The organism is Fundicoccus sp. Sow4_H7, from assembly GCF_052115865.1.
Classification (GTDB): domain Bacteria; phylum Bacillota; class Bacilli; order Lactobacillales; family Aerococcaceae; genus Fundicoccus_A.
This window is the reverse complement of sequence record NZ_JBQKME010000006.1, coordinates 1-57671: the sequence shown is the minus strand read 5'-3', so window position 1 is coordinate 57671 and position 57671 is coordinate 1. Positions and strand designations below refer to the sequence as shown.

59 protein-coding genes, 3 tRNA genes, 1 other RNA gene, 1 riboswitch and 1 other annotated feature (1 of these 65 running past the window's edge) are annotated in these 57671 nt (G+C 39.1%); of the genes, 15 read left to right on the top strand and 48 right to left on the bottom strand.

The annotated features are described in order from the left end of the window. The 5 genes from ACTQ54_RS07300 to ACTQ54_RS07280 form a co-directional block, all read right to left on the bottom strand. Positions 1-637, bottom strand: partial view of an AEC family transporter gene (locus tag ACTQ54_RS07300; RefSeq protein ID WP_441755510.1) — the 5' portion only. It extends 275 nt beyond the left edge of the window; the window shows 637 of its 912 coding nt (coding positions 1-637); the start codon lies at positions 635-637; its stop codon lies off the left edge, out of view. A gap of 439 nt (positions 638-1076) precedes the next feature. Then, a complete protein-coding gene (gene istB, locus ACTQ54_RS07295; protein ID WP_441755508.1) occupies positions 1077-1835 on the bottom strand; it encodes an IS21-like element helper ATPase IstB in 759 nt (252 codons plus the stop codon). Further along, entirely contained in the window at positions 1819-2133 is a 315-nt protein-coding gene (locus tag ACTQ54_RS07290; protein ID WP_441755675.1) for a Mu transposase domain-containing protein, read from the bottom strand. The genes istB and ACTQ54_RS07290 overlap by 17 nt, the downstream gene beginning before the upstream one ends. Beyond that, positions 2069-2827 (bottom strand): DDE-type integrase/transposase/recombinase, encoded by a 759-nt coding sequence (locus ACTQ54_RS07285; RefSeq protein WP_441755506.1) that lies wholly within the window; start codon positions 2825-2827, stop codon positions 2069-2071. The genes ACTQ54_RS07290 and ACTQ54_RS07285 overlap by 65 nt, the downstream gene beginning before the upstream one ends. A gap of 99 nt (positions 2828-2926) precedes the next feature. Next, entirely contained in the window at positions 2927-3100 is a 174-nt protein-coding gene (locus ACTQ54_RS07280) for a hypothetical protein (RefSeq protein WP_159443805.1), read from the bottom strand. Positions 3101-4018: 918 nt separating this feature from the next. On the opposite strand from ACTQ54_RS07280, the gene ACTQ54_RS07275 reads away from it, so the two are divergent. Continuing rightward, the gene (locus tag ACTQ54_RS07275) at positions 4019-5182 is read left to right on the top strand and encodes a pyridoxal phosphate-dependent aminotransferase (RefSeq protein ID WP_441755504.1); all 1164 of its coding nucleotides are present in this window, start codon (positions 4019-4021) and stop codon (positions 5180-5182) included. Positions 5183-5191: 9 nt separating this feature from the next. Continuing rightward, positions 5192-5284: riboswitch (THF riboswitch) on the top strand. A gap of 36 nt (positions 5285-5320) precedes the next feature. Further along, entirely contained in the window at positions 5321-5863 is a 543-nt protein-coding gene (locus tag ACTQ54_RS07270) for a folate family ECF transporter S component (RefSeq protein ID WP_441755502.1), read from the top strand. Positions 5864-5922: 59 nt separating this feature from the next. On the opposite strand, the gene ACTQ54_RS07265 is transcribed toward ACTQ54_RS07270, so the two are convergent. Next, the gene (locus tag ACTQ54_RS07265) at positions 5923-7176 is read right to left on the bottom strand and encodes an MFS transporter (RefSeq protein WP_441755500.1); all 1254 of its coding nucleotides are present in this window, start codon (positions 7174-7176) and stop codon (positions 5923-5925) included. Between the two features lie 190 nt (positions 7177-7366). On the opposite strand from ACTQ54_RS07265, the gene ACTQ54_RS07260 reads away from it, so the two are divergent. Together ACTQ54_RS07260 and mscL are read left to right on the top strand one after the other, a co-directional pair. After that, entirely contained in the window at positions 7367-8488 is a 1122-nt protein-coding gene (locus tag ACTQ54_RS07260) for an NAD(P)/FAD-dependent oxidoreductase (protein ID WP_441755498.1), read from the top strand. A 116-nt stretch (positions 8489-8604) separates the two neighbouring features. Continuing rightward, positions 8605-8985, top strand: coding sequence for a large conductance mechanosensitive channel protein MscL (mscL, locus tag ACTQ54_RS07255; RefSeq protein WP_441755496.1), 381 nt, complete (start codon positions 8605-8607; stop codon positions 8983-8985). A gap of 688 nt (positions 8986-9673) precedes the next feature. On the opposite strand, the gene ACTQ54_RS07250 is transcribed toward mscL, so the two are convergent. The 25 genes from ACTQ54_RS07250 to ACTQ54_RS07130 all read right to left on the bottom strand — a co-directional run bounded on the left by ACTQ54_RS07250 (position 9674) and on the right by ACTQ54_RS07130 (position 33186). After that, positions 9674-11005, bottom strand: coding sequence for a glycoside hydrolase family 30 protein (locus tag ACTQ54_RS07250; protein WP_441755494.1), 1332 nt, complete (start codon positions 11003-11005; stop codon positions 9674-9676). Positions 11006-11018: 13 nt separating this feature from the next. Continuing rightward, the gene (locus ACTQ54_RS07245; protein ID WP_441755492.1) at positions 11019-11630 is read right to left on the bottom strand and encodes a DUF624 domain-containing protein; all 612 of its coding nucleotides are present in this window, start codon (positions 11628-11630) and stop codon (positions 11019-11021) included. Positions 11631-11665: 35 nt separating this feature from the next. After that, positions 11666-13351 carry a sugar ABC transporter substrate-binding protein gene (locus tag ACTQ54_RS07240; RefSeq protein WP_441755490.1) on the bottom strand — a complete coding sequence of 562 codons (1686 nt, stop codon included), beginning with the start codon at positions 13349-13351 and terminating at the stop codon, positions 11666-11668. A gap of 25 nt (positions 13352-13376) precedes the next feature. Beyond that, positions 13377-14261, bottom strand: coding sequence for a carbohydrate ABC transporter permease (locus tag ACTQ54_RS07235; RefSeq protein WP_441755488.1), 885 nt, complete (start codon positions 14259-14261; stop codon positions 13377-13379). A 14-nt stretch (positions 14262-14275) separates the two neighbouring features. Beyond that, positions 14276-15223 (bottom strand): ABC transporter permease, encoded by a 948-nt coding sequence (locus tag ACTQ54_RS07230; RefSeq protein ID WP_441755486.1) that lies wholly within the window; start codon positions 15221-15223, stop codon positions 14276-14278. 3 nt (positions 15224-15226) lie between these two features. Continuing rightward, entirely contained in the window at positions 15227-16159 is a 933-nt protein-coding gene (locus ACTQ54_RS07225) for an ROK family protein (protein WP_441755484.1), read from the bottom strand. A gap of 1 nt (position 16160) precedes the next feature. Next, positions 16161-17177: a LacI family DNA-binding transcriptional regulator gene (locus ACTQ54_RS07220; RefSeq protein ID WP_441755483.1), complete on the bottom strand. Its 1017-nt coding sequence runs from the start codon at positions 17175-17177 to the stop codon at positions 16161-16163. Positions 17178-17368: 191 nt separating this feature from the next. Continuing rightward, positions 17369-18817 carry a 6-phospho-beta-glucosidase gene (locus ACTQ54_RS07215; RefSeq protein ID WP_441755481.1) on the bottom strand — a complete coding sequence of 483 codons (1449 nt, stop codon included), beginning with the start codon at positions 18815-18817 and terminating at the stop codon, positions 17369-17371. 227 nt (positions 18818-19044) lie between these two features. Then, positions 19045-19788, bottom strand: a complete 744-nt coding sequence (locus tag ACTQ54_RS07210; RefSeq protein WP_441755479.1) for a MurR/RpiR family transcriptional regulator — start codon at positions 19786-19788, stop codon at positions 19045-19047. Between the two features lie 37 nt (positions 19789-19825). Beyond that, positions 19826-20371 (bottom strand): DNA-3-methyladenine glycosylase I, encoded by a 546-nt coding sequence (locus ACTQ54_RS07205; protein ID WP_441755478.1) that lies wholly within the window; start codon positions 20369-20371, stop codon positions 19826-19828. After that, positions 20371-20580, bottom strand: coding sequence for a hypothetical protein (locus ACTQ54_RS07200; protein ID WP_441755476.1), 210 nt, complete (start codon positions 20578-20580; stop codon positions 20371-20373). Before ACTQ54_RS07200 ends, ACTQ54_RS07205 begins: the two co-directional genes overlap by 1 nt. A 39-nt stretch (positions 20581-20619) precedes the next feature. After that, positions 20620-21612, bottom strand: a complete 993-nt coding sequence (locus ACTQ54_RS07195) for a YdcF family protein (protein ID WP_441755475.1) — start codon at positions 21610-21612, stop codon at positions 20620-20622. A 24-nt stretch (positions 21613-21636) separates the two neighbouring features. Further along, positions 21637-22518: a 16S rRNA (cytidine(1402)-2'-O)-methyltransferase gene (gene rsmI / locus ACTQ54_RS07190; RefSeq protein ID WP_441755473.1), complete on the bottom strand. Its 882-nt coding sequence runs from the start codon at positions 22516-22518 to the stop codon at positions 21637-21639. Beyond that, a complete protein-coding gene (locus tag ACTQ54_RS07185) occupies positions 22490-22846 on the bottom strand; it encodes a GIY-YIG nuclease family protein (protein WP_441755471.1) in 357 nt (118 codons plus the stop codon). The genes rsmI and ACTQ54_RS07185 overlap by 29 nt, the downstream gene beginning before the upstream one ends. Beyond that, a complete protein-coding gene (locus ACTQ54_RS07180) occupies positions 22836-23597 on the bottom strand; it encodes a tRNA1(Val) (adenine(37)-N6)-methyltransferase (protein ID WP_441755469.1) in 762 nt (253 codons plus the stop codon). Before ACTQ54_RS07180 ends, ACTQ54_RS07185 begins: the two co-directional genes overlap by 11 nt. Before the next feature lie 36 nt (positions 23598-23633). Continuing rightward, a complete protein-coding gene (locus tag ACTQ54_RS07175; RefSeq protein ID WP_441755467.1) occupies positions 23634-23993 on the bottom strand; it encodes an initiation control protein YabA in 360 nt (119 codons plus the stop codon). A gap of 25 nt (positions 23994-24018) precedes the next feature. Further along, a complete protein-coding gene (locus ACTQ54_RS07170) occupies positions 24019-24999 on the bottom strand; it encodes a hypothetical protein (protein ID WP_441755465.1) in 981 nt (326 codons plus the stop codon). Positions 25000-25011: 12 nt separating this feature from the next. Beyond that, entirely contained in the window at positions 25012-25341 is a 330-nt protein-coding gene (locus ACTQ54_RS07165) for a cyclic-di-AMP receptor (RefSeq protein WP_441755463.1), read from the bottom strand. A gap of 18 nt (positions 25342-25359) precedes the next feature. After that, entirely contained in the window at positions 25360-25995 is a 636-nt protein-coding gene (gene tmk / locus ACTQ54_RS07160; RefSeq protein ID WP_441755462.1) for a dTMP kinase, read from the bottom strand. Between the two features lie 22 nt (positions 25996-26017). Then, positions 26018-26614, bottom strand: coding sequence for a recombination mediator RecR (gene recR, locus ACTQ54_RS07155; RefSeq protein ID WP_441755460.1), 597 nt, complete (start codon positions 26612-26614; stop codon positions 26018-26020). Between the two features lie 29 nt (positions 26615-26643). Further along, positions 26644-26958, bottom strand: coding sequence for a YbaB/EbfC family nucleoid-associated protein (locus tag ACTQ54_RS07150; RefSeq protein ID WP_441755673.1), 315 nt, complete (start codon positions 26956-26958; stop codon positions 26644-26646). A gap of 139 nt (positions 26959-27097) precedes the next feature. Further along, positions 27098-29092, bottom strand: coding sequence for a DNA polymerase III subunit gamma/tau (dnaX, locus tag ACTQ54_RS07145; protein ID WP_441755458.1), 1995 nt, complete (start codon positions 29090-29092; stop codon positions 27098-27100). 795 nt (positions 29093-29887) lie between these two features. After that, positions 29888-31792 carry a M13 family metallopeptidase gene (locus ACTQ54_RS07140; RefSeq protein WP_441755456.1) on the bottom strand — a complete coding sequence of 635 codons (1905 nt, stop codon included), beginning with the start codon at positions 31790-31792 and terminating at the stop codon, positions 29888-29890. Positions 31793-31824: 32 nt separating this feature from the next. After that, entirely contained in the window at positions 31825-32406 is a 582-nt protein-coding gene (locus ACTQ54_RS07135; protein WP_441755454.1) for a uracil-DNA glycosylase family protein, read from the bottom strand. A gap of 18 nt (positions 32407-32424) precedes the next feature. Beyond that, entirely contained in the window at positions 32425-33186 is a 762-nt protein-coding gene (locus ACTQ54_RS07130) for a hypothetical protein (RefSeq protein WP_441755452.1), read from the bottom strand. A 212-nt stretch (positions 33187-33398) separates the two neighbouring features. Here ACTQ54_RS07130 and ACTQ54_RS07125 point away from each other — a divergent pair, with 212 nt between their 5' ends. From ACTQ54_RS07125 to ACTQ54_RS07115, 3 genes are all read left to right on the top strand, one after another. After that, the gene (locus ACTQ54_RS07125) at positions 33399-33986 is read left to right on the top strand and encodes a hypothetical protein (RefSeq protein WP_441755450.1); all 588 of its coding nucleotides are present in this window, start codon (positions 33399-33401) and stop codon (positions 33984-33986) included. Between the two features lie 124 nt (positions 33987-34110). Then, positions 34111-34884: a S24 family peptidase gene (locus tag ACTQ54_RS07120; RefSeq protein WP_441755448.1), complete on the top strand. Its 774-nt coding sequence runs from the start codon at positions 34111-34113 to the stop codon at positions 34882-34884. Between the two features lie 102 nt (positions 34885-34986). After that, positions 34987-35246: a binding site (T-box leader), on the top strand. 111 nt (positions 35247-35357) lie between these two features. Continuing rightward, positions 35358-36281: a MetQ/NlpA family ABC transporter substrate-binding protein gene (locus ACTQ54_RS07115; RefSeq protein WP_441755446.1), complete on the top strand. Its 924-nt coding sequence runs from the start codon at positions 35358-35360 to the stop codon at positions 36279-36281. Between the two features lie 131 nt (positions 36282-36412). On the opposite strand, the gene ffs is transcribed toward ACTQ54_RS07115, so the two are convergent. The 3 genes from ffs to tadA all read right to left on the bottom strand — a co-directional run bounded on the left by ffs (position 36413) and on the right by tadA (position 38065). Next, an RNA gene (ffs, locus tag ACTQ54_RS07110) (signal recognition particle sRNA small type) lies at positions 36413-36512 on the bottom strand. 154 nt (positions 36513-36666) lie between these two features. Further along, on the bottom strand, positions 36667-37524 hold the full coding sequence (locus ACTQ54_RS07105; protein ID WP_441755444.1) for an aminoglycoside 6-adenylyltransferase: 858 nt from the start codon (positions 37522-37524) through the stop codon (positions 36667-36669). Positions 37525-37591: 67 nt separating this feature from the next. Continuing rightward, positions 37592-38065, bottom strand: coding sequence for a tRNA adenosine(34) deaminase TadA (gene tadA / locus ACTQ54_RS07100; protein ID WP_441755442.1), 474 nt, complete (start codon positions 38063-38065; stop codon positions 37592-37594). A 108-nt stretch (positions 38066-38173) separates the two neighbouring features. On the opposite strand from tadA, the gene ACTQ54_RS07095 reads away from it, so the two are divergent. Next, on the top strand, positions 38174-39052 hold the full coding sequence (locus tag ACTQ54_RS07095; RefSeq protein WP_441755441.1) for a PucR family transcriptional regulator: 879 nt from the start codon (positions 38174-38176) through the stop codon (positions 39050-39052). A gap of 55 nt (positions 39053-39107) precedes the next feature. Here ACTQ54_RS07095 and ACTQ54_RS07090 read toward each other — a convergent pair whose 3' ends face one another. From ACTQ54_RS07090 to ACTQ54_RS07080, 3 genes are read right to left on the bottom strand one after another with little or no spacing between them, the layout of a single operon-like run. Beyond that, positions 39108-40292, bottom strand: coding sequence for an alpha-hydroxy-acid oxidizing protein (locus ACTQ54_RS07090; RefSeq protein WP_441755439.1), 1185 nt, complete (start codon positions 40290-40292; stop codon positions 39108-39110). Between the two features lie 22 nt (positions 40293-40314). Next, positions 40315-41037 (bottom strand): LrgB family protein, encoded by a 723-nt coding sequence (locus ACTQ54_RS07085; RefSeq protein WP_441755438.1) that lies wholly within the window; start codon positions 41035-41037, stop codon positions 40315-40317. Beyond that, positions 41030-41407 (bottom strand): CidA/LrgA family protein, encoded by a 378-nt coding sequence (locus tag ACTQ54_RS07080; protein ID WP_441755437.1) that lies wholly within the window; start codon positions 41405-41407, stop codon positions 41030-41032. Before ACTQ54_RS07080 ends, ACTQ54_RS07085 begins: the two co-directional genes overlap by 8 nt. Positions 41408-41616: 209 nt before the next feature. On the opposite strand from ACTQ54_RS07080, the gene ACTQ54_RS07075 reads away from it, so the two are divergent. Beyond that, the gene (locus ACTQ54_RS07075) at positions 41617-42516 is read left to right on the top strand and encodes a LysR family transcriptional regulator (RefSeq protein WP_441755436.1); all 900 of its coding nucleotides are present in this window, start codon (positions 41617-41619) and stop codon (positions 42514-42516) included. Between the two features lie 58 nt (positions 42517-42574). On the opposite strand, the gene ACTQ54_RS07070 is transcribed toward ACTQ54_RS07075, so the two are convergent. The 3 genes from ACTQ54_RS07070 to ACTQ54_RS07060 form a co-directional block, all read right to left on the bottom strand. After that, positions 42575-42910 carry a hypothetical protein gene (locus ACTQ54_RS07070; RefSeq protein ID WP_441755435.1) on the bottom strand — a complete coding sequence of 112 codons (336 nt, stop codon included), beginning with the start codon at positions 42908-42910 and terminating at the stop codon, positions 42575-42577. A gap of 143 nt (positions 42911-43053) precedes the next feature. Then, a complete protein-coding gene (locus tag ACTQ54_RS07065; protein ID WP_441755434.1) occupies positions 43054-45534 on the bottom strand; it encodes an ATP-dependent Clp protease ATP-binding subunit in 2481 nt (826 codons plus the stop codon). A gap of 14 nt (positions 45535-45548) precedes the next feature. Then, positions 45549-46016, bottom strand: coding sequence for a CtsR family transcriptional regulator (locus tag ACTQ54_RS07060; RefSeq protein WP_441755433.1), 468 nt, complete (start codon positions 46014-46016; stop codon positions 45549-45551). Between the two features lie 194 nt (positions 46017-46210). Between ACTQ54_RS07060 and ACTQ54_RS07055 the strand changes: the two genes are divergently transcribed. Next, the gene (locus ACTQ54_RS07055) at positions 46211-47077 is read left to right on the top strand and encodes a pyridoxamine kinase (RefSeq protein ID WP_441755432.1); all 867 of its coding nucleotides are present in this window, start codon (positions 46211-46213) and stop codon (positions 47075-47077) included. Between the two features lie 122 nt (positions 47078-47199). Beyond that, positions 47200-47883 carry an Ltp family lipoprotein gene (locus tag ACTQ54_RS07050; protein WP_441755431.1) on the top strand — a complete coding sequence of 228 codons (684 nt, stop codon included), beginning with the start codon at positions 47200-47202 and terminating at the stop codon, positions 47881-47883. A 50-nt stretch (positions 47884-47933) separates the two neighbouring features. Here ACTQ54_RS07050 and ACTQ54_RS07045 read toward each other — a convergent pair. The 3 genes from ACTQ54_RS07045 to ACTQ54_RS07035 form a co-directional block, all read right to left on the bottom strand. After that, a tRNA-Arg gene (locus ACTQ54_RS07045) sits at positions 47934-48007 on the bottom strand. A gap of 32 nt (positions 48008-48039) precedes the next feature. Further along, positions 48040-48125 (bottom strand) — tRNA-Leu (locus tag ACTQ54_RS07040). Positions 48126-48140: 15 nt separating this feature from the next. Beyond that, positions 48141-48212 (bottom strand) — tRNA-Gly (locus ACTQ54_RS07035). 444 nt (positions 48213-48656) lie between these two features. Between ACTQ54_RS07035 and ACTQ54_RS07030 the strand changes: the two genes are divergently transcribed. After that, positions 48657-48998 carry a hypothetical protein gene (locus ACTQ54_RS07030; RefSeq protein ID WP_441755430.1) on the top strand — a complete coding sequence of 114 codons (342 nt, stop codon included), beginning with the start codon at positions 48657-48659 and terminating at the stop codon, positions 48996-48998. 439 nt (positions 48999-49437) lie between these two features. Here ACTQ54_RS07030 and ACTQ54_RS07025 read toward each other — a convergent pair whose 3' ends face one another. Then, a complete protein-coding gene (locus tag ACTQ54_RS07025) occupies positions 49438-50355 on the bottom strand; it encodes an alpha/beta hydrolase (RefSeq protein ID WP_441755429.1) in 918 nt (305 codons plus the stop codon). Positions 50356-50504: 149 nt separating this feature from the next. Between ACTQ54_RS07025 and ACTQ54_RS07020 the strand changes: the two genes are divergently transcribed. Continuing rightward, the gene (locus tag ACTQ54_RS07020; protein ID WP_441755428.1) at positions 50505-51005 is read left to right on the top strand and encodes a hypothetical protein; all 501 of its coding nucleotides are present in this window, start codon (positions 50505-50507) and stop codon (positions 51003-51005) included. 53 nt (positions 51006-51058) lie between these two features. On the opposite strand, the gene ACTQ54_RS07015 is transcribed toward ACTQ54_RS07020, so the two are convergent. From ACTQ54_RS07015 to ACTQ54_RS07000, 4 genes are all read right to left on the bottom strand, one after another. Continuing rightward, entirely contained in the window at positions 51059-52420 is a 1362-nt protein-coding gene (locus ACTQ54_RS07015; RefSeq protein WP_441755427.1) for a hypothetical protein, read from the bottom strand. A gap of 346 nt (positions 52421-52766) precedes the next feature. Continuing rightward, on the bottom strand, positions 52767-53936 hold the full coding sequence (locus tag ACTQ54_RS07010) for a hypothetical protein (RefSeq protein ID WP_441755426.1): 1170 nt from the start codon (positions 53934-53936) through the stop codon (positions 52767-52769). Then, positions 53914-54141 carry a hypothetical protein gene (locus ACTQ54_RS07005; RefSeq protein ID WP_441755425.1) on the bottom strand — a complete coding sequence of 76 codons (228 nt, stop codon included), beginning with the start codon at positions 54139-54141 and terminating at the stop codon, positions 53914-53916. The genes ACTQ54_RS07010 and ACTQ54_RS07005 overlap by 23 nt, the downstream gene beginning before the upstream one ends. 36 nt (positions 54142-54177) lie before the next feature. Continuing rightward, a complete protein-coding gene (locus ACTQ54_RS07000; protein ID WP_441755424.1) occupies positions 54178-55593 on the bottom strand; it encodes a hypothetical protein in 1416 nt (471 codons plus the stop codon). 443 nt (positions 55594-56036) lie between these two features. Between ACTQ54_RS07000 and ACTQ54_RS06995 the strand changes: the two genes are divergently transcribed. After that, positions 56037-57269, top strand: a complete 1233-nt coding sequence (locus ACTQ54_RS06995) for a polysaccharide deacetylase family protein (protein WP_441755671.1) — start codon at positions 56037-56039, stop codon at positions 57267-57269. Between the two features lie 206 nt (positions 57270-57475). Next, a partial coding sequence (locus ACTQ54_RS06990) for a transposase (protein ID WP_441755669.1) occupies positions 57476-57671 on the top strand: 196 nt, incomplete at its 3' end.

The window sequence follows — 57671 nt, the reverse complement described above, 5'->3', positions numbered from 1 at the left end:
AAAAATAATCGCTTAATGAAAAATCTACAAAATAACTCCCTAAGCAAACCATCGCTAAAGGCGTATATAAACCTGTTAAGGTATTAAAAATGGAGTTCAATAGCGGAGGTAAGCTTGCACCTGTTAAAAGAAAAACAATCCCAACCGCTACACCAATATACATAGGATTTTGCCAAAATTTTCTCTTTGGAGCTGTCCCTGACACCATGGGTAAACCAATGGTCCAATTTAGGATAGTGTGAACCACCATCATCCCTGTCGTTAAAAATAAATACTCTTCTCCAAAAACAGCTAACGTTAAGGGAATGCCAATAAAACCTGTATTTGAAAAAATAACTGCATACTGATCAATCTGTCGATTATAACGCCCCAGTATCCATCTCATTCCCAACAAACGGACCATTGTAAAGAATAAATATAAACTCATCCCATAGAAAAGTTGGATTAATTGGTCAGAAGTAAAGCCTCCTAAAAATGACTTCGCCGTCACTAGAGGCGTCAGATAGACTGTGATAATTTTGTTGAGCTCAGAAATGGTTTGACCGGATAAGTCCTTACGTTTTACTAGTACATAACCACATAAGCTCAGTATAAACATGACAATTAGCTGTTGAACTACAATAATAATAAACGACATGAGCAATTTAATCCTTTCATAATAAAATGGTTGTTCTATAGCCAGTGTGGCTATAAAAATAGAAACTTGAGTTATTTGTTTTTATTATACCTTATTATTGAAAGCTTGTTACTATAAACTGAATCTTTTCTTAAGCTTTATGGGATAGTGGGGTGATTTTATGGTAGGGTTCTAAAAATTATGAAAGTTTATTTGGTTGTTGTAAGGGGGGATTGTTGGTTCGGGTGTAGAAAATAAAGGGGAAGTGATAGGACGGATGTAACCTAAGGAGGGCTCGGAGGCATGCGTTATCAGAACGCCTGGACCCTTTTTGAGATAGAGGCCATATAATTGTGTAAAACCATAACATTAGTTTTGGTTCTGTCGAACTAATGAGGCTAAAATATTAAGCTCAGTGTGGTGATATAAAAGTCAACTTAAAAATCCCAATTTGTCTCACTTAAGATTCCCCACTTTTTCGTGGAGATAGTTTGTCTTTAATTCGATAAGAAGGTCCTGTTATATTAATTAGAAAAGAATGATGTAAAATACGATCGATAATCGCCTTTGTTAACATTTCATCTTGTCCCATAATGGTATGCCATTTGTCGAAGGTTAAGTTACTCGTAAATATCGTTGATCGTTTTGTATATCGCATATCGATTAATTGAAAGAATAATTTCGCTTCAAGGGGACTTATTTCATTAAATCCTACTTCATCAATCACGAGCAACTTATATTTGAAGAATAACTTTATTTTTCGTTCGAGCGTTCCTTCCTGATAAGCTGTCTTTAAGGCATGGATTAATTTATTAAATTTAATAAAATAAACACTATTACGTTTAATCGCGACACTATAGCTAATCGCTATCGCTAAATGTGTTTTTCCTGTACCTGGATTTCCTACTAATACGACGTTTTTTGCCTCTTTATAAAAGGTTGATTCAATAATCGTTCTTATTTGATCTTCTTCAATACTCGGTTGAAACGTGAAGTCGTAATCGTCAATGGTCTTTAAGTAAGGGAAAGCAGCGACTTTAACATTATATAAACGGTTATTTTCTTCCTTTGCTTCCACTTCTTTTGCTAGTATTTTATATAAGCCAGATAATTCCGCATTGCTCAGTTGATGTTCTTGATATAATTGTTCTAAATAGTGCTGTGCTGATTTAAATTTTAAATACTGTAATTGCTCTTGTACTTTAAGATAGATTGTCATAACGGATCTCTCCTAATTCCATTGAGATAAGACTCGGTTTTGTCGTTGCTTCTATTTTACTTGTTTCCTCTTGTGGTTTTGCATAATACAATTGGTGCTCTGGTTTTATGTTGAACGGTTGATTGGTTATAGGATGACTATCAATGATATTTCCGTTATAATAAATATAAAGTTTATTGTTTTGAACGATAATGTCTACTTGCTTACCGATAAATTCTTTTGGAACAGAATATTTATTGTACCGGTATTGAAAGAGAAAGTCGTTGGTAACATGAACTTTTTTTAAGTTGAAGGTGATAAGGTCTTCTGACTGCCAAGGAGGGTAGCGGGACTAAATCACCTTTTTCTTTTTCTAATAAGAAACACCGTGGCAACCTTGTCGCTTGAGAAGCGGCTTTATTATCTTGTTCATTCAGTTGTTTTAATCGATGATGCATTGCCAATATTCCTTCATAGGTTCCGTTATAGTTATATAGTTGTTCTACCCATTTGTTTTGCGTTTCCGTTCTTCCTTTTGTTTGAGGACGATACGGCATACAAGGCAGTGGCTCAATACCATAATTTTTACAGAATTCTGAAAATCGTGAGTTTAGGATGGCTTTGTCTCCCGTGCTCGTTCGTGGCTTTTCGACAAATGCTTTCAAATTATCAATGACTAATTCTCGTGGTGCTCCGCCAATTTCTTCAAATGCTTCTGCTAAAAATGATAGTAAGTTATCTGTTGTCAAATTTAATATCAGTCGACGAACATTGTAACGTGACCATGAAAGAGTTAACGTTGGAATATAAACTGTAATGGTCTGCCCTTCTTCCGTTACTAATTTTACTTTTTCTTTCAAATCGAATTGGGCTTGTTGACCCGGTTGAGTTTTAAATCGTTGTATGAACTCCGTTTTATTATGTTTTTGGAATGACAGACGCAAGTCTTCATCATTCACAATATAGCGATAAAAAGTAGAACGGGCACAGGTGATATGATGTTCTCTTTGCATAAAATAAAAAAGGTGATCAATATAGCTGAAATGACGCGGTGAATCATAAAGGTAGGAAAGCATCAGTGGTTTAAAATCATCTAAATACTTTTTTCTCTTTCATGTCGTCTTTGGTATTACGCCTTCTAATCTCTTCTTAACTGTTTTTCGGTCACAGTTTAATTCACGTGAAATCTTTGATAGATTCAATTTAATTTCTCCTTTCTGATACCATTCACTTAACCTGGATAAATCATCTAATGATGTTATTGTGATCTTTGCAATCTCTGACATAATCATTCCTCCTAATGGAATAATTATATCAAAAAAGATTACCTCAATTGTTTTTGTAACTGGGGAAAGTTACGTGCAACAAATTGGGTAATCTTATTGTAACTTTTATAGATGACGAGTATCCCTTTATGTACTCGTTGAGAAAACGAGGGACACTTTGGGTACTCGTTAAGTAAACGAGGGACACTTTGGATACTCGTTGGAAAAACGAGGGACACTTTGGGTACTCGTTAAGAAAACGAGGGACACTTTGGGTACTCGTTAAGTAAACGAGGGACACTTTGGGTACTCGTTGAGAAAACGAGGAACACTTTGGGTACTCGTTGAGAAAACGAGGGACACTTTGGGTACTCGTTAAAAAAACGAGGGACACTTTGGCTACTCGTTGAGAAAACGAGGGACACTTTGGATACTCGTTAAAAAAACGAGGGACACTTTGGGTACTCGTTAAAAAAAACGAGGGACACTTTGGATACTCGTTAAAAAAACGAGGAACACTTTGGGTACTCGTTGAGAAAACGAGGGACACTTTGGCTACTCGTCAGAAAAACGAGGGACACTTTGGGTACTCGTTGAGAAAACGAGGGACACTTTGGGTACTCGTCAGAAAAACGAGGGACACTTTGGGTACTCGTTAAGAAAACGAGGGACACTTTGGGTACTCGTTGAGAAAACGAGGGACACTTTGGGTACTCGTTGAGAGGACGTGGCAATTAATTTACACATTTTTGATTTAGGGGGGACGCGTTCAACAAAACACACAAAAAACGAATAATTGTTTCTTTGCTAACAAGAAAAAAGCCATGCCCTTTCCCCTCATAACAGACACACACCCTTACAGTCTTCACCATTTTTCACTCTCATATGTTGCTTTCATCTTGAATGTGTTAAACTGATTAAAACTAAAGGCGGTGTTTTATGGAAAATTATATACTCAATCAAAATCTTGCAGGCATAACTTCAAGTCCTATCCGCGCTTTTAATGAACAAATTAAATCGATTGATGATCTCATCTATCTCACAATTGGAGAACCCGATTTCCCAACTCCAACTGCCATTAAAAAAGCAGCAATCGATGCCATTCAGCATAAGAGCAATGGATATACCCATTCCAGTGGTTTACTCGAATTACGTCAAGCCATTGCCAATTTTATACAACGTCATTATCAACTCAGCTATGATCCTGAAAGTGAAATTATCGTGACACATGGAGCAACGCAAGCGCTCTTTGCTTCTTTTTTAACCTTACTCAATCCTGGTGATAAAGTCATTACGCCAAGCCCTAATTACGTTATTTACAAAACCCATGTTGCCCTAGCCAACGGTTCTTTAGTTACCATTGATGTCAGCAATAATGCCTTTAAACTAACACCAGAGCATATCGAAGCTAGTTTAAAAGAACATCCTGAAACCAAGGTACTACTGCTCAACTTCCCAACCAATCCAACCGGTGTTACCTATAGTCGGACTGAACTTGAAGCCATCGTTGAAGTCGCTAGAGCCCATCAACTGTACATTGTTTCGGATGAGATTTATGCCGAATTAACCTATGAAGCCGACCATGTATCGGTTGCGACTCTATATCCCGAAAGAACCCTTTTAATTAATGGTCTTGTCAAATCACATGCTATGACTGGATGGCGCAGTGGCTTTATTGCCGGTCCAAAGGAAATTTTAAAGGAGCTATATAAAGTCCACCAAGCAACCATCAACACTCCCAATACTCAAATGCAATATGCCAGCATCAAAGCCTACAATGATTGCGATGAAGACAGCCGTATGATGCGGGAAGAATATTTAAAACGCCGTAATTATTTAGTTAAAGCCTTTGACGAACTTGGTTTTGAGCTATCCAACCCCGAAGGAGCTTTTTATTTATTTATTAAAGTCCCGCAATGGTTTAATGGATCTGATTTGGATTTTTGCCTTGCTTTGGCGCATGAGGCAAAAGTGGGGGTGGTTCCAGGTTCTGGTTTTGGTGATGCAGGTAAAGGTTACTTTAGATTAAGCTATGCTACAAAGATGTCCGACTTAGAAGAAGCCATCCGCCGTATAACGAATTTCGTTAAACAAAATAAATAAAAAATAAAAGACAGAGTAGAAATAAGGCGTTAAGTGTTGATAGATGGAATGTTGCTATCAAACGAAGACAAAATGTTGCGACCTTATTTTGCATTCGCTGCATGAATCATGTAGCTCTCATGTCAAGGAGAGTATAAAATGAACAAAAAAAATAATTCTTATCAACAGGGAAAATTATCCACAATAAATATCACTACTTTAGCCGTTGTTCTTGCCTTTCGCATCATATTCGCATTTATCCCTGCTTTTTCCTACGGTCAGTATGTTGAATTTGGTGTAGGTTTTATTGGGGCAGCGTTAACAGGTGCTTTATTTGGACCTTGGTATGCCATGATTGTCGGGGTTGCAGCCGATTTAATTACAACCTCCATGAAAGGCTATCAATTTTTCATTGGTTTTACTTTTAGTGCTGCCTTAGGTGGCTTTATATACGGCCTCATGTTATGGCGCAAAGATACAACTTGGCTACGTGTTTTTATAACTGTCCTCTTAGTTACCCTGATTGTGAATCTCGGCTTTAATTCCTTATGGATTCGTATCATGTATGGACAAGCTTGGTTGGTCTTCATGCCAGCCCGTATTATTAAAAATGCTATTTCTTTAGTACTTAATACTGTTGTTTTAAAACTCTTACTATCTCATCCAACCACCCAACGACTGATTAATAAATATCGCTTTTAAGCAATCAAAAACCGTGCTAACTTCTGTTTCATTACAGCGTTAGCGCGGTTTTACTTTATTTATTTATTTGTCTTTAAAGGATGTAGTTTTATTAATACCGTTGAAATAACTCCGATAATTGTCATAACAATGGAGACAATAATGGCAAGTTGATAACTTTGGGCATAGTCATAAAGCGCCCCATAAACACTAATCATGATTGCACCACCGATACTGGCCACAAAATTAATGGTTGGAAAGACACGGGTAAATGTATCTGCAGGCAAACTATTCACTGCTAATAAATTACGGCCTACATTCGAAATACTAAATACAGCACCAAAAATTAAACTTCCAAAATAAAGGAGGCTGAAATTAGCATCTGTCCAGAAAATAAATAACCCTATTAACGTCAGCCCTAACATGCTAACCGATGCAAAAATTGGATTTTTCATATCGGATAACCAACCGATAATCAATTTAAATACGATATTCCCAATCATACACAGCGATACAAGCAAAGAGGCTTGTGCAGGATTCATCCCAAATTCATTTCCCATACTGTTTAAATGTTGATATAGGCCTGTTAGAGCGGTCCCGATAAATGAAAATACTAACAGATGAACGATATTCCAATTGACCGTTTTTCTTTGCGATAAGTTAAGAGCCGTCGGCGCTACTTCTGTTTTCACTACTTCACTTGCAGATTCTTCACCATAAATTCTCATGCCTCTATCTCTTGGATCAAGAGAGTATGGTAAAAGAATTCCTGGGAGATTAAGCAATAAGAAAAGAAGAGCTTGTACCGTATAACCAACTTCAATACCATAATGCGCTACAACTTGAGTTAAAAGCGGTGATAATACTGCTCCTGCAACTCCACTAAAACTTAAAACTAAACTGGTAATCACGCCATGGTGTTTGATAAACCAACGATTAATTAACTCTTGTACAGCAATCACATTGAAAAAGGATGTGACAATCCCTCGAACAAAACTAAACACATAAAACCAATAAATATCATTGGTCTGTCCCATTAAATAAGTCATCGCCACTGTTATTAAAGTGGCTATTAAAAGCACTTGGCGAAAATCAAAACGACGAATAAGTCCCGGAACAATAAATCCCCCTAACGCTCCACCTAAGGTAATCAATGTCACGTGAAAAGAAACAGAAGCTACCGCTATTTCCATTGATTCTACCAGCGGAAGGATGAATACACCGGCAGTATTCATATTAAGGCCTAATGACCCTGCCATCATTAATGAAGCTGCGATAACGACACTCACATAAGTTCCATTCTCGCTAAAACCGAACTTTTGCCTATTTCTCATTTTTTTATTAATCTCCCTGCCTTTCATTATACGACTTCATTATACCTTTATAGGATTATTTGTCAGTAGTTATTGAGCAAATTCGACAAGATTTTCTTGAATATGACAATTTTTATGTCTTTGCAAGCTGAAAAAGTTGGATTACAATATTGTATAGGAGACGGGGATATTTATTAGAAAGAAGGATTTTATGGGAATTGCAATTGTTGGCGGAGGGATTGTGGGTTCGGCGGCGGCATATTATTTGAGTCGAGCGGGCTATCAGGTGACTTTGTTTGATGAAGGAAGTGGGCAAGCAACGAAGGCGGCGGCTGGGATTATTTGCCCGTGGTTTACACAAAGACGTAATAAACCGTGGTATTTATTGGTTTCTAGAGGGGCTGAGTTTTATCGGCAAATAATGGCTGATTTAGCAGCGGATGGCTTTGACACAGAAGGCTTGTTTCAAGAAACTGGCGCCTTATTGATCCGTAACAAGAAGAAAAAATTAGCGCGTGACTTAGAAATGGCAGAAGCAAAGCTGGCTGACTCACCATCGATTGGGACGGTTAAGACTTTGTCTAGCGAAGAGGTAAAAGAGTATTTCCCCTTTATAGAAGCTCCTTTTGGTGCGACTTATGTTTCAGGTGGAGGTCGTGCCGATGGTGCTGCTATTATTCAAAGCTTACATCAGGCTGTTTTACAGGCGGGAGGTAGGATTATAAATAAACGAGCTAAGCTTGTATTGAACGATGGACAGGCAGTTAAAATCGTTTGGGATGAAGAAAACGAAAAAATTTATGATAAAATTTTATTATCCAGTGGCGCTTGGTTGGCGTCATTATTAGAACCATTAGGCTATACCGTAGATATTAAGCCTCAAAAAGGTCAATTATTTAGTATTTACCGAGAGGATTGGGTGGGCAATAACTGGCCAGTCGTGATGCCGGATGCTGGGATTGACATTATTCCTAATGTGGATGGGCAGATTGTGATTGGGGCAAGTCACGAAGATGATATGGGCTTTAACTTGGACGTAGATGAGGGGGTTTTGGCTGGATTGAGAGACGAAGCGAAGGCATACTTTCCTGATATTGACGACTATGAAACAGCTTCAACTCGCGTTGGGACACGGGCTTTTACAGCTGATTACGGTGTTTTAGTTGGACAAGTGCCTCATTTAGAAAATGTTTGGGCAGTTAGTGGTCTGGGGTCATCAGGTTTAACAAGTGGTCCCTTCCTAGGTTATGAGTGGAGCCGATTAATCACAAGTGGTGAATGGTTAATCGATTCAAATGACTTTCCTATCGAACATTACATCAGAAAGAATTGATTATTAAATAGATTAATTACTCCTTATTTGTTTTTATCCTTAGGACAACTTATTGCTATACATTAAAAGTGATTTCTGATATATTTATTCCAAGACACAATGAGGAGGAAACAGAAATGTGGTCACAATTTAAGAAATTTATTGCAAATGATAATATCGTTCAATTAGCAACCGGTATTATCATGGGTACTGCTTTTACAAGCATCGTTTCGAGTTTAGTCGATGATATCTTTATGCCAATTATTGTCGCTCTGACAGGTCAAGCAGATGTATCTGAGTTGACTTTATCAATTGGGAATACGACGCTCGGTATCGGTTCTTTCATTCAGGCAATTATTAACTTCTTATTAATCGCAACGCTTTTATTCTTTACACTTAAAGCGTTAGGTCGTGCACAAGGTAAAAACTTGATTGACGATGATGCTCCTGCAGAACCTGCTGGACCAACTGAAAAAGAATTATTACAAGATATTTTAGTTGAATTAAGACGTAAATAATTACTCATACTCCAAAAGTCCAAACTTTTAAATGATAGTGAAACCGTCTGGCCTTGTTGCTTTAGCATCCTGTATCTGTCGCATGCTAAAGCATGAACAGCTACAGCATCCAGACCAGGCTTGCTAATCGAACTTTTAGCGCTAAATCGCTGATTGTTCGATGTGTGCAACACTACTATTTAAAAGTTTGGACTTTTTGTGTATCAATTGGATAGACAGAGGAAATTGCACGCTTGTTATTGCTTGAATAGACAGTTGCTGGCTTGTGAACTGTCTGATCAACGGTTGATCAGACGGTTCGGTGTCCAACTTTCGTCTGATCGACAACTAATCTGACGGTTGGGAGTCCAACTTTCGTCTGATCAACGACTAATCTGACGGTTCGGTGTCCGACTTTCGTCTGATCAACGACTAATCTGACGGTTCGGTGTCCGACTTTCGTCTGATCAACGACTAATCTGACGGTTCGGTGTCCGACTTTCGTCTGATCAACAACTGATCAGACGGTTGGGAGTCCAACTTTCGTCTGATCGACGACTAATCTGACGGTTGGGAGTCCGACTTTCGTCTAATCGACAACTAATTAGACAGTTGAAGCTGCATCTGAGGTGACCCATAAATCCAATAACAAAAGAAACGATCTAATAATTAGGACTGCCCCTCTTATTAGATCGTTTTTAACTATAACTTAAACCGTCAACAGTAGTGTTGCAGCGGTTTTTGCTTCAAGGGTAAATGCGATACTTTGATCGTCACCCAAATTCACACGACATTCTTCTGCTGCTTCATTATCATTAAAGACAACGGCAACCACACTGCCATCAGGATTTAGAAATGCGACGGTTAAAATACCCTCAACATCCGACTGGCTATCGATTCGCACCGCTTTATCTTGGAGATATTTACTAAAATGACCTAAACCGTAGTAATCTAGCGTTAGTTCATAGTCTTTGGTCGCTTGATTGACGGTGACAAGGCCGCGGCAAGTGGATTTGCCAAAGCCTGGCACGGTGGGGCCATTTTTTTCGTCCAAAGCCATGTTCCATAAAATAAATGACTGTGAACCATTGCGTAAAATGTTGATGCCGGTTCGCATTAAATTTGAGAATGCTGGTTCAAAGGCAGGAATCCATTCGCCACCTGATCCTTCGGTAAAGTGGATTTCTTTGTCCGGGAAAATATTGGCAACTCTTGTTTGGCTGATTGGTCTACCGCCATACCAGTGCCAAGCGATGCCGTCAAAAGCATCATAGGCATTGTCAAGGAGCTCCAGTGGATAGTCAATGCGGTCCCAGTTATGGTCATAGCCGAAAATTTTTGTCGACAGACCTGCTTTTTCAAAGGCTGGTTTCAAATAGTCACGCACAAAAACAACTTGCTCGGGCGCTTTCATCAGCATGCTTGGGTAATGGAAAGGTTCATATAAGGCCTCGTTTTGTGGGGTGACCGCAAAAATTTCGATTCCTTTTTCTTGATAAGCTTGAACATATTTTACAAAATACAAGGCATAGGAAGCGTAAAACTCTTCTAGCAATTGCCCGCCTTTCATTGAACCGGTTGTTTTCATCCAGCCTGGAGCACTCCATGGACTTGCCATAAATTTGAGCTGCGGATTTATTTCTAGCGCTTGCTGTGACAAAGGGACAATGCTTTCTTCATCGTGGGCAATTGAAAAATACTTTTGTTCTGGATCGACTTCGTTTTCTTCTAAATCATTATAAGAATAAATCGTCCGTGCATAATCGCTGGCACCCATTGGGTTACGTATGAGAGATAAGCGAATACCGTCCTCTGCATCAAATAACTCTTTCATTACTTGATCACGTTTTTCATTGGATAGAACTTGATCTAATAAGTAAGCTGCTGAATCCGTAAACGAAGCACCAAAACCATCCATTGTCTGGAAACTTTCAGTGATATTTATTTGAATGGTTGGTTTGGTCGTTTGTGTTTGGCTTGTGTTAAGTGGTTGGAAAAAGCCGGATTCGTTACTTATTATCGCAAGCTTTAGCTGTGTCATGAAATCACCTGTCTTATTCTTGAATTTTTTTCGTTAAATGTATCAGTGCATATTGATAAATCTTTGCGCTAAGAAACATGGGCAAGCTAAGGCTAAAGAAAAACCATAAAAAAGCCAGCCGTGGTAAAAAGATTGGAATCAAAAACCAAATGACAAAGGCACTAAAAGCTAAGGCGAAAAAGCCGGTATACTTTAGGTCAAGCAGTAAAGATTGGTTAACGGCTTCTTTTATCGTTGATCGTTTGCTTGTATGACCGACGGTCATGGCTAGCGTTAAAATCACGATGAGACAAAAAGCTAAGAGGAGCATTATCGGAAAACTCATGATGGAATCACCGAGTTGATAGGTTAATACGCCTAGAAAGCCGATTAGGATAACGACCAGTACGTTAATTGCCATAGTGTGTTTGATGTTCGCTTTGAAATGAGCCCAAAAGACTCGCCAAACGGCTACTTCTTTTTGTTCTTGTATCGCAAATAAAACATGGAAGGCTGCTGTAAATGAACTGAAAATCGTTATTATAGGTAGGCAAAATAACAGGGTTATTAAGTTTAAGGTTAACAGCTGAAAAGCAGCAGTTAAAAACTTAAAGACTTGCCCATCTACACTAAAAAATTCTTTCATTCCTACAAACCTCCCATGGTCTTTAATACTTTATTCTATTCAAGGCCTAAACGTTCACGGTTTTCTGCCATTTTTTCAGAACGAACTTTAACAATGTCTTCCCAGTTGTTATCTTCTAAGAATTTTTGGTATTCGGCTAACTGTTGATCAAATTGTTCATCAGATTGTGCACGAATCATCCCAACCATATTTGTTGGCCATTGTTTATCAATCGCAGATAAGCTTCTTGCTTCTGCGCTACCTTGGTCTGGGTTAATATTTTCTAATATAAAGTGAGGATATAATTTGCCTAAGCCCCATTCACGTGGTTGGATTAAGGCTGGTGTTTGTGTAGACTCACTTGCATATGCTTGATATTTGTCATGACCAAAGAAAATAAATTCACTTAAACGATACTCTGTTTTATAACGTTCTGAATCGCTATCTTTAACTTCTTGAATTTCAGGAAGTAATTCAATCGCACCTTCATCATCGTATTGGAAGGTTTCGCCTTCAATACCAAAGTTGGTTAAAATACCACCGTATTCACTTTGCAAATAAGTAAAGATTTGGATCGCTTTTTCAGGTGATTCTGTTTCTTTACTAATAAAGTTAATCATCCATCCAGAAATACCACTTTGATTCAAGGTAGGTTCGTTACCTAAACTACTTTGAGGACCATCAATTCCGATATATTGTCCTTCAGGGTTGAATGACATCCAGTCTTGTAAGAATCCACTCATTTGAGCGGTTCCAGCAGCCATAATGGTTGCATATTGACCAGTTTGAACTTTTTCTTCAAATGCGGTTCCGTCATCGGCAAAACTGTCGTCGTTAATGTTGCCATCTCTAAAGACTAAATTAAATGTTTCTAACCAACGTAAATATTCTTCATCTAAATTACGGTTGTAGAAATTACCATCTTCATCGGCTAGAGGCACACCAATGAAATCTTGGAAGACATCGCTCAATGAACCTGTTCCTTCACCTAAAGCATTAAAACCAAATGGAATTAAATCTGGAAACTCTTCACTAATAGCTTCCATTGACTCTCTAAATTCTTCATAAGTACCAAATTCTGGTTCGCCTAGCGCTTCATACACATCTTTACGAATCAGGAAGTTGGTATTCGATGGAATCAAACCACTTTCGTAGTCAGCAGCTGTATTGGAATAGTTCGGATAACCATAAGTATTACCATCATCTAATTGGAACCAATTAACGGTATCTTCTGCCGCCACTTCATGCCAATATGGATCATATTCGTCAGCTAATTCTGCTAATGGATACGCCCAAGTTGAAGCACGTTGTGCCACTTGTGAGTTTGCGTCAAAAATAGTTACAATATCAGCCATGTCCCCACTTGAGAACATGGTGTTTAAATTCGTATCGTCACCTTTAATAAATTTAATACGTACATTTAAATCTTCTTCCATTTGACGTGTAACCGTATCTTCGCCCCATGAATCATTCCACCAGTCAGCGTTTACATACCAAGTTAATTCGGTTATGTCTTCTTTTGTATCTAACTGCCAAGCAGGCGTTTCTGGATCTAAGGTATAGCGTCCATCCACATCTTTGCCTTCCGTTTCAGCATCCGCATCCGCAGTTGTTTCCGCTACTTCTGTTGCTTCAGTTGGTTCAACCGATTCACTGCTAGCTGTTTCATTGCCGCCATTTCCACAAGCTGCCAATAACAAAGCAGCGGATCCTAGCATCAACATTAATTTGCTTTTTTTCATCTTTTTTCCTCCTAAATAAATATCATTATTCTTTCACAGCGCCGACCATCATACCTGAAATAAAGTATTTTTGTAGTAATGGATAAATCAAAATAATTGGAACAGTTGTTATAACAATAGTAGCTAATTGAACTCCTTTCGTTGTAGTTTGCGCAACAGCCGTACCAATATTTTGTGCATTGGTCGTTTGTGACTGTACGATAATTTCATATAGACGCATTTGCAATGGATAAAGTGAACGGTCGGTAATGTAAAGTCGAGCCGTCATAAAATCATTCCATTGGTTAACTCCATTAAATAAAGCAATTGTTGCTAAGGATGGTTTGGATAAGGGTAAGATAATCCTTAAGAAAATCCGCCAGAAGCCTGCCCCATCAATCATTGCTGACTCTTCAAGTGAATCAGGGATATTTCTAAAGAAGTTCATTAAAATAATAACGTCATAGTAACTTAACATAGCCGGAATGATATAAACCCAAAAACTATTCAATAAGCCTAATGAACGAATTAAGAGGTAAGTTGGAATCATCCCGCCCCCAAAGAACATGGTTGTAATGCCCATTGCTGAATAAAGTTTACGACCTTTTAAGTTAGGCTTACTCATTGGATAGGCCATCATGGCACAAAAGAAGACGTGTGTTAGCACACCAATTAATGTTTTAGCAACCGAAATAAAGAAGGCACGTAAAATACTATCGTCACGTAAGACCGTTTTATAATTATTTAATGACAGTTCATCCGGTAAAAAGACAAAGTCTCCTTTAGCCAAGGTTTGCCCAGTTGCAAACGATGAAATCACCACATTCCATAAGGGAACCACAATAATTAAAGTAAATATAATAAGGATAAGGATATTAACAAAATCAAATATACGACTATCCCAATCTTGCTTCATTCTTTTTCTTTCCATGGATAGTCTCCTTTCTATAAGACCGACGTATTGTCATTCAAGCGTTTGGTCATTTGGTTAGAAATAATTAACAAAATAACCGAAACAAGTGACACACCTAAACCAACAGCGGTCGCATATGAGAAGTCACCTTGCGCAATCCCCATATCAAACACATAAGAGTTAATGACTTCCGCTTTCGAACGGTTTTGACTATTAATCAATACCATCGTTTGATCCAAGTTAGAGCCTAACAAGCCAGAAATCGTTAAAATCAGATTCAAACTAATAATACCTCGCAACATCGGCAGAGTAATTCTCGTCGTCTGCTGCATCCGGCTCGCTCCATCGATTTTTGCCGCCTCATAATAGGTTGGATCGATTTTAGAAAGGGTGGCTAAATATAAAATCGTCCCCCAACCCGTATTCTTCCAAATGTCAGATAAAACCGCGATCCAATAATAATTATCCGCATCTAATAAATAATTCTGATTACGGATTTCAAAACCAAGTCCTGCTAAAATCGTATTTAACAAGCCTGTTGTCGATAACCAGTTAATCAGCATCCCACCTAATACAATCCATGAAAGAAAATAAGGCATGTAAGAGATGGTTTGAACAAGTTTTTTAAAAGGTCCTTGTCGAAGTTCAAAAATCATGATAGCCAATATAATCGGTAAAGCAAAACCGATAATTATTTTTAGAAAACTAATGGCTAAAGTATTAACAACTGAATCCCAGAAAAATTTATCTTTTAATATAATTTCAAAGTTATCAAAACCTACCCAAGGGGCTGTTTGCATGGTATCCATAACGGTGTAACTTTTAAACGCAATTGATAAGCCATAAATAGGAATAAAGTTAAAAATCACCATAAAAATAACGCCTGGCCATACCATGGTTTGCAATTCCCATTGCTCGAAAAACTGCTTAAACCAACGTTTAAGGCGTTCAGTTCGTTTTGGTTTCGTTGCTACATTCATTGGTTACTCTCCCTTCTCTTGATGCAAGCGGTAGACAGCACCAATCATACCGGCATCATTTTGTAAATGTGTTGCTTTGATGGGCCCAATCGTTTTCCCCATTACATAAGCAATACTGTTGTGTCGTCGACTATAATCATCGACTGTTTCTCGTAAACGATCCATAAAATGGGCATTCGTGCTGATAGCACCACCAATCAAGACTAAAGCTGGATCGAAATTGGCATAGAGATTTAAAATAGTAATCGCAATATCACGGTAAAAATGCTTTAAGACCATTGCCGCAATCGGATCCGTTTCTTCTGAATCAAAAATAATACGGGCATCATTGATCGGCTCAAAACTTGGATTGTCTTTGGCTTTTAATTCATTGTATTGCTGGCATAAACCTAAAACGACTGCGGAATGATAATTAACGGAAGCCGCTTCAATATTGCCTTCTTCAGGTAAGTGGTCAATCAACATCCAACCAAATTCACCTGCCATACCATGAGCCCCTCTATAAATATCACCATTAATCACAATGCCACCACCGACACCTGTCCCTAAAACTAAACACACATAATTATCAACACCTTGTGCGTTACCAATCCATTTTTCAGCAAAAGCCACCGCATTCGCATCATTTTCAATCACAATGTCATATTGATGGTTTGTTCGTTCTAATAAGGTGTCCCGCAATGGAAAATCATCCAGGGCTTTAATCGAACCAGCCGTTATCAGATAGCCATCTTGGCGGACAATACCTGGCATGCTAATGCCAATTCCGTCTACTTTTTCTGCTTGACTTAAATCGTTAATAATCTTAACTAATTCATCAATAAAATCTGTTCTTTCTTTAGGTGTTGAAACACTTTGTTTATCAATCACCTCACCTTGTGTCGTTAGTAAACTATACTTAATGGTTGTACCACCGACATCTATTCCAATGTACATGTCATCTCTCCTTCATCATTTGGCCCACAGTATCACCTTCTACAAAATGCCCTTTAATCGTGATGGCTTCGCCAGTTTTTTCCCGATGAATCATTGCAATCAAGTGTTCCACGGATAAACGTGCCTGTTCATAAATCGGATTATGAATACCAGTTAAATTTGGTCGTTCATTGGCTTCTAAATCAAAACCATCAAAACTCACGAGACTTATATCTTCCGGTACCCTTAATTGAAAGTCGCATATGGCTTTATAGGCTCCAATAGCACTCAAATCATTGCCTGCAATAATCGCAGTGGGATATTTATTCGAGGGGGTTGTTTTTAAAAAATCCGTCAGACATTGATAGGCTGGTTCTAATTCAAATTCACCATGATAAATATGCTCGCTGTCAACGGATAAGCCGGCTGCATCCATCGCTGTTAAAAAGCCTTTATAGCGTTCATTGCTATCATAAATACCGACTTTTCCTAAAATAAAGCCAATTTTTTGATGACCTTGTTGAATTAAATATTCCGTTAGTTCCTTCCCTTTTTGAAAAGAATCAAAGGTCACACTGCCAATCGTTTCATCTTGAATCATCCGATCAATAAATACCGCTTTAATGCGATTGGTTTTTAGTAGCTGTAGCTCACGGTTTGAAATCAGGTCTTCAAAACCAATAATGCCATCGACGAGATTGCCTAAAATATTTCGCCTCAGCATATTTTGATCATTTGATAATAAAATATTAATCCCGTAACCGTTGGCTTCTGCAACTTTAGCCACCGACTCTACTAAAGGATTAAAGTAAGGACCACTAATCGAGTTGCAAAAAAAGCCAATCATTTTGGTCTCGCCTGATTGAAGCTGTTTCGCTCGTAAATTGGGAATGTAATTTAATTGTTCAGCAATAGCCAACACACGCTGCTTTGTTTTTGGTTTTACGACATCAATATCATTTAACACATTTGATACGGTCGCAATAGAGACATTTGCTTTGCGGGCGATATCTTTGATCGTGGTTCTTTTATCTGTCATAGTTTTTATTTAAACGTTTAAATTTTCATTTAACCGCTTTCTTTCTTATTGTTAGACCTAGTATATTTTATCTCCATTGGGTAAACAATAGATGACCGCCCTATTGATTTTGGTTTCATCATATTGAGACCAGACTTCATCGCGGTACACTTTGTACCAGCGATGAGCCTGACCCATGTTGTATTGATAGATTAAAGCTTTTCACCATTTGAGGCAATGACTTCTTGATACCACTTAAAGGATTCTTTTTTCGAACGATCCAATGTTCCGTTACCTTGATTGTCTTTATCGACATATATCATACCATAACGTTTTTCCATCTCACCTGTCCCAAAGCTGACAATATCAATGATCCCCCAAGGCGTATAACCAATTAAATCGACGCCATCTTCTAACACACTGGCTTTCATGGCTTCAATATGAGCCTTGAGATAGGCCACGCGGTAATCATCATGGACTTTTCCATCCGCATCTTTTTTATCGTAAGCACCAAAACCATTCTCCACAATAAATAACGGCAAATTGTAGCGCTCATAAATCAGATTCAGCGTATAACGTAGACCAACAGGATCTATTTGCCAGCCCCAGTCACTCGCTTTAACAAATGGATTAGCTAACATTTTAGCATTAGGGTAATCTGAAATAGCTTGGCCAGCTAAGGCATCAATGGCTGTCACAGTCCCTGACATATAGTAAGAAAATCCAATATAGTCAACTTTTCCATTTTTTAAAGCATCCAGCTCTTCTTGACTATAATCGATTTGATAATTTTTACGTTCCCATTCATTTAAAATATAAGCTGGAATTTCACCTCGCACATGAATATCACTGTAGAAGAAACGACGTTGCATTGTTTTTAAAGCCGCCATTTGATCATCTGGATTACTTGAATAAGGGTAGATAGGAACATAAGCCATCATACAGCCTATTTCAAAATTAGGATTAATCTCATGGCCTAATTTTACGACTTTGGCACTAGCAATCAGCTCATTTAATCCAGCCTGATAAATAATTTCTTCTTTGTTTTCACCTTCTTCGAAGCGAATAGCAGAGTTTGTCCAAACATGTAAATCATGTTGTCCATCGGCTTGGTTATTAATTTCATTAAAGGTCATCCAATACTTCACTTTATCTTTATAGCGCGTCATAACGGTTTCTGCGAAATGCGTAAAGAAATCAATTAGTTTTTTATTTCTAAAGCCACCATATTCCTTATATAAATGATAAGGGATTTCAAAATGCGATAGTGTAATAATTGGTTCAATTCCTGCTGCTAATAATTCATCGAATAAGTCATCATAAAATTGTAAACCTGCTTCATTAGGACTTGTTTCATCTCCCTTAGGAAAAATACGTGTCCAATTGATCGAAGTTCTAAAAGCTTTTAGCCCTAACTCTTTAAATAACTGAATATCTTCTTTGTAACGGTGATAAAAATCAATGGCTTCATGGTTTGGGTAGTATTTACCTTCTACAATCCCATCTGTAATTTCACGAGCGACACCATTGGCGCCTCCTGTCATAACATCCGCAATAGACATACCTTTGCCATCAGCATTCCAGCCACCTTCGATTTGGTGAGCTGCAACTGCCCCGCCCCATAGGAAATCTGCGGGCATTTGTTTTTTATTTTCTTGCATAACTCTCACATCCTTTACCTCCCAGTATAGGTTGAGCTAGTTCTTTAAACAATCTGAGTTCGCTATTTAGGTAAAGATTCGAGATAAAGAAATAAGTGTCAGTCTGGTACAAGTTGTACCAGAAGATTTAAAACCTTTGTTACCGCACAAAAAAGCGGCAGCTGACGAAAATTGTAGCGCCGTCAGACTGCCGTTTTTTTAATAAATTGTTTTTGTTGCAGGGATATTTATTCAGAGGGGGTTGGGTCTTCGAGTTGAAGAACGGCCTCTGAGAGTGACTCAATTAGAAAGATACTAGGAATTTGGCTGCTAATATCCTCAAATCGATGCAAGGTTCTTCGCTCTACCCGGTAGTGAAGAACATGTTCAGACATTTTAGCGAGTGGACTTTCTGCTGCGCCTGTAATAGCAACCGTGGTAAAGTCACGTTTGGTTTTAAAGGCATTGGCGAGTTCCAACAACTCAGTTGTTGCGCCTGAAATGGACAGCATGACCACCACATTATTGGACGTATTTCTTAATTTAGCGAAAACAGGGTAGGTTGGGTCGGTCATTGCATAGGTATTGTAGCCTAACAAGGCAAAGCGACGCTCAGCGTACTGGCATATCGAACCAGATGAGCCGATGCCTACAAAAATAATATTTTCGCAATCGCGAATAAGTAAGGCGATTTGCCGAATTTTGGCGGCCAAATCATTGGGAAAGTTGTCCTTATCTAAAAAAGTCATGCCATCAAGTAAGTCATTGAGTTCTAATTTTGATGTTTGATAGTGCGAACGAAAGTCAGTAAAACTCTCATAGCCCAATTTACGTATAAAACGCATGACCGATGACGCTGAGGTATGCGATTCATCGGCAATTTCGCGAACACGCATGTAGGGTATTTTATTACTATTACTCGTCATAAAATCATAGATGTAACGTTCTGTTTCTGTTAAATCATTAAAATCAATATTGCCAAAAAACGCCAAATTGATTGTACCTCCTTAGTCTTTGAATTTAGTCTTTTTACCTAAATTCACAATCCCAATCATGGTCATTAATCATCCCGATTGCTTGTAAATAAGAATAGACGGTCACACTGCCTAAAAAATTAAAGCCTGCTTGCTTAAGGATGGCTGTCACTTGATCACTTAAATCTGACGAAGCTTTCATGGGTTCATTTTTAAAACGAAAGACCGTCTCACCATTGGTGAAATGCCAGATAAAGGCATTAAAACTTCCCCACTCTGCTTGAAGGCCTAAAAAGGCTTTGGCATTTTGGATGGCCGCTTCAATTTTTTTACGGTGGCGAATGATGCCTGCATCATCCATTAAACGTAAAATATCGGCCTCATTATAGCGAGCAATCAGTTGATAATCATAATCATCGAAGGCTTTGGCAAAATTCTCTTCTTTAGATAAGACAAGTTGCCAAGATAGGCCGATATGAAACATTTCAAGAATTAACCATTTAAATAATTGGCGGTCGTTATGTTCCGGCTTCCCCCATACATGATCATGGTAATCAACGTAGAAATCAGGTTTGTCTTGAATCCATTCACAACGTTTCATTATCTTTTCCAAAATGGCTTTTTCTTCGCCGGTTTGACATCGACATCCTCTTCTTTTTCAATGCTGCTTAAATCAAAGTCGTATTGATCTACCGGATCAGTCCATTCATCTTCTTTTAACTCTTCCTCATAGGTTAAGCCAAGATCTTCCAAAGCTTTGTCAATATCCTTCGTTTGTTTCAATAAGAAATCTTCATCTTTTAATGCCATTGATAACACTCCTTGTTTTTTCCTGTTCTAATTTTCAACTTAATTTAATATTAGCAATAAAATTAAAAAAACAAAATTAATTTCCTTCGTTAAAATGATAAAGGCAATATACTCACGAACCAATGCATATGGCCAAAGCAATAGCGGAGAACTTGAACCAATAAAATGAGCGGTTATTAACTGTTTCCAAGCAAAAAAATGGGCGCGAAGCAGATGGAATTTACTAGTAATAATGGTGATGGATTGCTTAATATTCATATCATCCATAATTTGCTTAATAAAAGCAAAGTTTTCATTCGTATTTTTTGCTTGTGACTCCACAATGATATTTTTTGCTGGGATCCCTTTTTGAATCAAATACTGAGCCATATAGTCGGCCTCGCTCAATCGTGAATGGCTCGCTTTTCCCCCCGTCACAATGAATTGTATCGGTTGGTCGACCAAAGGGCTATATTTATGATAGTAGTTATAGCCATAATCCAAGCGCTCCTTCAAAATACTCGGTATTTCTCCTTCACTGGTCACTTCACTGCCTAAAATAACAATCAAACTACTCGGTTTCTTTTGGGGCCAGAAATGAATCACAAAAATCAATAAATAATAACTAATAAATAATATCGTAAAGTACAAGGCAATGGTGCTATATAAATTGAAAAAGTAGGTATAATCAATGGTCCTAATGTTAATAATGATCCAAAGCGTATACAAAAGAAAAACTGTTAAAGATAAAATCATTAAAATATTGATGACACGATTCCATAATGGCAGGGGTTTTTGTTGTCTCAAAGTATAGATCATTAAAAGCATAATCAGCAAAATAAAAACGGGCATAACCATAATAATGACCGTACTAATAATCATAAAAAAATAGCGAATAATAAATATCGGTGTCCAATTACTGGATTGATACACGGCTAAAATTAAACTCACAACCCCATAAATAACAAACACAATTGGTTGTAGATAGGGACGACGGTAATACCAAGCAAAGACTGCTAGCATGGCGAACGCCCCACTAATAAGGTACAGCATCGCCCACTCCTCTCTGTTTAACTCCTAGTCAATTTCATGGTAAGCTTGATAGACATCTTGCTTACGCAAAGCTTGATTTTTGGCGACTTGTTTAATCGCATCTTTTGCAGACAAGCCTAAATCTGCCATTAACTGCTCTACCTGTTCCTTTAAAGGTAGGTCGCTATTAATCATAGCTTCTTCAGTCACAAGATTCCCCATACCTTCAACTAAAAGAACAATTTCACCTTTAACGTCATTGGCTTTAAAATACTCATGCAATTCCTCAAGATTGCCCCTTAAATATTCTTCATACTGCTTACTGATTTCACGGGCAACCACAACTTGGGTTTCTGACTTGAAAATTTTAAGCATTGCAGCAATTGTTTGTTTTAAACGATAAGGTGATTCATAAAAGATAGCTGTCTCCTCGCGAGTGCCTACTAAAGTTAACAACTCACGTTGTTCTTTGCCTTGTCTTGGAAAAAAGCCATAGTAAGTGAAGCGGTCTGTTGCCAAACCCGATGAAATCAAAGCCGTTAAAGCGGCATTGGCACCCGGTAAAGCTACAACAGCAATGCCCTCGACTAAAGCTGCTTGGACTAAAGGATGTCCAGGATCATTAATCAAAGGCATCCCTGCATCTGAAACCAAGGCGATCCTTTGCCCTTGCTGTAAGGACTCAATGTGACGGTCTACTTCCGTTGTCCGACTATGCTCATGAAAACTATATAATTTCGTCTGGATGTCAAAGTGATTCAACAATTTAATCGTTTGCCGAGTATCTTCTGCTAAAATATAGTCAACTTCTTTTAACATCCGCAAAGCCCGTAAGGTAATATCTTCCAAATTGCCAATCGGAGTCGGAACTAAATACAAAGCCCCACTCGTAGAGCTATTATTGCGATAACTCATCTGCTTTTGCATTCAATTCCTCCTCCTTTAAAAATTCTTCATTTAAAATAAATACCGCTGCCGCTGACAATTCTTTTACACCTTGCTGCTTTAAGTAAACTTCCTTGGCGCGGCGCTTTAATTGCTTAAACCGCCATTCAGCCCGCATCGCGGCTTGTTTTGTTGGCCAAGCCTCAGCATACAGTAAATGAACCGGACGGCGATGGCGACTTTTAGTATATTTTGCTCCTTTGCCTTCATTATGAGCTTGGAGTCGTTTTTTTAAATCATTGGTGTAACCTGCATACAAACTATGATCTTGACAATACAAGACATAAAAGTAATGTCCCTTATTCTCCAAAATAAATAGCCTTCATTTCTTTTGTATATTGATTATCCGCATCATGGACGACAATCGGCGGCAAAACCTTTACCCCTCGCTTGCCTCCGCGATAAATTGCTTCTACCAACATTCCATTCGCATTTTTTCCTTCTTTGGGATGGATAAATTGCAGCCTGTGGATGGAAAAATAATATTTATTGAGGGTTTCCATAATGTCATCTAGGCGGTTGGGGCGGTGGACAAAAAAGAGTTTACCTTTATCGCGCAAGAGTAGCGCGGCTTTAGCGACCCAATCTTCTAGGCTAAGATGGATTTCATGACGGGCAATGGCGTGGGATGTGATATGGTGGGCTTTTTCACTGTCCTCCACCAAGAAATAAGGTGGATTACAAGAGACGATGTCATATAAAGTTGCAGGTTTTTTTAGGTCTTTAATATCCATTTGCAGGATGTGAATTTGATGTTCGAGTTGGTTAAGGGCAACCGAGCGTTGTGCCATATCAACCAGTGAAGGCTGGATGTCAATGCCTTCAATGCTGTTGTTGGTTTTGTGGCTTAGCAATAAAGGGATCACCCCATTGCCAGTACAAAAATCAATGATCCGTTGCGGTTTGCTTTTGGCGACATTTATAAAATCAGCCAACAGTATCGCATCGACAGAAAAAGTAAAATAATCCCGGCTTTGAATAATTTGTAATTGTTCTCGAATTAATTCATCAATCCGTTCATTTTCTTTTAAACTGATATTTGCCATTGAAGATTGCGTCATTGCCTTTAACTCCTTAATTCTTTGCTGTTGTTTTATTTAGTCTACTTGGAGTGAGTCAAGAACCGCTTGGCAGAACATACACTCTTCGCCTGTTTGCCGTCTTGAACCAAAATAAGGGTGGCAAACATGGATATGATCATTATAAAAACTTTGTAGACGTTCACGTCCATTTTTCGCTTTTTGTTCACTACTTTCAGTTGTATCTGTTTGTGTAGCATTTTCTTCATTGCCTGACTCGGTCACCAGTGAGAGTAGGGTATCATTTTGGATACGCAATTGATTATTTTCTTCGTTTAAGCGATTAATCATGCGTTTTAATTCCGTCATGGAATCTTTTAATTTATTTTGTTCGGTTTCAATGTGTTGTAATAATAATTGAAGTTCAGATTGTTCCACTAGCGACACCTCCTTCATAAAAAACTTAACGCCAATCGCAGTGACTCACCGCAATCCCTTCAAATGCTAGCTGGCCACTGACATTCGCCATCACTTGTTGTTTAGCGGTTAAAAAACCTTGGTTGAGTTCTAAAATATATTTGATATTGGGTTGCACTTTTTGGATGACTTCATCTAACCATTTAAAACTTTCTTGGTCTTGGTTTATAGCTAAACCTTGTTGTTTTTTGAGTAAATAATGGTTGAGTAGCATTAAATAATCGAGACCATCTTGAGCCTGTTGGTTGGATAAATAATCCCTTAAATGGCTTTGAACCACAACAAAAGCTTGCGGCTGCCGTGCCATTAATGCTTGATAAAAATAATTAAGCCCTTTAATCCACCGATCAAAAGACTCTACTTGGTAACCTTCTACCCATCGTTCCAATGCATCTGTCGCAAGTTGAACAATAATATTGGCATGCGGTTTGGTCACACCTGCTTCCAATAATCGTTCCATCCGACTCGACTTAGCCGCTTTAGCGAAATGCCAATTTTGAACACGGGATTGAATGGTTGGTAATAAGGAATCCAAAGCCTGTGTATATAAAATAATATAGACATTGGCAAAAGGCTCTTCTAAAAATTTTAACAAAGCATTCGCCGCTGCTGGATTCATGGTTTCTGCCTGACGAATCACCGCCACCTTAAAGTTTGACTCTAGCGGACTTTTGCTAAGCCAATCCTTAAGTTCGCGAATTTGATCCACTCGCGTCGTACGCCCGTCTGGGTCTAAAGTAAATAAATCTGTAAATTGCTGGTCGGCAATTTTTTGACAAAAGCGACAAGCCTGACAAGGTCGGCCTTCCTCTTCGAAATGAGGACAAGCCAACCCTTGTACAAGATATGTTGTCACTAAGACTTTGTCGTCAAATGCTTCGCCTGTAAAAGCATAAGCATGCGCTATCTGATTTTGAGCAATCAGTTCGTTGATATGTTCTTTATATTGATCAACACTTGCTAGCATAAAAATCACACATTAGAAGCGGTGAAATTGATCAATTGGTAAGACAAAGACAGTTGCACCGCCAACTTCAACTTTTACTGGGTAAGAAGCTGAAACATCTAAGCTCACGTCTAAATTCACTGGTGAAGAAACATATTGTGCTCTTGCTTTAGATGATTGTTTAATAATATCTAAAACTTCTTCCACACGGTCGTCTTCAATTCCGACTAAGAAAGTAGTATTCCCAGCTCGTAAAAAGCCACCTGTTGAACTTAATTTTGTGGCACGGATATTGGACTCATAAAAAGCATTACTTAGGATATTCTGGTCTTGATCTTGAACAATAGCAATAATTAATTTCATGATAATTCCCCCTATTATTTAAATAATTTGATGTTTTTCAAGTTCTTTTATACAATCGGCCACAACAGCGTCGATTGCCTGCTCACCATTGATGAGCACTATGCGGTCTTCTTCTTTTTCAAACGCTAGAAAAGCATTACGTACTAGATTATGGAAATCCAAGCCTTCTTGATCTAAGCGGTCAAATTGACGTTGGTTTTTCGCGGTATAAATGCGTTCTAAACCAACTTCAGCCGGAACGTCTATCAGTAAAGTTAAATCCGGCAAATAATCTTCAATTGCAAAATGGTTTATTGCCCAAATATCTGCCGTTGGAATATTGCGCGCAATCCCTTGATAAGCTAACGAGCTATCAATAAAACGATCGCAAATCACTAACTTGCCTTCATCTAAAGCCGGAATGACTTTTTCGACTAAATGTTGCCTTCTGGCAGCCGCATAAAGTAAGGCTTCTGTTCTGGCATCCATGGCTGTATTTTCCACGTCTAAAATAACATGTCTAATTTGTTCTGAAATCGCACTCCCACCAGGTTCACGCGTTGTGAATATATGGTTGAATCCACGATCCTGTAATTTCTCAACTAACTTTTTAATTACCGTTGTCTTACCAGCTCCATCTGGCCCTTCAATGGTAACAAATTTGCCTGTCTGCATCCTATTTCCTCTCAAGCCTTCGTTAAATTTCTCTTCTACCTTCAATGGCACGGTATAATGTCATCTCATCTGCATATTCAATATCGCTACCTACTGATAAACCATGAGCTAAACGGGTGACCTTAATCCCTGCTGGTTTAAGTAGCCTCGCAAGATACATGGCCGTTGCTTCCCCTTCAGCGGTAGCATTGGTTGCAATAATCACTTCTTGAATCGTCTCATCGTGCAAACGATTGATTAACTGCGGAACATTTAAATCTTCCGGCCCAATCCCTTCCATCGGTGACAAGACACCATTTAGCACATGATACACACCACGATACTCTTGCATTCTTTCAAGCGACATGACATCTCGAGCATCTTCTACGACTAAAACAACCGATTGATCGCGACTTTCATCTTGGCAAATTTGACAAGGGTTGGTATCAGAGATATTTCCACAAATATCACACACCGTTAAATCACGTTTAATATTGATTAAAGCTTGAGCAAATTCTGTCACATCAGTTTCTTGCATTTCGATAACATAAAACGCTAATCGAGCAGCGGTTTTTGCTCCAATACCAGGTAATTTTGTAAAACTATTAATTAATTTTGCGATTGGCGCAGGATACTGCATCTTTCAACGCTTCTTTCTATTGATATTTATTAAAAGGGTAAGTTTAACCCTTGGGTGTATTTGCCTAGACGTGTTGCGGTTGTTTCGTCAACTTTGTTAATCACATCATTCACGGTCGCAATCACTAAATCTTGTAACATTTCAATATCATCTGGATCAACTAAATCCGGTGCAATCTCAAGTTCCACAATCTCTTTTTTACCGGTCATCTTCACCGTTACTAATTGATTGGTATCACTCGCCTCAAAAACAGTTGCTTCAATTTCAGCCTGTTCTCTCTCCATATCTTTTTGCATTTTCTGCATTTTTTGCATCATACCTTGCATATTTCCCATACTACCCATTCCACGCATGTTTTCTTCACTCCTTTAAATAAATAACGCTGCTGGTTGATTAATGTTCTTTTAATATTCTTCTTATTTATACTCTATGATAACATTTATCCACTTTTCACTCAAATAAGAGGCTGAAGCTATTCTCAGCTTAGCGGTCGTAAAAAATATTGATATTTTCTGAACCAAAGAGGTCTTGAGCATGCTTTATGACATCGGGAATTTCTTCCTCAAAGCGTGTCGCTTCGTCCATGTCTTCTTGGTAGCGGTCGTAGTCTGTTGAATCTACGACTTCAGTGTCCTCGCTAGTAGCTGAAGACGAGGGCGAGGCCGCAATCTGCTCGCTCGCTTGCGGAATTAAGTCCTGCATGCTAGCTATTTCTTCTTGGTTAGTTGTTTCTACGATTGGCTCTTGATCGTCATCATCTTCTTCCAACGATTCGATCGGAATCGGCTGATTGTTATTTTGTTCACGCAAAATCTTATAATTTTGCCTTGTCCGACCCCATTCTCTTTCTAAGATCACTTCAAATAAATATCTCTGCCCGGTTAATTCTTCTAAGTTGTTTTGCACAAGTTGACGCAATTCAGAATCACTTTGGAAAGCACCCGCAAATTGCTCATTTTCAAAACTCACTAAAACATGCGTTGGACTGGCTGCAATCGGCTGGCTATTGCTTAATTTCGCTCGCTCGATAGGTGTAATTTGATTAAGCGCATTGGTCCACTGCGCTTTCGTCGTCTGTAAATCCTTTCGTGTCGCTTCATTTAAAATCGTATACACACGGTTAATTCGCAGATTATAGGCCATATTTTTACGTTTTGGTCGCTTGCGAGGAGTCAGTTCAATTTCTTGAGGGCTTTCTTCTTCTTCGGCTTGGCTTTGGCTGGCTTCATTAATCGGAGTTACTTTTTGGACCTGCTGGCTTTGTTGATTGGCAGAAATCCGCTGTTCTTGTCCTTGCAATTGCGCTTGAATAAACGCAATCTGCTCTTCCAACTCTTGTATCCGATCTTGTAAGGTCTGAACTTGCGAAGACGGCTGGTTCGATGTTGGTTTAGCCTGTATCTCCGGTTCATTTTGCGCCAACTGAATCGTAGTCACTTCTAAATAAATATCCGGTTGATTCGAAAACCGCATTTGATTTTGGGCTTGATTAAGCTGATCAATCATACGGTAATAATAATCTGTCGGTATTTCATTGCGGATGGTATCCAATTCTTCTTGTGTTAAGAGGGTATGGTTGGTTTTAGAAAATTTCGTTAATAACATATCCCGACTAAATAAAATTAACTCTTCAATAAAACGGCTAGCTTGCTTGCCACTTTGTAGCTCTTCTTCCACAAGAAGGATAGCTTTGTTACTATCTTGTTGATAAATAGCTAAAATATAGTCGACGAAGGTTTGTTGGTTTAAACTTCCCGAAACGAGTAAAGCTGTCTCCGTACTTACCCGTTGTCGATTATATGAAATCGATTGGTCTAATAAACTTAAGCTATCACGCATCCCACCATGCGATGCCCGTGCAATAACAGCTAACGCTTCATTATCAAAATCTATCCCATCACTTTCCAAAATAAATGCCATTCTTCTGATCAAATCATTGTTTTGGATTCTTTGGAAATCAAAACGTTGCGTCCGCGAAATAATGGTTGCCGGAATTTTATGAGGTTCAGTCGTAGCTAAAACAAATATTACTTGCTCAGGTGGTTCTTCTAGGGTCTTGAGTAAGGCATTAAATGCTGCGGTGGTTAACATATGCACTTCATCGATGATATAAACTTTGTATTCCGCTTGTGTCGGTGCATAACGAACTTTATCTCTTAAGTCACGGATTTCTTCAACCCCGTTGTTACTCGCCGCATCAATTTCGTTCACATCGCTTAATTGCCCACTGGTAATGGCTTGGCAAAGTTCACATTCGTTACAAGGGTTACCGTCAACTTGATTGGGACAGTTGACAGCTTTAGCTAAAATTTTCGCCGCACTGGTTTTCCCTGTACCCCTTGGACCGGTGAACAAATAAGCATGGCTTAACTGTTGATTTTTGACAGCATTTTTAAGTGTTTCTGCAATCATATCTTGACCAACCATCTCATCAAAGGTTTGCGGTCGCCAAACACGGTAAAGGGCTTGATAACTCATGCTTATTCACTTCCTTTCATGTCATTTCTACTTATCCATTATAACGAAGAATATTATGACATGCTATTGAAATCTGAGAATCCATTAGAATCAGTTTGTTGGGGGATTTTTTTGTTGGAGTGTGTTGGGGTTAGTGATTATACAATTGGTGGCGGCTGGTTCGTCTATTTGGAAGCTGATTAGACAATTGGTGGCGGCTGGTTCGTCTATTCAGATGCTGATTAGACAGTTGGTGGGGGGAGTTTTGTCTATTTAGATTCTTTTCTGACGGGTAACGTGGCTGTTCACGTCAGAATGACCACAATACTTACGCGTAAGAACGACTTTCACGTCAGAAAGGCAGCGGTAGGCTAAAACAGGGTTGTAATAGAATAATGATGAGAGAGGATTTTGGATCTGACGAAATGAAGACTTTTTTCGTCTGATCGGATCGGAATCTGACGAACTGAATGCCGGTTTCCGTCTGATCGGATCTCAATCTGACGAAATGAATGCCGGTTTTCGTCTGATCAGCTCTCGATCTGACGGACCGAATGCCAGTTTCCGTCTAATCAGCTCTCGATCTGACGAACCGAATGCCAGTTTCCGTCTGATCAGCTCTGGTTCTGACGAAATGAATGCTGTTTTCCGTCTAATCAGCTCCCGTTTTGACGAAGAGCAGGTCTTTTAGTGTCTGATTCATTACTAGAACCCTATTCAAAAAATTATGTAAATTAGCACTACAAACAACCCCACCATAGACGTTGTCCAGACAAGGTTTATGGTGGGGTTGTAGCAGTGATATTTATTTGGGGGTTACCAGATAATCACGCGTTGGTCTTCTGGAAGGTACATTGGGTCGTCTGGTTGGATGTCAAAGGCTAGGTAAAATTCATCCATGCTTCGAGGTGCCATATTGGCTCGCAGTGGATTTGGCGAGTGGACGTCGATGGCAAGGAGCAGGGATAAGTATTGGTCACGGGCTTTTTGACACCAGATGCGGGCCCAGTTCATAAATAGGGCTGGCAAGTCAGCATCTGCTTCAAGCTTAGCGGCTTGAATGGCTGCGGTTAGGCCACCGCTGTCGGCGATATTTTCTGAAACGGTTAGTTTTCCGTTAACTTTACCGCCGTGGATTTCGATACCGTCCCACAATTCAATCATGGCTTGGGCTTTGTTTTCAAATTGTTGGAGGTCTTCTTGGGTCCACCAGTCATTTAAATTACCGCGCTCATCGAATTTAGCGCCATTATTATCGAAGGCATGAGAAATTTCGTGGGCGATAACGGCGCCAATTCCTCCATAATTTTCACTACGGCTCTGATCTAAGCTGTAAAATGGTGCTTGCAGGATTGCCGCAGGGAAACAAATTAAATTGGCACTTGGGTTGTAGTAAGCATTCACGGTATTCGCGCTCATTCCCCAACGCTTACGGTCAACGGGACCGTTCCAGCGATCGAATTCATCTTGGGCTTGTAAAGCCGCAAGGTCTAAAGTATTTTCAAAGAAAGATTTGTTTTCATCTACAATTAGTTTGGTGTAGATTTCAGGGTAATCATCAGGATAGCCGATTAAAATATCGATGGCATCCAGTTTTACAATGGCTTTTTCAATGGTTGCTTGTGAAAGCCAGTCATTGTTTTCAAGGCGTTCTTTGTACACTTCAATCATTTGCACAACCATTTCACGGACGTCTTCACGGGCTTCTGGACCAAAATATTTTTGTCCGTAGTAATTTCCAATGACTTGATCATACATGCCAATGGCCGTATAGTAAGCAGCTTTTGTTGCAGCTTGTGCTTTCGGGCTACCGGATAGAGCTAGGCCATATTGGGCACCCGCTTGGCGTAAGTCTTCAGACAATAAGCTTGTTGCACCATTCGCCGTTTTCACTAACATCCAAGCTTTTAGGTTTTCAAAGTTGTCAGCGGATAGTAGGTCTTTCAAAGCTTCGAAGTATTTAGGTTGTGTCACAATGACTTTATCCACTTCTTGATGAGTTAATTTATTAAATAATTGCTTAAAGCTAAAGGCATCAAGATAAGCTTCAACTTCGTCGATCGGTCTCGGATTATAAATAATTGAATAATCGGCTAATTCTTCTGCACTCATCACATGCGGTACAATCGCACGGTCAAAAGCTAAGGCTTTTTCTACTAATTCATTGGCAAAAGCCTCATCATAACCTTGCATGGTTAATACTTGTGTACTCATATCTTGGTAAACAGCTAATAATTGCTCTGCTGCAGGATTGCCTTCTTCATAGTAAGTGGTGTCGGGTAAAATGGTTGAGGCAACATCCATATACAAGGCATAAACATCCGTATTTTTCATATCGGACGAAATCATTAATGAAAAAGGTAGTGCTAAGCCTTTTAAAACCCACTCTGGAGCGAGGCTTTGTAAGTCAGATAAACTCCCCAGCGCTAAAATTCGATCTAAAAATCCTTTAAGCGGTTCACCGGCTAATTGATTTCGTTTTTCAAAATCCATGGCTTGCTGATAATATTTCACGAATTGCTCTTGTTCGGCATTGGTTAATTCAAGTTGGCCCGCAGCCATCTCTTTTGTATCTTTCATTAATAATTCTTCAATACCGTCTCTTAATGTAATAAAGCCCCCTGTCGAAGGTTTATCATCTGGAATTACGGCTTCTTCTAGCCAATTTTCATTAACGGCTAAATACAAATCCTCTTTAATTTTGTCATAGTTAACTGTCATTCAATCACTCCTTTGGTAAATTCTAACACTGTTTATTTTATTAATCTAGCAACCAACTGCTGTAAATCCGGAACAACTTCTTCCTCAAACCACGGATTCTTTTTCAACCAACGAATATTTAAGGGAGAAGGATGCACTAAAGGAAAATAACGAGGTAAATAATCCTGGTAATGGCGGACGGTTTCGGTCAAATTCTTTTGCCGATCTTTCCCTAAATATAGTTTCTGTGCATAACTGCCCGCTAGCAAAATGGTTTCGATATCTGGCATTTGTTCCAATAATAAAGGATGCCACTTTTCAGCAAAACCTTTTCGTGGCGGTAAATCACCCGACTTTCCTTTCCCCGGAAAATAAAAATCCATCGGCAATTGCGCAATATAAGGGGTATTGTAAAATAAGTCCCGATCAATCCCCATCCATTGCCGCAAGCGGTCTCCCGACAAATCATTCCAAAACAATTTAGAATCTTGCGCCTTTCTCCCTGGTGCTTGCCCAACAATCGCCAACCGCGCTTCCTTATGAACAAAATATAAGGGATCAATAGCTTGTTGTGTATAACTTACATTCATCTCATCAGCAATAATCGCTTGTTTAATCTCATCAAAATCCATCAACTATCAACCTTTCCTATCTTAGTAAAGTGGTAAGCCTAATTTCAAAACAACTTCATCAAAATCTTCCTGCCAAACATAAGACACTTCCCCGCGTAATGGAACTGGCTCAATCGCCTCACTAAATTCTCGTTTAATCATAATCTCATCATCATCCGTTTGATAACGCTCGTAAGCATGCACAGTTTGTTCTGCCTGATTCACTTCTAACATTAATCCAAAATCCCTCAAGTCTTCTGCAGCAAAAGGCGAGAATGGCTGATAAGCTTCGATCAAAGCTTCATCCACCTCAAAAATCAAGCGCTCAATGCCATCACGGCTCATAGATTCAGCCCCATCGATATACGGTAACAACTTCACAAAATAATTTTCAAACAAAGCATCACTATACGGCTCTTCAATCAAAACATAACGCCCCGCCATTATTTCCTCTAAGGTACCCAATTTATCATAAAAATCTTCTAAAGCCGTATCAAAAGTATTGACGACATCAAAGTCTTCCCCATAATAATAGCCCATATCCACCAAGCGGCTGTCCGGATAATAATAAGCATAACTTTCCGTTTCTTGACCAAAATCAAAAATCACCAGCAAAGCCCGCTGCTCACTATCCACCACATAATAATCCATCCCGTCAGCTATCTCATAAGACCGACTTTGCGACACATAAATTTGATAGGTCTCAAGTTCAGCCCAATCATCCAACAAACCATCTTGAGCCTGAACTTTTATCGGACCACCTAAAATAAATATCACTGCTAACAATAAAAATTGTCGCTTCACTAAAAATTCCCCTTTTCCACAAAGTTATGCACAAGAACAGATGTTTCTATCCACTTATCCACAAGAAACTGTGCATAAGTCTGAGGCTATGGTTTAAAACCGTGTATAAGTTGGTTATGTTTGTGATATTTATTGTACTATAAAATAATTATAACTGAAAAGAAACGATATCCTATGTTATAATTCAAGCGAGTTGAAAGGAGTGAAGGTAGATGGAACACGATTATTCACAATTAAATGGCAGTCCTGAAGAAATTGATGCTGTCAAAGACTTGTACGCAGGTCATGATGAACTCCCTTATATTTCGCCTAAACGCGATTTAGCAGACTACTTGGAAAAAATTACAGTAACTTCTGGACAAACGGTCCCTAAGCGTAATATGGTTCGCCTTGAAGAAGACTTGCTGCCGGGACATATAATTATTTTATGGCGGGTGCAATTTGGCACTTATACAAATAAAACGGTGATTTCAAAATATTTTGAATATGATTACGGTATCGATGCAAAATCCGATATTGAAATCTTAATTGATCGCGGTTATGTCCGTGAAATGTCTGCGAAAGAATCTTTAATTTATTTGACTGCTCAGATGTTGAAAAAATGGTTGAAGGAAAAAGGTGTCAAAGGTTATTCTAAATTAAGCAAAGACGAATTAATGGATGCTGTGCGCGAAGAATTTACCGAAGAAGAGCTGGCTGAAAAATACAGTGAGCGTGGTTATTCCTTGACTGATAGTGGCGAAGCAGTACTAGACAATCACCCTGAAGTGATTGATAAACACCCTAAGAAAAAATATTAAAAGTTGAAGCTATCCGCATTTTTTAGAGATGCGGGTATTTTTTGATTACCGAAGTTCAAACATTTGAACTTTATGCTTGATATTTATTAAAAGAGCTTTTATACTGGTCATAAGAGGTGATTTTATGCAGACCGTTCAACAACGGTTACAAGACGTAATGGCCCAGCGGCAGTTAAAGCAAGTGGATATTTTACGCTTGTCGCAGCCTTATCAGCAGGAGATGGGGATTTCAATGTCCAAAAGTCATTTGTCGCAGTATGTCAATGGCAAGTCGCAGCCTGATCAATATAAATTGTTATTGTTAGCGAAGACCTTAGATCTTGATCCAGCTTGGTTAATGGGCTACGAGGCCAGTGACGAGACGATTCCAGAGCAGATTTATAATATTAGCTTGACCTTAAATACTTACCATCAAGAAAAAGTGTTAGATTATGCACAATTGCAGCAAAATAACCAGCAACACGGCGACAGCTCGCAAGAAGGTCTGGATGAATCAACCTTATACCCTATTGAAACCGTAGAAGGGGTCGCAGCAGGGATTGGTTTTAGTTATGAAGATATGAACCGGACAGCCACTTATTATACCGATCGCAATGATTTTAAATCCTATAGTTTTGCTACCCGTGTATTTGGGGATTCCATGGCAGACTTGATTATGGACGGTGATATTGTGTTAATTCAACAAGGCTACGATAATCAATCGGGTGGTATTTATGCGGTCGATTATGATGGAAAATCTTTTTTAAAGAAAGTTTATTTAGAAGATAATCAATTTATTATGAAGTCGATTAATCCCAAGTACAAAGATATTATTATTGATTTACCTATTCCTGAAGGCACTTATCTAAATATTATCGGTAAAGTCGTTGATTGGTTTACGCCTAAAATTATTTATTGATTGAATGGGCTTTTGGGAAGATAAACAAAATTAAATGAGATTTTTTCTAATTATGGTTTGACATTTCTAATCCTATTGTTTAGAATACATGTAAATATTAATTTAAACGCTTTGACGTGGAAAGTAAATTTATGCGACAATCTTAGAGAGCTCACATTTGGTGCAAGTGGGTATTGGATGGTAAATTGAAAATGGCCACTGAGCGGTCACTACGAATGCGTGGCATAAGTGGTGAACGGCAGCAACCGTTAGCATTGCCCTAGTATTTCATATGTTTGTTGTATGCGTACTAGATGAGGTTATTTTAGTGATAAAATAACAAACAAAGGTGGTACCACGAAAGTTCAACTCTCGTCCTTAATCGTTTATTAAGGATGGGAGTTTTTTTATGTTTAAAAGGGGGAATGACTTCAATTAATTCGTTGTTGTTAGAAGGTTCTCGGAGATATTTATTTAAAAAAGGAGCTATTAAAATGAAAAAATTTGTTAAAAAATTATCGGTTGTTGCTTTATCAAGTGCGTTAGCGTTGGCGGGTCTTGGTCATGTTGCGGCTCAAGAAGCTGGCGAATTTGACGGACAAAGTCTAACGGTAGGTGTGGCGAGTGACTATGAGCAAGAAGTGTGGGATGTGGTGGTTGATTTAGCGGCTGAAGAAGGCATCGAAGTAGAAATTGTGTTGTTCACAGACTATGTTCAACCAAATATTGCTTTGCAAGATGGATCGGTTGACTTAAATGCTTTCCAACATATTACGTTCTTGAACGAATGGAACGAAGCAAATGACGGTGATTTAACGCCTTTAGGTTTCACTTATGTAGCGCCTTTACGTGCTTATTCTGATTCCATTACTTCATTGGATGAATTACAAGATAGCGATGTGATTGCGATTCCAAATGACCCAACTAATGGTGGTCGTGCCTTATTAGCTTTAGAGCAAGCGGGTGTGATTGAAGTGGATGATGCCGCTGGCATTTTACCAACGGTAGATGATGTGACAGCCAATGACTTAAACTTAGTGTTTGAAGAATTAGAAGCTGCTCAATTACCAAATGTTTTACCAGACGTTGCGGCAGCATTTATTAACAACAACTTTGCTTTAGACTTTGGTTTAACAGTCGACAATGCGATTTTCTCAGATGGTGACGATCTTGAATCATTAGCGGCGGACTATAAAAATGTTATCGCAACCCGTGCGGCAGATGTTGACAATCCTTTATACCAACACATTGTTGAGTTATATCAATCAGATGCTGTTGCCGATAAATTAGCAGAAGTTTCACAAGGTGCGGACTTACCTGCCTGGACAGAAGAAGATGCCTATCCATTGGATTTAAGTGAAAATACAGAAGAAAGTGCAGATAGCGAAGAAGAAGACAGCGATGAAAGTGCTGAGTAATTTTTAGAAAACCTCCTAAATAAATATCCCCTTCTGGACACGACAGTGAAAGTGCTGTGTTCAGGAGGGGGTTTTTTGTATATAACTTTAAAAGTGGTATTTTTTTGTTAATAAAAATTTGGCAGGTGTTGAAATTTTAGCATAAAAAATGGCACATGGTTTTACGACTTATAGCTGCTGTCTTCCGACCCTGACTCGATTCATCGCTCCACCATTGCCTAGTTAACATTATAGCATAAGTGGGATAAAATGCAAATTGGATTTAACGGCAGCCATTGAGATGTTGAGAAATTAATCTCATGGGATTGAACGAGTTTAATACTTTAGCTTCGTTGAACCAACGAGTTTAATTCATTCCCCTCGTTCTATCAATCAGTAAATATAACTACAATTCCGCCTGATAATCCGCATAAGCCTTCAACAACACCGGCATGACTTTCTCCTCATAGGCTGGATAGTTAGCATCAACCAAAGCAGCGACGGTTTTAGAAGACTTTACAAACAAATCGACCACCAAAAACATGGCTTGCCAGACGGCTTCTTCTGATTGCATATTAAAACTAGCCATAATTTCCGCCCACACATCATCTGCTAGATACTCAGGTAAAAATTTGTAATTTTTACCGATACTTCGATTAAAGCCGTGTTCAAATCCAACTTGCCAACTTAGCATTCGAAACAGTTCTTGTCGTAAAATCTCATTTAAATGATCCATGGCAAACAGGACTTCATGTCGCAACAAGCCTTTTGCAACATAAGTGGTTACCCACCAAAATTCATTACAACAATCATCAAATTCTGCTGCATTTGGCTGTTTCAAATGAAAATGACGTGGATCTGCCTGTACTTTTGCATCTAACAACTGATCCTTATCCACCAACACCGTCGCCAAAGCTTCTGACTCGATATAACGGTCCAAGTCAGCCACTGTGTTCAAGGTTAAATCCATTTTCTGTCCATCTTCAAATAAAATCAAATAGGAAAAGCCAAATTCTCCAGCAGGATACAAAGTCATCGCATCGGGCTTTTGCACAATTAAACGCGGACCAAAATAATCTAACCAAGACTCGTCATCAATCCAAGCTGGCAAGTTATCCACAAAAAATGTCACGTCAAAATCCTGATAGGCATCTACCTTAATCTCCGAATTCATCCGTGACCCTTCCATAGCAAATATCCGAATATCGTCATTGTTGTCAACAAAAGCATACAACTGCGCCATCATTTCCTCAGTCGTTCGCATCATCCACTTCCTTTCACCGCTCATCCTTATGCATAGCAAGCTGTGCATAAGTCACTAGCAGAGATATTTATTTTTTGGATTTGTTCCGTTGGCGTAAGGCTTTAAAAAAGTTTTTGAGCATTAAACTGCTTTCGGCAGCTAAAATACCTGCGGTCACTTCAGGTTGATGATTAAAACGGTCATCCGCCAGCAAATTCATCAAAGATCCGGCGCAACCTGCTTTGGGATCGCTAGCTCCGTAGACAACCCTGCTAATGCGCGACATAATCATCGCACCAGCGCACATAGGGCAAGGCTCAAGCGTCACATACAAAGTCGCCCCTTCCAAACGCCAAGCATCAAGGGCTTCATTGGCTGCTTGAATCGCCACAATTTCAGCATGGGCCAAAGCTGCTCGATTGACCTCACGCAAATTATAACCTGTCGCAATCAGCTCGCCATCTTTTACAATCACAGCTCCTATTGGCACTTCCCCAATCGCCGCCGCCTTCGAGGCCTCTTCCAACGCGCGTTGCATCCAAAATTCATCTTCTTGGCGCATATGGCACCCCTTTTCTTTCATGATATTTATTATTTTATCACTTCATTTGCCTTTCGAGAATGCCAAAGGCATGTTAAACTAATTTTAAGTGTAGAAAGGATGACCCGCATGTACCTGTCATTGAAAAAAATTTACCCCAATCTGCTTTTAAACCCCCTCAAAACCCAAATAAATACCACTGATTTTTTCCATTTGCTGATCAATGGTGATGATATTTATATTCCAGTGGATGACATTAGCGAAAATGAACAAGCTTTGTTGTTGTTAATGCTAGAAAAAGAAGCAGTAACGACTACTGAAGCTTATCCTGAATCCTTATCGCCTTGGAGTCGCTTTTTGCTGGGCCAATCAGTTGATATTCCAGCGAATGCTGACTATGTTCGTTGGTTGCATATCGATTTTCAGTCATTGCCGCAAAATTTTGATTTTTCTCTTTGGATGGATACTTTAAACGAAGCTATACCAGCGATTATCGCAACGATTCCTGCAACTGAACGTCGCCTAACGCTCGTTCTGTCGATGGATGAGTCTGACGCCAGTTTGACGGAAGACTTGCCTGCTATTTTACAAACCTTAGATTCAGATTTTGATTTGATTACAAAAGGCTTGATTGGGCAAACTTATCCTGTAAATAATCAATTGCCTGAATTGTATCAATTGGAAGTAGATTTCTTTGAAAAAGCATTGAAAAATGATTATGTTCAACAATTTTCGACCTTACCCATTACATTGTTGCACATGATGGGCCGTAGTTTTTACGAAGAACAGCCATTGTTACGCCGTATCCAACATACGATTGTGACACATCCCGATTATATTAGTACGATTACAAAGTTATTTGAGAACCAAGGCAACTTATCTCAGACAGCGGAGCAATTATTTATTCATCGTAATACTTTGACCTACCGCATGAATAAGTTTTACAAAGAGACCGGATTTAATTTGCAGCATTTGCCGGATTTGATCTTGTGTTATTTGGCGATTTAAACATACAAAAAACCGACTGTTTTTTATTAAAACAGCCGGTTTTTTGTATGTTTTTCTACTGCCAATTTTGTAAATCTTTTAACTTAGCCTTCTTCACATCTTCAATGGTTTGCGTACCAGCTAGTTGCATCACGCGTTTTAAATCTGTTTCAAAATATTCTAAAACAGATTTCACGCCTTTCCAACCACCCAATGCCAATCCAAATAAGACAGGGCGACCAAGAGCAACAATGTCAGCACCACTCGCTAAAGCCTTGAAGATATGCTCGCCACGGCGGATACCACTATCAAAGACAATCGGGACACGACCCGCAACAGCTGCTGAAATCTCAGCTAATGTTTCAAAAGAACCCGGTGCACCGTCTAGTTGACGACCACCGTGATTGGATACCCAAATACCGGCAGCCCCTGCACCAATCGCCAAAGCAGCATCTTCAGCCGTTTGAATTCCCTTAACAAAAACAGGTAAACCAGAATAGTCGGCCAAGAATTTCACATCAGCAGGACTAATTTTTTGTTTAGACTGGGCATAAATATTATTTAACGACATATTTTTGCCATCCCCGGTTAAATAACGCGAAACAATCGGCATACCGAATGGATAGACAAATTTATTATTAATATCTCGTTCACGATTGCCACTTAAAGTTGAATCAGCCGTTAAAATGATCGCAGTTGCGCCATCTGCTTTCGCTTCATCAATAATACTACGGTTAAAGGCATCATCTTTACTCATATAAATCTGGAACCAGCGACTGTTTCCTTGCAAGCCTTCTTCAATTTCTGAAAACTCAGCCCCAGAATAGGCACTAATTGACATAATGGTCCCGCCAAATTCCGCAATCCCTCTAGCGGTTCCAGCTTCTTTTGTTTCATGGGCTAATCCATGGGCCGCAATCGGCGCCATAATAAAAGGCACTTTTAAATCATGTCCAAGAATCGAAGTGGATGTATTAGGAAATTCAATATCAGCCAAAACACGCGGTAAAATAGCTTTCGAATTAAAGCTAGCCACATTGCGGCGCAAAGTGAATTCATCACCCGATCCACCTGCTAAATAACCCCAACCACCATCGGGCATGACTTCTTTTGCAAAGTCTTCTAATTCAATGGTATTCACAATATTCAGCTCTTTAACTTCTGTTGGCGCATTGTATCCATCTTCTTCAGCAATGGCTTCAGGTGCTAAATCACTTAATTCAACATCTTGTACATCCTCAAACATTTCTCTATTCGACATATCAATCACTCCTTAATGATATTTAATTGAATAAGGCTTGAATAAGCATTTGACTAATTGGTGCTAAAATCACCACCACAATACCCGTCACAACAATTGATAAACTTGACATCGCCCCATGAACGTCACCCAATTCAATGGCCTTTACCGTTCCAACCGCATGGGTGCTCGAACCAAGCGCCACTCCTTGAGCAACTGGATCATCAATTTTGAACCATTTAAATACCGTCGGACCTAAAACCGACCCAATCACCCCAGTAAATACCACTACTGCAACCGTCAGCGAGACAATACCTCCCATTGATTCTGAAACGCCAATGGCAATGGCTGTGGTAATCGACTTAGGAAATAAAGTCGACACCAGCTGTGCATCAAAACGAAACAGCATAGCAAAAGCAATGATTAGGATCGAGTGAAATAAGACTCCTAAAACAATACCCGATAAAATAGCAGAATAATACCGTTTTAAATAACGAAAGTTTCGCTCAAGTTTTATTGCTAAGGATACCGTGGCAGGTGTGACAAACAAACTAATGTATTTGCCTCCGTTATTAAAACTTTCATAGGGAATATCGGCTACCATTAATAAAACTATAATGGCAATAATCGCAAACACTAATGGATAAAACAAAGGAAATTTCCAACGCTTATAAACTTCGACGCCTAGCAAGTAGAAAAAGAATGTTAAGAAAATGCCAAAGTAAGGCGATGCATATATTGCAGCAAGGCTTGTCATCTTATTCATCCTCCCCTAACATCTTGTGTTCTTTTTTTGCTTTCAAAGCTTGGACAATCCGGCCAACAAAGCCCATCATTAAAATGGAGGTGACAAACATAATAATAATTAATTGCCACCAAATATCGCCTAAAACATCAAAGTTTGTCATTAAGCCAACACCTGCAGGCACAAATAAAATGGCCATATTATCTGCTAAAAAGCCTCCAACAGTATCTACTTGGTCCACTTTCAACCATTGATTATGCAAGGCTAAAAATAACAGCACCATCCCAATCACACTGCCGGGAATCGCAATCCACGGATTAATCAAAATTGACAGCATTTCACCAATAAAAGAAAACAAAAAGATCCAAAATAACTCTTTAAATATTTTCACTGAACTCTACCTTTCTTTTTCAAAACATTTATCAAACACTCTATTATTACTGCCTTTCTTTAATACTTATGGTATAATTTATATAATGATATTGGATTGAAAACGCTTTTCAAGCTTACATCCAATATAGCATAATTCTCCCTACTTAAAAATATAGCTTCATTATCATACCATATAAATTATTTATATAGAACTTACGGAGGTCTATGATGAACTTAAGAGACTTAGAATACTTCAAATACTTAGCGGAAAGTTTAAGCTTTACAAAAACTGCCGAGCACTTTTTCGTTTCGCAACCGTCCATTTCAATTGCCCTTAAACGTTTAGAAGATGAATTCGGCTCAATTTTGATTAAACGTAATCGATCGACCAAGTATATTCAAGTTACACCTTCTGGACAACTTTTATACCAGAGAACAATTGAGATGTTAAATTTATTCAATAATACGAAGACGGAAATTGCGAATCTTAATTCACAAAATGTCTACTTTGGTTTCTTACCAACTATTGGTGGGGCTTATTTCACCCGCATCTTACCTCACTTAACGGAATTTATTTCGGACTTAAAATTAGTTGAAGAAGAAAGTTCTGTCGAAATGTTGCAGCTAGTGAAGCAACGTAAGGTGCCAGCGGCTATTGTAGGCACAGATGATGCGGCTTCCAATGAAAAATGGTTAACGCAGTACCAAATGGATACTAAAGAACTTTGTGTATGTGTATCGCCAAATCACCCCTTAGCTAAATACAGCGAAATTACTGCTGAACAATTAGATGGCGAAAGCTTCTTATCCTTATCTAAAGGCTATTTACATTATAAGTTATTTAATCAATGGGCTAAAGAGCACGATGTCAATATTTCGGATGTATTGTATACGGATGAAATTCCAACAGCACACTCTATTATTGCTTCCGGTATTCGTGTGGGGATTTTAATTGATAATTTAGTCCAGGAACGTAAGGATATTGTTGCGATTCCATTGAAAGATAGCCCAAGCTTCTATATTAATCTTGTTTTAAATAATGATAATGATTTAATTCCTGTCCAAAAAAGTTTTAACGAGAAACTTGTTGAGGCTATATCGAAAGAATTCGATGCAAAAGAACTTTAATTAAATATTTCAAATAAAAAAAGAGCTGTAGGAAATCCTACAACTCTTTTTTTAATTTCTAGAATAAATCTGTTACTTTATGAGTTACATCTGATGTAACTTCTTTCGCTTTATCCATAATATCAGAGAAAGCATCGGTTGCTTTATCTTTAACATTACTTGTTGAGTTCATTACTTTCATTAAAGTGTTAATTTCTGTATCTGAAAGATGATCCACTGCGTTGACCATTGCATCCGATCCGTTTAAACGATGTCTAACAAACATTTTTGCGCGTTCACGGTTCACAACACCTTCAACTTTTTCGCGTGCAGTTTCATCAAAGTATAAATACAGCGAAACACCTGCTACAACAACAGCTGAACCTAACAAAATTTTACCTAAATTATCTTTCATCAAAAATTCCTCCTTACACAATTTTGTAGCAATAACTTGCTTTTTTAGTGTAAGTTTATTATAGCATATCCTTTGAAGGGATTAAATTAATACGCTTTTAGTTGCAGGAGAAATTTTAAAAGATTCAGAGATATTTATTCGAATTATTTGCGGTGGGCGATGTTAATCGATCCGCTGCGACCACCAATGGTAATGCGGTCACCTAATTCAATTTCACCGTTTAATAACATTTCACTTAAGCTATCCTCGATTTGTTTTTGAATCGCACGACGGATAGGACGGGCACCGTATTCTGGGTCATAACCAGCTTCTGCGATAATATCAACTGCTGTATCTGTTACACGGGCTTCGATTTCTAAATCGGCTAGTCGTTTAATCACGTCTTGTGCGTGTAGGCGAACAACCTTATGGATATCTTCTTTAGAAAGTGGGTGGAAGACAACTGTTTCATCAATCCGGTTAAGGAATTCCGGACGGAAGACTTTCTTCAATTCTTCCATGATACGTTTTTCCATCGCATCAAAGTCATGCTGAACACTAACGGCACCGAAACCTACTGATTTTTCATCACGCAAGGCGGTTGCACCGATATTGGATGTCATAATAATAATGGTATTACGGAAGTCGACACGACGACCTTTTCCATCGGTTAAATGACCATCATCAAATACTTGAAGCATTAAGTTGAATACATCTGGATGGGCTTTTTCAACCTCATCTAACAAGATAACAGAGTATGGTTTGTTACGAACTTTTTCGGTTAGTTGACCGGCTTCATCGTAACCTACATATCCTGGAGGTGAACCTACCAGGCGTGACACACTATGTTTTTCCATGTACTCAGACATATCCACACGAATCATATTATCTTCGCTACCAAACATAGATTCAGCAATGGTTTTTGCTAATTCGGTTTTACCTACCCCTGTTGGACCTAGGAATAAGAATGATCCGATTGGACGTCCTGGGCTCTTCAAACCAGAACGGGCACGGCGAATGGCACGTGATACAGCTTTAACTGCTTCATTTTGACCAATCACACGTTTGTGCAATTCCGCTTCAAGGTTAATTAAGCGATTGGCTTCGGTTGTATCCATTTGACGTACTGGTACGCCTGTTGCTAAAGCAACTACTTCAGCCACATCTTCTGCTGTGACTTGGAGTCTTACTTCTTCAGCGTTTGCTTCTTTTTCTTTTTCAGTTGCAGTTTGAATGGCTATTTCTACCGATTGCTCTTCTTCACGTAAACTTGCTGCGCGTTCGAATTCACGGTTTAAAATCGCTTTTTCTTTGCGTTCAGCAATTTCACTTAATTGACGTTCAAGATTGCTAATAGTTAAGCTGTCTATTGATTCATCAATTCTAACTTTTGCAGCCGCCTCATCAATTAAATCAACGGCCTTGTCAGGTAAACGACGGCTAGTCATATAGCGGGTACTTAGTTTAACGGCTGCTAAAACAGCATCTTCCGTAATATCTACTTTGTGGTGCTCTTCATAACGGTTTTTCAAGCCATTGATAATTTTAACAGATTCTTCTTGTGTAGGTTCTTCAACCATAACACGTGAGAAACGACGCTCAAGAGCCGCATCTTTTTCAATATGTTTTTGATACTCATCTAAGGTTGTGGCACCGATTGTTTGAATTTCGCCACGAGCTAGTGCAGGTTTTAAAATATTTGATGCATCGATTGAGCCTTCTGCTCCACCTGCACCAATTAGGGTGTGTAATTCGTCAATAAATAAGATGACATTCCCATCTGCGGTAATTTCTTCGATGATTTTCTTCATACGTTCTTCGAATTCACCACGGTATTTTGTTCCCGCAACTAAAGAACCCATGTCTAACATCATCAAACGTTTTCTAGCTACGTCATCTGGCACTTCACCGGATACCATACGTTGGGCTAACCCTTCAACAATCGCTGTTTTACCTACACCAGGCTCACCGACTAAAACAGGGTTATTTTTTGAACGACGGCTAATAACTTGAACCATTCGGTGGACTTCTTTAGTGCGTCCAATTAATGGATCTAATTTATTTTCACGGGCTAATTGAGTCAAGTCACGCGCAACTGAATCTAATGTTGGTGTATTGGATTTTTGAGCTTCTGCTTGATTTTTATTTTGACGGCCGGCTTGACGACCAAGTCCTTGTGCGCCTGTTCTCTCATTTGATTGGGCTACACCGATTAGTTCATAAACGGTTTTACGTAACTCATTTAAATCAATGCCTAAGTTTTTCAATAAAATCGTTGCTAAAATTTCTTCTTTTAATAAACCTAACAATAAATGTTCGGTTCCTACTTTTGGAGCACCTAGGCGTTTTGCATCATTCGATGCATTCATGATAACTTTTTTCGCACGTGGTGAGTAAGGAATAACAATTTCACCTTCCGTACGCGGCATCACTGTTTTACCATGGATAGCTTCCAATTCGATTAATAAAGATTGATAGGTTGCACCCACGCTACGTAGAGCTTTACCAGCAATTCCTACTTCTTCACGGGCTAAACCTAGTAAAATATGTTCTGTTCCCACTGCTTGATGACGTAAGTAATATGCTTGTTCAGCTGCAAAGATCATCACCTGGCGGGCACTATCTGTAAATAATTCTTCAAACATATATTGTTCACCTCTTATTTGTATAAATATTTTAATTGGTCAAGAAAAGTATTTAAAATCATAGCTCTCAATTCTTGTTCTTGATTTGTGTGGTTTTGTAACGCTGACTTCTCGGTTATCGCAATAATCATGGCTGCTTCACGTTTTGTAATAATCTCGCGATTATACAAAGTTTGGATTAAATTAGTACTACTGCGTTGGTTAATCTTTTGACCAACCAGTTCTTTCATCTGATCAATTTGATCCGCCTTATCTACCAATTCTATCTTTAGAATACGAATATAGCCACCGCCACCACGCTTACTTTCGACCATATAGCCATGTTCTTGAGTAAATCGTGTATTGATAACATAATTAATTTGAGAAGGTACACAATCAAAATGCTCTGCCACATCACTGCGCTTGATTTCAATATGCTCTTGATGCTTCAAAAAACTTTTCAGATATGCTTCAATAATATCTGACATGTTTCTTTGCGACATTTTAACCCTCCTTTTCCTTAACATTGACTATCTTTGACTATTATACAACATCTACGTAAAATTGCAATAGTTTTGTATGTATTTATTCTGATATTTATTTGAATGTCGTTTTTTTAAGTAAATATCTTTTGATAAACTGTTCAGATGTTCATTTTTGATTTATACTTAAGTGTAGTGAAAAGAGGAGGAATAATATGAGCAATCAAGTGCTTGTCATAAATGATTTACCCGGAGTTGCAAAAGTCGCAGGAATGTCGAACCTGCCGATTTTGGAAGCCGCTCAATTTGAAGTCGGCTTACTTCCAACCTTGATTTTATCGACCCATACTTTAGGTTATCCGGGCTTAATCAAACATTATTTAAATGAAGCCTTTGATGATATTTTAAATCACTGGTACGATATGAACGTTCAATTCCGTGGTTGTTTAACGGGATACTTTGCTGACAGCAAACAAATCGATACGGTAATCGATTATTTAGAAAAAATTGAATACGATCTGCCCGTTGTCATTGACCCCATTATGGCAGATTTCGGAAAACTATACGCAGGATTTTCAGAGGATTTCCCTGAAAAGTTCCGCAAATTAGTCAAATATGCAGACGTTATTGTACCAAATTTAACAGAAGCTTGTCTAATTACCGATTACCCTTACTCTGAAGACTTAACGCCTGAAGATTATCCAAAAATCAGCCAACGTTTGGTTGACCTAGGAGCTAAACACGTGGTTCTAACCGGTGTTTCGAATGAAGAACTTGCGCAAGACGAAGAAACGATTGGCTACTATGTTTACACAGCTGATCAAGAACCACAGTTTGTCATGCACCATAAATTTGATACTTGGTTCAAAGGCATTGGCGACTTATCCGTTAGCTTAATAGCAGCCTACCACTGGTTAGGCGACAGCGTACTGGAAGCGGTGAAAAAATCGACGCCATATATGGAAAAAGCCATCCAACACAGCATGACCGTTCAACGCGACCAAAAACTAGGTATTTATTTTGAACCGATTATTCCAGAATTCGCCAATGAAATTCAAGCCTTAAGAGATTCACACAAATAAATATCACTGCCTATAAAACCCAGCCCATTTTTATGGACTGGGTTATTTATTTGGGTTGAGCTATTTTGTTTGTTCCTAAAACAATAATTTCATATAATAGCTTAAAAAGGGGGGGGTTTTTAGTGAAAAAAACAGCCTTAATTCTATTAAGTTTAGCCTTAGGTTTGACAGCAGTCACAGCTGGTGCCCAATCGGAAGCTGAAGCACTTTATATTAGCGCGAAAGAACAAATAACCCAATTAGCAGAGGAATTAGACGCAAGCGGTGCTTCTGCTTATGAAAAAGTATCGGGAATTACGATGTTGATTGATGAAAACATCCGGTCGATGTCAGATTCTGGTTTGGATCCGGCCGATATTGAACAATGGACACAAGAATTGGAACAATATACGCTTGAATTCATTGCGCCACTGACGCAAGTTGACAGTAGCACGGAAGAAACAACTGAGTCAGAAGTTGTTGAGGAGACGGTCGAAACGGAAACAACGGATGGTGAAAGTTATGCCCATCTTCACTCAGACGATCAAGCAGCTGCCTTGGAACAAGCCAAAACTTATGTCGCTGCCAGCGATATGTCTAAACGCGGCCTATACCGCCAATTAATATATGATTTCTTTAGCCCAGAAGCAGCTCAATATGCCGTGGATACAATCGAAGTTGATTGGCAAGCCAACGCTTTTGCGGTCATCGAAAACTATTTTGCCAACGCAACCGACTTCTCCGTTGATTTAATCGAAAGCTCGCTAGAGTTTTTAGATTTCACCGAAGAAGAAATCCAAAATGTTTACAACTCCTATGTAGAGTAACAATACAAAACCTCCTGAAACACGACATGCGTTTCAGGAGGTTATTTTTATACACCCGGCAGGACTCGAACCTGCAACCGCTTGATTCGTAGTCAAGAATTCTATCCAATTGAACTACGGGTGCATATTTAATTATGTCGTCTGATAAAACAATTATGCCGAGGGCCGGAATCGAACCGGCACGGTAGTCACCCACCGCAGGATTTTAAGTCCTGTGCGTCTGCCAGTTCCGCCACCCCGGCAAATTACGAAAAACAAGCGGAAAACGGGGTTCGAACCCGCGACCCCCACCTTGGCAAGGTGGTGTTCTACCGCTGAACTATTTCCGCATGTCTCTATCAAAACAACAAAAATTATAATACCACACTTATTCCACAAATACAATCCTTTCTGAATAAATATCTCTGCTTATGGTAGAAATTTAGTTTTGCTACTAACAAATCCCCGCAATCAAGACTGTTGGGACAGCTTTATTGCGGGGGTGGTGGGGATTTTGGCAGGTGTGGGTGGCGGGTTTGCGTCAGAAAGGACATAATTAGACAATTTGGACACTCCCAGATGTGTATTTAGATAGCAATTAGACAGTTGAAGGACTCAGATCTGTCTAATCAGACTGGGATCAAACGGTTAAAGGGCGCACAACTGTGTCAAGTCCAAAAAATTGTGTAAATCGAATAAGTTGCGTAGTCCCTTATCATGTCCCACTGTCTATTTAGGACCTGAATAGATGAAAGTGACGTGCTAATCCGTCTAATTGTCAGCTGATTAGACGAATGGGACCTGCTAATCCGTCTGATTCTCAGCTGATTAGACGAAAGGGGCCTGCTAATCCGTCTGATTGCCAGCTGATTAGACGAATGGGACCTGCTAATCCGTCTGATTGCCAGCTGATTAGACGAATGGGACCTGCTAATCCGTCTAATTGTCAGCTGATTAGACGAATGGGACCTGCTAATCCGTCTGATTGCCAGCTGATTAGACGAAAGGGGCCTGCTAATCCGTCTGATTGCCAGCTGATTAGACGAAAGGGGCCTGCTAATCCGTCTAATTGCCCTCTGAATAGACGAAAGGGACGTCCTAATCCGTCTAATTGCCAGCTGAATAGACGAAAGTAACACGCTAATCCGTCTGATTGTCAGCTGATTAGACGAAAGGGACGTGCTAATCCGTCTGATTGACGTCTGATTAGACGGAAGTGGAACGCTAATCCGTCTAATTGCCAGCTGATTAGACGAAAGTGGTGAGTTAATCCGTCTAATTGCCGTCTGAATAGACGAAAGCGACGCGCTAATCCGTCTGATTGCTAGCTAAATAGACAAAACCCAGTCAAGTCCAAAAAATTATGTAAATTGATTGAGTTATCGCAGGCTTGAAGTAGCCAATTGCTTTCTCAACGGATACCAAAAGTGTCTTCGTTGCTGCTACGAGCTTAAAACTTTAGTCTCGTCCTTTCATGGTTTTACATAATTTTGTGGACTTTATCCTATTTCAAACGACCACACATCAACCGCTCGGATGAAATCACCTTTTCATCCGACCGCACACCCGCGTCAATTATTCCGCAAATTGTTCAACTGGGAAGTGTTCGCTCAGCCATTTTTCTACCATTTCAGGCCATTGAGCCACTTTTTCATTGATTTGATCTGGACGAGAAGCGGTTGCTTGGTTGGCAAGCGACAAGCCGTGTGGTCCCTTTTCAAACACATGCAGTTCAAAAGGAATATTGTTGTGGGCTAAACCTAGTGCTAGGCGGACTGAATCTTGTGCTGGGACGACTTGGTCTTCTGCGGTTGTCCAAATAAATGTTGGTGGCGTATCTGAACTAACTTGACGCGCAGGGCTGTATGTTTCTAATTCTTCTTTCGATACATCGGTCTTGCCAAAACAAGCTATCAATATTGGTGAGGCTTCTGGTACGGCAGACAAATCTTCGATATTTTCAGTGATATTTATTAGGTCGGTAAGGGGGTAGGCTGTGATGTTAAAGGCGGGTTTTAGGGCCTGGCCTTTGAAGGAAGTGGCATCTTGAATTACTGGTTTGTTCCAATTGTTGGCGTACATGGCGACGTTATGGCCACCTGCTGAAAAGCCGATTGTTCCGATTTGATTGGTGTCGATTTGCCATTCTTGGGCATGTTGGTGAATGATTTCAAAGGCCATGGCGATTTCTTGCATCGCGTGCGGGAATAACGAATGCTCCTTAACAGGTAGGTCCGGTTCGGGCGAATAAGGGTGTTGCCCTTCACCGTAAACCGAATACTCCAGCACAAAAGCGTGGTAGCCCATGGCATTAAATCGCAAGGCGATTGGTTCGGCTTCACGTGGCGAACAGTACATATAGCCTCCACCCGGATTAATAATAATGGCAGGCAAAGTTTTCTTCGGTCTTAAGCCGACATTATCTTCTAGTAAATAAGCCTTTAGAGTCACATCTTGACGATTTTCATATAAATAAAATAATTCTGTCCGCATAATTTCCTCCATTAATTTTGATTAATAATAGTATAATATTCAAGCTTATTTATAACAACTGACAGATAGTCAAATCTGTAAACATCAGTTAATCTTGTTAACGATATTTTTATATTTATGCTACACTAAAATAAAAAAGGAGTATTTCTATGAATAAATATCCCCAAGTCAAAGCCGTCTATTTCGAAGATGACGGTAGCATTCCAAATAATCCAACATTGCCTTTGTTGATTTACAGCCAAGTGTTTGAAGCATCCGATGATATTGCAGAGATATTTAATCAAAATAATTGGACGAGGACCTGGCGGAATGGGATTTTTGATTATCACCATTACCATAGTACATCGCATGAAGTGCTTGGAGTCGCTGCAGGTTGGGCAGAGATTCAACTGGGTGGAGAAAAAGGCGAGAGCTTTAAAATCCAAGCGGGCGATATGGTGGTCATTCCAGCCGGTGTGGGGCATAAGCGCTTGAAGGCTTCGACTGATTTTGCGGTAATTGGTGGCTATCCGGATGGGCGAGATTATGATTTACTTACTGGTAAAGCAGAGGAGCGACCAGAGAATTTACATAATATTTCTAAAGTCCCTTTGCCTACAACGGATCCAGTCTTTGGTGAAGACGGGCCTCTCTTTGAACATTGGGTATAAGAAAATAAGCTGGCTTTCGAGATTGAAAGCCAGCTTATTTATAGCAGTGATATTTATTCGAGGTATTGGTTGAGTATGTGGCGGAACAGATATTCATCGAGTGTTATGGCTTCGGGGAGTTCGTCGAGATAGGTAATGGCCGTGATGGTTTGGTACTTGCTATCCAAAATCGCAAGGCGGATGCCGTCGGGCTTTTCAAGGGGGACAACGATGGCGTTGTGGTTACCATTAGTAATAGACATGGTGGCAACAGCGTAGACGTCAAAGGCTTTGGTCATTAATGGTGTAATAGGCTGGTCCAGTTGGATATCGCTTTCGGCTAAGGGAAGGCTGGCTGTCAATGTTTCAGGATTCAATGGATTAATTGAGTTGTCCTGAGTGGAAACGAAAGCCAGTTGATTGTCGACAAACATTAACGTCAATTGACCTTGATTGCTGTCATCGGAGCCGACATATGTATATACAATACGATCTGTGTTGCTTTGTGGATTAGCATATTCTGGTGTCGCTTCGCCCTCAAAAGAGCTCGTAACCGTTTCAAGGGAACCCCCTTCAATGGAGCTGTCTTCCAAATTTCTTAGCGTAAAATCATTGAGAATGATTTCGGCATTGTTTTGTGCATTTCTAAAGCCTTGATTAAAGGTCGTATTGCGGTTAACCAGTTCAGATAAAACAGCTGACATAGTAAATTCGCGACGCATATAGAAATTTAAATCTGCCTTTAAGTCATCAAAGCCGTCCGTTTGATAGGCTGCAAAGACTTGAGGCGGAAAGTAAACGGAATTATCCGCTACTGTATCTATATATAACATCAATTCTAAATTAGCTGTATCAAGGCTGTCACCCGCTAAAAATAAAACCCCAGTCCCTAACAGACCGTCACGAACCATACTCGCCACCCCAATAATCGGTGGCTCTTGATCCAGCAGCACCGAAATATCAGGAAAATCATTGGCGATAACCGGCGCCACCGCCTCACTCGATAAAACCATTTCTTCTGTAAATATCTCTGGAATAGCCACAAGCTCGCTGTAGTACAGTTCATCGTTGGTAAAAATTAAGCGCAACTCAAGTGACGCTAAGCTAGGCGCATCATATTGGTAAATCAGCTGACTTTCTTCTTCAACTAAGTTAGCATCAGGGGTGAATTCCGCTACAATCGTAGCTTTATCTGTCCCTAAATTTTCTTCGCTCCAACGGATTTGATCCCAATAATCGTATGTGTTAACAATATGTAAATAATCAGACCAAGCCGCTTCTATCACCGGGTCATTACTGGCTAATTGATACATTGCCGTTTCAATAGGGTCGGAACTTATTCCGTCGTCTTCTGTTGCCGTAACGCTTGGTAGAGTTGGCAGGAAAAAATTAAGCAGCATAACAGTGATTAGCACTTGTATTGTTTTTTTCATCATCGTAGTGTTGTTTCCTTTCGTAATCTAATCGAGTTTGAGCTTTGTATTGGAGAGAGGTGCTGGTGCCGGCATATAAATTGTGATATGTGCCGGGGAAAGGCTGGTGCTGGCATATAAATTGTGATATGTGCCGGGGAAAGGCGGTTGCTGGCATATAAATTGTGATATGTGCCGGGGAAAGGCTGGTGCTGGCATATAACGCTCCATATGTGCCACCGAGAAGCCACCCCAGGCATATACCCCGCCGTATATGCCATCGAGACAAGCCATCCCCCATCCCAACCACCCACCTATACTAAAATAAACCATAGCGGTTAAACTATGGTTTATTTTAAATGATATATTCCTAATAATCGTATTGACTCGTCAAGTGCTCAAATAACATATAATCCACACTTTCAAAATCAATATCATCGTCTAAATAAGTGATATTTTCTACGTAATAATCACGTACATCAATAAAAGCCAACGATATATCCCCATCTTCTGTTTCAACAGGCGCGAGAAAGGCATGGTGATAACCTTCTTCTAATTCCACCGTCCCAACTGCAAAGACATCAAAGATATTCGTCGCAAGTGGCGTTAAACTATCCGCAAAAGGGATATCCTCTGCTTTTAGAGGGGTTCTTAAATAATCCCGCCAATTTCCATCGACCAAGGCAACCGAATTGTCAACATTGACTAAAGTCGTAAAAGCACCCTCAACAAAAATCAAACTGACAACCGCCTTGTCGTCTCCTTCTTCAGCTTCAAAGGAATATGTTAATCGCTCAAGTCCTTCACCAACACTTTCTCTGACAGCATCTTCCCCCGCATCAATAAGGGTTGAGGCAATCGTATCAATAGAATCCCCTTCGACTCCAGAATCTTGAAACGTCATGTTGTAATCATAATCAATGATTTCCGCTACTCTTTGACCATCATATTTAAACCATTGATTAACAGAGTGATTAAAACCAACCAACTCACTTAAGACCGGTGATATTCGGAAATTAGAGTAAGTATAGTAGAACAAATCATTTTTGATGTTCGCCATATCATAACTACTCTCTTCCTCAGATCTCACCAAGCGATAATAGACAGACTCCACCAAGAGATCATCTAAATACATAGAAAACTCTAGATTAGCACTTTCTTCCATGCAAAGACCCGATGCAAAACTAAGACCAGTCGCTAACAAGCCATCTTTTACCATATTTGCAATACCAAAAAAGTGTGGCTGAGCCTTAAACAATAAGTCTATCTCTGGAAAACCATCTTCTAATAAATACTCCAAGCCTTCCAAAAGCACTAACATCTCATCCGTAATTTCATTTGGAATGGCAACAAATTCCGTATAATACAAATCATCTTCATAAAAGAGGATATTTATTTCAATGGTTTCAAAAAAATCTGTCGCATAGCTGTAACTCAATTCACCAAAATCTTCACTTAAAACGGCCTCAGGTGTGAATAATTCGACGATTTCATCCCTTTGGCTGACGTCAACCCCTTCATACATACCATTGGACAGCATCTACAAAAGTCACTTGAGATAAGAGTGATTGATAATCCAACCAAGCCATTTCAACCACCGGATCCATTTCCATCATGGGATCCATCAGCGGCTCAAACTTAGTCGTATCCTGCGTAGAAATTACTTGCGCGCCAGCAACTGCTAGGGGAAATTGACACAAGACACGCAGTAACACAGCTAGGCCTAACAGACTTTTCTTTTTCAATAAACCCAACCCCCTAAATAAATATCTCTGCCTTTCTTAATTTAAATATTCCAACATCACATCTGCTTGATCCGGCTCAACATTACCGGCAAAGTTTGGAGTGGCTAAAGATATACCACCGTCTAAATTATAAAATAGATAGAACGTTTGACCGACAACTTCTGCCTGTGACCCTTCTAAAATTTCATAAATTGTAATCGCAGAATTGGCTGTAATTGTACGAATGTCACCCGGTGCATTCGCAGAAAAGACACGTACATCCGTTTCAGCAACATAATCAAAACTTACAGAATAGACATTAACATTTTCACCATTAAAACTAGTCGTTAAAGTACCATTAACCAAATCCAAATCAATTTGTGAAGGGGCATTTGGCGATTCAGCCATATAAAACGACATACTTTCACCTAAAGAATCAAAGTAGACCGCATAAGGAAGCGAATCATCCCCTTCTTCTTGCGCTAAAATTTCTTCTAAGGCTTCAATAGACATGACAGGATAAGTATCAATAGCGCTTAAATTCAATTCAGACAAATCATTGAGTCCAAAACTCTCTAACATTTCATCATGAGTGTAGTAAACTTCTGGCTCTTGCTCACGGTAGAATGGTGTATCCGTTGGAGAATTAGCCTCATCAAATATCATAGTGTCAACTACTTCAATAACTAAACCATCTTCCGCCATATCAAAGAGCGTCCATTCAGCATATTTCGCTCCTCCAGAAGCCCTCACCAACATCTTGCTACTGTCTTCATACAACGTTACGTGCGAACGTTCCGCTAAGCTCTCATCTTGGAAAAGAGGGATTGCAACACGTTCTTCTGCTTCTAAATCAGTCGTAAACACATCAAACACTTGATTGTAATTAAAGAGAATTAACTCTTCAACTCCATTACCATCAAAATCCAATAGACCATAGTGAACCATTAAAATCGCATCTAAATTTAGATCACGAGCATCTTCCACCGCTTTTGGATTCACATGATCAGGGAAAACAGCAGGGTCGTTATTTTCAATCGCCATATAATAATCATTAACAATCGTTCGGTATTCCGGATAATCTTCAAGCGGGTCAACAAACTCTTCTTCCACACTCTCTTCCTCGGATACCTCTTCTTCAACCGTTTCTTCCGCTTCACTTTCTTCAGCAACTAAGCTATTTAAATACAACAAAATATCTCTTTGCGTTTCATGTTCTAAATGTAAACCTTCCGGTAAATAATCCGTAATAATCCAACTATCATCTGTTCCAATGGTCCCATTTTCCAAAGTAGCAGCTTCCCATTCCGTTAATAAAGCCTCGGCATCTTCATCTGACAAAATTTCTCCATTTAGAGGCGACTGAATTAATTCAATAGCAGTCTCACGACTGACCTCATCTTGGGCATAGAGCACATTCCCAGGAATCCATAGCAATAGAACAGTTCCTACCATAAGTAATAACTTCTTCATTTTACCAAACTCCTTTTCTTTGCTTAACTACAATATAGCAAATTTAATTCCTACAGAGAAATAATCCCTCTTATTTATTGTAAGCGCTAAATATGAAAAAAGCATGTCAAAAGTAATTCCTCTCTAATAAATATCACTGCTAAAACTAAATGAGAAATATTCATTATAGTGATTCAAAAGCCTATTCCTGCAATAAAAACAACAAAAGTCTTCTTAAAATATGAATTAAGTATGAAACCATTGTGAAAAACCGAAATAGATTTGTAACTTGTTTGTAACATATGTATAATAAATGTAATCAAACAAGAAGCAAATATTTTAAGAAAGCGAGACTTGTCATGGAATTATTAAAAAAATTATATCGTCATTGTCAAAAACACTTTGGAAATAAAAGTGTTCTACTCCTTATTTGTTTTTTGTTTGGGATATTTATTTTGATAGGGATGGTCTTACCATTCAATAGCTCGAAACAAATTGAAGCCGTTGAAACGGCGATCCAATCGTTTTATCAAGATGAATCACAGACAGATTTGCGGCCATCGGTTGACGCCAAAGAAATGGTTAAACTAAACCGGCTTGCGAGTCGGCTAAAAGGAAAGGCAAAAACGGAACTGTTGCCAAAAGTGCAGCTTGTTTCACAAAAAATGCAGGTACAATCCTATCTAGATGAACTTTATCAAGAGGATAGTATGTTCCATCCGAATGTTGATGAACACACGATTGCGGAACGGACTCAGGGAATTGAATGGGTGCTAGCGGATGAAGCGACTCATAAATATGATGCTTTATTATTACATGCTTATAATCAATGGCAGGTCATTCAGACTGTTCAAGATGATATAGCGACGCTGGCGAAGCAGACAAGGCTAAATCGCCAACAAATTCCTAGCATCATTCAAAGTATCCAAAGCATCAATCGTAAACTTACTTTTGTGGATGAACAACCCCATCTCCAAGAGAGTTTGGAGTCCTATAAAAAGTTCTTGCGATTATTTATTCAGGCGTTAATGGACTCACACGCCCAACAGCCGTATGATAGCGCAACGCTTCTCCCTTTGTTTGAGTCCGATATGTTAACGAATCAACTCGCAGATACAACTTTAGATGTGCGCCCAAAAGTATCCTTAACCTTTGATGACGGACCGAATGAAGAGTACACGACCCAAGTTCTCGATATTTTAAGTCGATACAATATCCAAGGAACTTTCTTTGTTCTCGGTCGTTTTGTAGAAGAAAATCCTGATATTGCTAGACGGATTGTAAACGAGGGCCATATTATCGCCAACCATAGTTATGATCATCCAGACTTTGCGCAAATCAGTGATTATGAAGTGCGCGACCAAATTAATAGCACACAAAGAATTATTTATAATGCGACCGGTGTCTATCCTACTTTATACCGTATGCCCTATGGATCCGGCGGGGAACGTGTCTTTCGTCTGATTCCTGGATTGACATCCATTACTTGGAATACGGATACAAATGATTGGAAGATAGGAGATGCCACCAAAATTTTCAACCACATCGTCACCCAATTGACCGACGATAGTTTGATCCTCCTGCACGACACAAGCCAAGCTTCGGTCGATGTCCTCGAACCATTGATCGAACATCTGAAACAGTTGAATTATAAATTTGTTTTACCGACGGAGTTGGAGTTTGATTATCGGTATTAAAAGGAAAACCATATATCAGCAAGAGTTAGTTTTTGCTGATGTGTGGTTTTTTTGTGGATTGTTGGAGGATTAAGAATTTAAACTCGATTTGAAGAATAGGAAGAGAAATAATATGTCCAAAATTGTAATCATTTTAACCAATCACATTTCATTACACTTAACTAAAAATTAAGAGTTTTTATATTTGAAATTTAAAGAAACTATATATTTACTCATGTTCCCTACGAATTAATTCAAACCAAATAAACCGAACACCAACCGCCTCTGAAAAGCGTCTAAGACAGCTGATTAAATGGATTGTTCAAGTTTATGAAGATCAGAAAGGTATTTATGGATACCGTCGTATAACGATCTATTTAAATCATTTTCTAAATGCTAAGGTAAACCACAAATGTGTCCAAC

Bases quoted from the DNA above. Each gene is read 5' to 3' on its own strand.
- ACTQ54_RS07000 (WP_441755424.1), bottom strand. From the start codon at position 55,593: ATGAAGAAGTTATTACTTATGGTAGGAACTGTTCTATTGCTATGGATT.
- tadA (WP_441755442.1), bottom strand. From the start codon at position 38,065: ATGCGCCAAGAAGATGAATTTTGGATGCAACGCGCGTTGGAAGAGGCC.
- ACTQ54_RS07065 (WP_441755434.1), bottom strand. From the start codon at position 45,534: ATGTTTGAAGAATTATTTACAGATAGTGCCCGCCAGGTGATGATCTTT.
- ACTQ54_RS07225 (WP_441755484.1), bottom strand. From the start codon at position 16,159: ATGTACATTGGAATAGATGTCGGTGGTACAACCATTAAGTATAGTTTA.
- istB (WP_441755508.1), bottom strand. From the start codon at position 1,835: ATGACAATCTATCTTAAAGTACAAGAGCAATTACAGTATTTAAAATTT.
- ACTQ54_RS07140 (WP_441755456.1), bottom strand. From the start codon at position 31,792: ATGACAGTTAACTATGACAAAATTAAAGAGGATTTGTATTTAGCCGTT.
- dnaX (WP_441755458.1), bottom strand. From the start codon at position 29,092: ATGAGTTATCAAGCCCTTTACCGTGTTTGGCGACCGCAAACCTTTGAT.
- ACTQ54_RS07150 (WP_441755673.1), bottom strand. From the start codon at position 26,958: ATGGGTAGTATGGGAAATATGCAAGGTATGATGCAAAAAATGCAGAAA.
- ACTQ54_RS07280 (WP_159443805.1), bottom strand. From the start codon at position 3,100: ATGTCAGAGATTGCAAAGATCACAATAACATCATTAGATGATTTATCC.
- ACTQ54_RS07095 (WP_441755441.1), top strand. From the start codon at position 38,174: ATGTACCTGTCATTGAAAAAAATTTACCCCAATCTGCTTTTAAACCCC.
- ACTQ54_RS07270 (WP_441755502.1), top strand. From the start codon at position 5,321: ATGAACAAAAAAAATAATTCTTATCAACAGGGAAAATTATCCACAATA.
- ACTQ54_RS06995 (WP_441755671.1), top strand. From the start codon at position 56,037: ATGGTCTTACCATTCAATAGCTCGAAACAAATTGAAGCCGTTGAAACG.
- ACTQ54_RS07075 (WP_441755436.1), top strand. From the start codon at position 41,617: ATGAACTTAAGAGACTTAGAATACTTCAAATACTTAGCGGAAAGTTTA.
- ACTQ54_RS07205 (WP_441755478.1), bottom strand. From the start codon at position 20,371: ATGAAACGTTGTGAATGGATTCAAGACAAACCTGATTTCTACGTTGAT.
- ACTQ54_RS07015 (WP_441755427.1), bottom strand. From the start codon at position 52,420: ATGATGAAAAAAACAATACAAGTGCTAATCACTGTTATGCTGCTTAAT.
- ACTQ54_RS07085 (WP_441755438.1), bottom strand. From the start codon at position 41,037: ATGAATAAGATGACAAGCCTTGCTGCAATATATGCATCGCCTTACTTT.
- ACTQ54_RS07090 (WP_441755439.1), bottom strand. From the start codon at position 40,292: ATGTCGAATAGAGAAATGTTTGAGGATGTACAAGATGTTGAATTAAGT.
- ACTQ54_RS07180 (WP_441755469.1), bottom strand. From the start codon at position 23,597: ATGACGCAATCTTCAATGGCAAATATCAGTTTAAAAGAAAATGAACGG.
- ACTQ54_RS07250 (WP_441755494.1), bottom strand. From the start codon at position 11,005: ATGACACAGCTAAAGCTTGCGATAATAAGTAACGAATCCGGCTTTTTC.
- ACTQ54_RS07105 (WP_441755444.1), bottom strand. From the start codon at position 37,524: ATGCGAACGACTGAGGAAATGATGGCGCAGTTGTATGCTTTTGTTGAC.
- recR (WP_441755460.1), bottom strand. From the start codon at position 26,614: ATGCAGTATCCTGCGCCAATCGCAAAATTAATTAATAGTTTTACAAAA.
- ACTQ54_RS07220 (WP_441755483.1), bottom strand. From the start codon at position 17,177: ATGACAGATAAAAGAACCACGATCAAAGATATCGCCCGCAAAGCAAAT.
- ACTQ54_RS07265 (WP_441755500.1), bottom strand. From the start codon at position 7,176: ATGAGAAATAGGCAAAAGTTCGGTTTTAGCGAGAATGGAACTTATGTG.
- ACTQ54_RS07020 (WP_441755428.1), top strand. From the start codon at position 50,505: ATGAATAAATATCCCCAAGTCAAAGCCGTCTATTTCGAAGATGACGGT.
- tmk (WP_441755462.1), bottom strand. From the start codon at position 25,995: ATGCAGACAGGCAAATTTGTTACCATTGAAGGGCCAGATGGAGCTGGT.
- ACTQ54_RS07120 (WP_441755448.1), top strand. From the start codon at position 34,111: ATGCAGACCGTTCAACAACGGTTACAAGACGTAATGGCCCAGCGGCAG.
- ACTQ54_RS07165 (WP_441755463.1), bottom strand. From the start codon at position 25,341: ATGAAATTAATTATTGCTATTGTTCAAGATCAAGACCAGAATATCCTA.
- mscL (WP_441755496.1), top strand. From the start codon at position 8,605: ATGTGGTCACAATTTAAGAAATTTATTGCAAATGATAATATCGTTCAA.
- ACTQ54_RS07010 (WP_441755426.1), bottom strand. From the start codon at position 53,936: ATGCTGTCCAATGGTATGTATGAAGGGGTTGACGTCAGCCAAAGGGAT.
- rsmI (WP_441755473.1), bottom strand. From the start codon at position 22,518: ATGCAAAAGCAGATGAGTTATCGCAATAATAGCTCTACGAGTGGGGCT.
- ACTQ54_RS07235 (WP_441755488.1), bottom strand. From the start codon at position 14,261: ATGGAAAGAAAAAGAATGAAGCAAGATTGGGATAGTCGTATATTTGAT.
- ACTQ54_RS07215 (WP_441755481.1), bottom strand. From the start codon at position 18,817: ATGCAAGAAAATAAAAAACAAATGCCCGCAGATTTCCTATGGGGCGGG.
- ACTQ54_RS07200 (WP_441755476.1), bottom strand. From the start codon at position 20,580: ATGGCATTAAAAGATGAAGATTTCTTATTGAAACAAACGAAGGATATT.
- ACTQ54_RS07240 (WP_441755490.1), bottom strand. From the start codon at position 13,351: ATGAAAAAAAGCAAATTAATGTTGATGCTAGGATCCGCTGCTTTGTTA.
- ACTQ54_RS07030 (WP_441755430.1), top strand. From the start codon at position 48,657: ATGGGACCTGCTAATCCGTCTGATTCTCAGCTGATTAGACGAAAGGGG.
- ACTQ54_RS07060 (WP_441755433.1), bottom strand. From the start codon at position 46,016: ATGTCGCAAAGAAACATGTCAGATATTATTGAAGCATATCTGAAAAGT.
- ACTQ54_RS07275 (WP_441755504.1), top strand. From the start codon at position 4,019: ATGGAAAATTATATACTCAATCAAAATCTTGCAGGCATAACTTCAAGT.
- ACTQ54_RS07125 (WP_441755450.1), top strand. From the start codon at position 33,399: ATGGAACACGATTATTCACAATTAAATGGCAGTCCTGAAGAAATTGAT.
- ACTQ54_RS07025 (WP_441755429.1), bottom strand. From the start codon at position 50,355: ATGCGGACAGAATTATTTTATTTATATGAAAATCGTCAAGATGTGACT.
- ACTQ54_RS07115 (WP_441755446.1), top strand. From the start codon at position 35,358: ATGAAAAAATTTGTTAAAAAATTATCGGTTGTTGCTTTATCAAGTGCG.
- ACTQ54_RS07285 (WP_441755506.1), bottom strand. From the start codon at position 2,827: ATGCAAAGAGAACATCATATCACCTGTGCCCGTTCTACTTTTTATCGC.
- ACTQ54_RS07260 (WP_441755498.1), top strand. From the start codon at position 7,367: ATGGGAATTGCAATTGTTGGCGGAGGGATTGTGGGTTCGGCGGCGGCA.
- ACTQ54_RS07070 (WP_441755435.1), bottom strand. From the start codon at position 42,910: ATGAAAGATAATTTAGGTAAAATTTTGTTAGGTTCAGCTGTTGTTGTA.
- ACTQ54_RS07055 (WP_441755432.1), top strand. From the start codon at position 46,211: ATGAGCAATCAAGTGCTTGTCATAAATGATTTACCCGGAGTTGCAAAA.
- ACTQ54_RS07170 (WP_441755465.1), bottom strand. From the start codon at position 24,999: ATGCTAGCAAGTGTTGATCAATATAAAGAACATATCAACGAACTGATT.
- ACTQ54_RS07195 (WP_441755475.1), bottom strand. From the start codon at position 21,612: ATGCTGTACCTTATTAGTGGGGCGTTCGCCATGCTAGCAGTCTTTGCT.
- ACTQ54_RS07245 (WP_441755492.1), bottom strand. From the start codon at position 11,630: ATGAAAGAATTTTTTAGTGTAGATGGGCAAGTCTTTAAGTTTTTAACT.
- ACTQ54_RS07230 (WP_441755486.1), bottom strand. From the start codon at position 15,223: ATGAATGTAGCAACGAAACCAAAACGAACTGAACGCCTTAAACGTTGG.